Source organism: Fibrobacter sp. UWT2 (genome assembly GCF_900142545.1).
GTDB lineage: Bacteria > Fibrobacterota > Fibrobacteria > Fibrobacterales > Fibrobacteraceae > Fibrobacter.
On sequence record NZ_FRBF01000003.1, the window covers coordinates 57672 to 115342 of the forward strand.

Genomic DNA, 57671 nt, shown 5'->3' on the forward strand with positions numbered 1-57671 from the left:
AGGCCGATTCGCTTGAAAAGCTTGAAGCCGAACACTGGCGCAAGCGTTATGCCGAATCCCAACTGACCGAAGAACACCAGGCAGCATCGCGCGAACTGGATGCCCGCTATTCCAAACTTTCGACAGATCTTGGCCGCGTGAGCGAAGAAGTGGCGGCAAGCAAGAGCCTGACCGAAGAAGCCGAAGAAAAGGCTCAGTCCGAAGAATCTGCTTACGATGCATTGAATACGCAGGTGAAACTTTCGATCGACAAGACGCTTGGCGATGCCATGGGCGATTACCCGGTGGGCATGAATGGTCGCTTGATTCGCCTGAAGCAAGCTTCTAACGAAGCCGAAAAGGCAACGCCGAATACGATTGGTGCGGTGCAGAGCTACATGGACGATTTGCTGATCCGCCATGAATTGACTTATACGCAGTTCTACGGTCGCGAAACTTCGCAGGTGGGCAGTCGCCCCGATGTGAACGTGAACCGTTTGCGCTTGGGTACCGTGTTCCTCGGCGAAGTCGCGCAGGACAATGGCGATGTGCAGGCATTGCTCCGCTCTGGCGCCTTGCAGGGTAAGGTGTTTGAATGGAATGCTGCGCTCCCGCCTGAAATGGCTGGTAACGTTAAGCAGGCTGTGGTACAGGCAGGTTCTGCTGGCGAAAGTGCTTCGCCGACGGTCGTGATTCCGCTGGATGTGCTCCAGAATAAGGCAATCAAGAATGCGATTACCGACACCAAGGAACTCACGATGACCGAACAGTTCAAGGAATTCTTCAAGAAGGGCGGTATCGTGATGTACCCGCTCATGCTGGTGGCGATCTTTGCGTTGCTCCTTTGCTTGGAACGCTTCCTGGTATTGACTTTCCGCGGACATTTGGGCCGCCGCTTCTTGAAAAAGTTGAATGCGCTTGTCAAGGAATCCCGTTACGAAGACGCTGCGAATCTTTGCCTGAAAAAGGAAACGAGCCTTTCGCTGGTCCTGTTTGCGGTGCTGAATCGTGCCCGCGATAAGCGCGAAGACGCCGAGCGCTCTCTGCAAGAAGCGATGCTCCGTGAACAGCCGAAATTGGAACGCCGCATGGGCCTCTTGGCTGCCATGGGAACGATCGCTCCGCTGCTTGGCTTGCTCGGTACGGTGACCGGTATCATTACGCTCTTTACCGTGATTACCGAAGTCGGCACGAACGACGCACGCGTTTTGGCAGGCGGTATTTCCGAAGCCCTGGTGACGACGGAAACGGGCCTTGTGATTGCCATTCCGGTGATGATTTTGCACGGCCTCTTGAGCGAAAAAATTGAAAAGGTCACGAGCGAAATGTATGTGCAGAGTACCTCGCTATTGAACAGAATTTTCGGGAAGGAAGCGTAAGCGGGCATGTCTAACACCCATTACATATTCCTGGAGTCTCTGCAGAACACTTACCAGGCGGGCGGCGTGGTCATGCTCCCGATCCTCTTGGCAGGCGTTATCGGATTCTACTTCCTGTTTTCGAGCTGGTTCCGCATCGGGAGTGATTTCTTCCGCGCTGACATTCACAGAGTCATCAAGCGTATGCGTCTTGACTTGAACGGCGGTAACGAAGAATACGAAAAGAATGCTGAACCCCCGAGCGTCGAAAAGGCGTTGCGCAGGCTTCGCAAGCGTGGCGGACTTTTGGGTTGCGAGCTGAGCTATGCGATTGATGTGGCGAAGGAAAACCCTGAAGGATTCCGCGACTACATGCAAGTGCGTCTCGCCAAGACGGTACGCTACATGGAACAAGGGAACCACATTGTGTCTGTGATGGCCTCGGCCGCACCGCTCCTGGGTTTGCTTGGAACCGTGACGGGCATGGTCTCGACCTTTGAAGTGATTACGCTTTACGGAAACCAGAACCCGGTGCTCATGGCCGATGGCATTTCCGAAGCGTTGATCTCGACGCAGAGTGGCTTGCTCGTGGCATTCCCGCTCACGCTTTTGAAACAGCGCCTGGATGAACGTGTTGAAATTTTGCGCCAGAAGATGGAACTCGGCGCGACTGTGATTGAAAACTATTTTGTGGAAAAGGCTGAAGGCTAGTTATGGAATTCAATTTGCCGAGAAGAAAGCAGAAAGACATGGGCATCGAAATGGGCCCGCTGATGGATATCGTGTTCATCTTGCTCATTTTCTTTGTGGTGACGTCTTCGTTTACGCGTGAAACGGGTGTGGACGTGACTAAGCCGCAAGCACAGTCTGCAAGCCAGCTCGAAAAGGAAAACTTGCTGATTGCCATTACGCGTGAAGGCACGATTCACATGAACGAACGCCAGGTAGACTTGGCAAGTTTGCAGGATATCTTGAAACAGTCGCTTGCGAAGGCTCCGGACCGTGAAGCGGTGGTGATTGCCGATAAGGGGGCTGAAACGGGCGTATTGGTGCAGGTGATTGACATGTGCAACTTGGCCGGAGTGAAAAAGGTTTCGATTGCGGCTCAGGCGGAGTAATGTTGCATTTTTTGAAAAAAATAGTGAAGCGTTTTAGCATTTTGCTTGCGGCGATTCTCGCGAGTATGCTTCTCGTGTTCTCGGTGACGATGGCGAACTTGTTCCTGACGGGCAAGGTGTTCCACGAAAAGAAATACAACAAGACCGAAATCGCGATCAAGAAGGTCGACGAAGTCGAGAAAAAAGTCGAAAAGAAAAAGCCCGCACGCAAGCCGAATCGCATGAAGTCGAATTCCCGCTCGCCTAAGGCTGGCCCGCGTTTTGCAATGAATTTGGGTGCTGCTTCGGGTAACGGCGGCGCAGCCGTAAGCCGCGACTTGGTGGCTGATTTCCGCGGCGGTGCGCTCTCGACGGAGAAGGGCGATGTCGACAAAAAGCCTGAAAGTCGCAGCATGGCGAATTTCCAGGTGCCGCCCAAGATTCGCGATAACGAAATCGATGCAACACTCCGACTCAGTTTTTGCGTGGATGTAAGCGGCAAGGCTTACGATATCAAAGTGCTTGAAGAGTCTCCTGCCGGTTCTGGCCTTGCGCAAGCCGGTCGAGAGGCTCTTGGTCGCATGACGTTTACTCCTGCCGAAAAGGCGGGCAAGGCGGTGCCCTTCTGTGGTATGGAACAACCGTTCGAAGTGAAATTTAGAGACTAGTTAGAAGTAGACGGTAGACAGTAGGCAGTAATATTTTAGTAGAGACGAATGTTATGTTTTTTAAAAAGTTCCTAAATGATTTTTGTGGACAAGGGAAGTGCTCTAGGTTCTGTCTACTTCCTACTTCCTACTTCCTACTTCTTTTTTCTCTCGCTGTTTCTTGTTTCGCTGCGCAGTCCTCTTACGACTTGATGGAACGCGCGAATGCCCTTTACCGCGATGGAAAATTCAAGCAGGCCATTACGCTTTACCGCAAGGCTGAATCTCGCGGCGCCGACCCCGTCGCCACCAGTTTCAACATCGCGAATAGCTACTATCAGCTGGAAAACTTGCCCGAAGCCGCGGCCACTTACCGCAAGGCGATCGATTTTTCGAATGGTGCATTTTCGCCTGCGCTCTTCAACATGGCGAGCGTGTATTTTAGACTCAAGCAGTATCCGGAATGCGTGGCGGCGTATCATCGCGCGTTGAAACTGGAACCGGAAAATGTTTCCGGTTGGCTTTACTTAGGCGAAGCCTATAGTAAAACCGGCGACGCGGTCGGCGCCTTGCGTGCCATCGAAAAAGCTTACCAGCTTGACAAAGAAGACATTAGCATTGTGTACCAGCTTTCTGAAGCGAATATCTCCCTCAACGATTTCGAACGCGCCGTTGCTGTCATTCGCGAAGGCTATGCCGCCCACCCCGAAGAAATCGACTTTTTGGTTTATTTGGGTGACGTTTACCGTCTGAACAAGCAGTACGAAGAAAGCGCCGCTGCCTACCGCGAAGCGCTGGGGGTACGCCCTGATGATCCGGCGACCATGTACAAGCTCGCCGACGTTCTCGCCGAAGACAACAAGCCCTTTGTCGCGATGGATGTGCTCAATAACCTCACGCAAATCAAGCCTGACTTTAGCGACGCCGCCATCTTCCTCGGAAACCTGGCTTACGACGCCAAGTTCCTCGATCGCGCCGAAGCTGCCTACGAGCTCGCTGCCAAACAAGGTAACGCCGAAGCCGTATTCGGCTACAAGAACATGGCCTACGACGCACACGCCCAAAAGCGCGACGACGAAGCCCTGCGCCTGCTGCGCACCGCCCAGAGCTACTTCCCGGACGATGTCACCCTTCAGGCCGACATTCTGGAGTTTGAAAAGAAATAATTAATTGAAATCGAGAAATTCTTTTTTATATTCACTCTAAACAGGAGTTCTTATGAAGAAGCGTTTTCTCCCTTTCATTGCCATGATGGCATCTTTCGCCGTATTCGGCTGCAGTGACACCAAAACCTCCGCTACGGGAAAAACGGCAGAACCTGCCAAGACCGCTGCAGAAAAATCGGCAGCGCCGGCAGAAAATGCTGCCCCTGCAGAAGCGGCGAATGTTGTTCAGGTGGCAAAGACTATCACGCTTGCGAACGGAGCGAAAGTCACCTGGATTCAAGATAATCAGGGCGAGAAGCTGAACCCCCGCAGCCTCTTTAGCGATGCAAGCGACTCGCTGTATGCGAGTTTGAATTTGCCCGAAGGCATTCCCGCTTCGGTGAGCACTTTCCTGTTGCAGATCGATGGCAAGAACATCTTGTTTGATGCGGGCCTCGGCGCTTTCGGCGGCCAAACGTTGGATCGCCTCTCTGCGCTCGATGTCACTCCCGATAAAATCGATTTGATTTACTTGACGCATTTCCATATGGACCACATTGCTGGCCTCGTGGTGAAGGACTCTGCCGGCAAAGACGTGAAGGCTTTCAATAACGCAGCCGTTTACGCAGGCAAAGTGGAATATGATGCCTGGATGAATGATCTCCCGAAGAATGACTTGCAGAAAGTGGTCATGGGAATCTATAAAGATAGCTTGCACTTGTTCGCTTTCGGCGACAGCTTGCCGCATGGGGTGCTCGCGCTCGATGCCGTGGGTCATACTCCTGGCCACACCGCCTTCCAGGTTTCGAACCTGCTCGTGATTGGCGACTTGATGCACGGTTACGCCTTGCAGAAGGACCATCCTGAAATCAATTCCAATTATGACATGGACAAGGAAAAGTCCGTCGAAAGCCGCAAGCGCCTAATGCAATACGCCCGCGACAACAAACTCACCATGGCTGGCATGCACTTGCCGCCTCCGGGATTTGCGGAATAGTTCTACGGCAGAATAGCTCCGCGCAAACAAGGATTTTCTATGCAATGGAATGCTGATACAAAAGAACGCATTGAATCTCGTCTGAACGAAAAGGAAAGCTCGCTTGCCGCATACGCCTGCAAGTCTGCTCAAGCGGTTCGTTTTCACGAGGCTCCAGAAGATCTCCGCCCGAACTTTTTTCACGATGCGGACAAGATTATTCATTCCTATTGCTACAGCCGCTACATTGACAAAACGCAAGTTTTTTACCTGGTCGAAAATGACCACATTACGCATCGCGTGCTCCACGTGCAACTGGTGGCGAAAATCGCAAGAACCATCGGACGATTCTTGAATTTGAACGAAGACCTGATCGAAGCAATTTCGTTAGGGCACGATGTTGGCCACACGCCTTTTGGCCACGATGGCGAACGTATTATTTCGGCTTTTCTGCAAGAACAAGGCATAGGCATTTTTGAACACAACGTTCAAAGTTTCCGCTTATTCCATGACCTCGAAGCTTACGGAAAAGGCTTGAACCTTACCGCACAAGTTCTCGACGGAATCATCTGCCACAACGGCGAAATCCTGCAGAACAGCTACGGCTGCGACCGCAACAAAACTCCCGAAAAGTTGCTGGAGGAATACCGCGAAAGTCTCAAGGGAACTTTTAAATCGAAAGATATGGTGCCGATGACGCTCGAAGGCTGCGTCATGCGCATCTCGGACGTGATTGCTTATGTTGGCCGCGACATCGAAGATGCTATCATCTTGAAACTGGTGGAACGCGAAAGCTTGCCCCGCGAAGTCACGGAAGTGCTTGGTGATAAGAATAGCACCATCGTGGATACGCTAATCAAGGATTTGGTCAATAACAGCATCGACAAGGAAACGCTCAGCTTTTCGCCGGCTGTTTTTGACGCTCTGAACCGCCTGAAAGATTGGAACTACAAGAACATCTACCTGAATCCGAAAAAGTCGACGCAAGACGAAAAAATCAAGACGATGTTCCGAACCGTTTTGGCGGAATGCCTCGAAGAACTCGGCTCCGACAAAAAAGTCACCGGCATCAATCACTGGTTCAATTCCATGAGCGCCGAATATAAAGATTCGACCCCCAAGCCGCGCGTTGTCGCCGACTATGTCTCCGGCATGACCGATGACTATCTGATGAACGCCTACAAGGAAATCGTCATTCCCAAGTCGTTCGGAATCAGTTTCAAGTAAAATTGTCCTTTTGAGGAATTTTTCAAAGAGTCGTGCGTGCGACTCTATTTGTCGCATACACCTCCTATATTTTTATCGAAGTATTTGACAATATGTGTTAAAAAGACGATAAGGTATATGGTGAAATCGCAAAAGGAGTTAATATGACGCTCGAAGAAAAAGTAAAGGAACTGTATAACGAACTGAAGCCCAAGTGCCAAGCCGAAGGCCTGAACTTGAATTGGGAAATCCATAAAGCCTTAAGGCGATTCCGCAAGGAACATCCCGATCTGGACGACCAGTGGGCTAGAGAGGCTGAGGGGCTGTAATGTCGGAGAAAATGTCGGTGCAAATGTCGATATAAACGAGCGTGAAGTAATAGAAATGGATTCAGAAAATTCTCGTATATCGGCAAAAGAGGTTGCTGTACGAATGAAAAAGTGCAAAATATGCAAAAATAATTCCTAACACCATTTAAACCATGAACTTCATTGATTTCTTGATGGAACCCCAAGGCTTGCTTTCCTTGGGCTGATATAACCAAAGTTGCGACTGTATTTGTCGTATGAGTGTCGTATATTATGAAAAAAGGAGTAATATATGACACATGAAAAAAGTACAGATGGTTTAGGTGCTATGGCCGCAGCAGAAATGGCCAAGGCTTTCCGCTACTACAATTACGTGCGGGAGTTTTATGGTTACCTTTGCGATTCGCTGGATTTGGTCTTTGAAGACGACTGTAATGAATTCGACCCGGCGTATGCTCCGGCTGAGAAGGAGTTTCCGCCTACCGACGGAATAGATGAAAATTCTACCGCTAGGGCGCTTGCGCTTGACAAAATGGCTCGGGCTATTCGCGCCTATGAAACAATGCAGACAATCGTTGCGGTTTTTGACGAAAAGAGCGTTGAGAATGCAGCGAAAAATCGCGGAATGATGCAGGATTCCCACAAGTTCGCACTTACAAGTATCGCGGAATGGTTCCCGATGCCAAGTATCTGGCGGGAATTTGACGAATCAGCGCAAAAATGGCTTGACAAATATTCTGGCGATGCTCAAAGTGCTGTGTCGCTGATGGAGCCGCTTTCACTTGAATCTACAATTCACAAGATTTTCGCGGAGCAGAAGGAATGCCTTGAAAAATTTTTGCCGCAAAAAATTGAGGAACTAAAAAAGTTGCAGACTGAAATGGACTCTTCATACAAAGGTAAAGCGGATTGGTCAAGTCAACTTCGTCGAGGAGAATTGACAATTCTTGCGGCGCGATCGGGAGTTGGAATGAAAACGTTTGCATTGAACGTTGCAGAGAATGTGGCGTTGGATGACGGCAAGGGTGTCGTTTATTTCGATCTGAATAATAGCGGTGCGCAACGCAGCGAGCAACTCCTTTGCCAGCGTGCTAATGTGGACTATTGCAAAATTGATGAGGATACCCTCGATAAAACCGAGATGAAAATGCTCATGACGGCGGTGGGTGAAATCATACATTCGCATTTACGAATTGAAGACGCTACTGATATGAGTCTTACTGAACTTGCGCGAAAAGCAAGGCTTTACAAGCAGCTTAAATCACTAGATGTTCTGATTATCGATTACTTGCAGCTACTGAAGGTTCAATCGAACACGAATAGGGATGAGTCTCTAAAGAGGGCGGCTTGGACGCTGAAAAATCTTGCCGTGGAATTGCATATTTCTATTCTGCTCCTCTACCCGCTTGGCAGAGAAACGTCTGCTGAACAGGAACGGCCCCAGTTGTCTGACTTTATCGAAATTCCGGGCGTTACGCAAGAAGCCGATGCCGTTTGGATTCTTGACCGTGCCTTTACGCGCACCCACCGCGAAGAAGATAGAGAAAAAGCGGAACTCTCCATCGTCAAATCCGGTGACAACTCCGAGAAAAACATTCCCTTGCGCTTTACGCGCAAGAAAGGGTTTGCTTTGGCTGAAGCATGAATTTAAAAGCGAAAAAATGGAGTTGACATGAAACTATTTGATAAACTTCCCGCAGCGACAGGCAACAGCAAGACATACGCAGGTATCGGGCATCGCGACTTGGGCGGTTTTCGCGAGCCGAACACCAATGAGCCCGTAGAAAACGTGATGGCGTGGATTGCGGGCGAACTCGAAAAATTCGGCTACACGCTGAACAGTGGCGGCGCCAAGGGGGCCGACGCGGCTTTTGAATACGGTGTAAAGTCGCCAGCCCACAAGAACATCTTCACTCCCGCAGATGCGACGGAAACGACCCGCTCCATCGCTCAGGAACTGCACCCCGCACACGAACGCCTACAAGGGCATGCGCTTGATTTGTACGCACGGAACACGAACCAGGTTTTCGGAAGAAACCTTGACTGCACCATCGATTTTGTGGTGTGCTACACCAAGGACGGCTGCGAGACTGCCGCGACGCGCTCGCGCGATTCGGGCGGCACGGGCCAGGCAATCGAAATGGCCGACTGTAAGGGTGCGAAGGTGTTCAACATGAAAAACCGCGACTGGTTCGAGCGGCTCAAAAAGTATCTGGTGAACGAAGCGGGTATAGCTGCTGCAGATGCGCTGGATTTCCCGAAGACATTTGCGAAGGTGCCCCGCAACCTTGTGGACTTTACTCCGCAAAAGCCTGCGGCGAATGCCAAGCCCGCACCCAAAATGAGCAACAAGCAAATACGTAGCCTTATGAAAGCGATGAAAAGGTGAATCCATGAATTCCAACATGATTGCGCGGCCCGTCAAGTGGAATGTTCTTGAAGATTTCTACAAGGGCGTTGAGGGCGGCTTGGACAAACTTGCGAAAATGAAGGAGCTTTGCAAGTTTAGGGCGGAAGAATACTTTGGGGAACCCCGCTTGCGAATGGCCGAGGTGAACATGGAGTTTCTTTTTGACCGACAGCAACAGCTGAATGCTGAATTTACTTGGACCGAAGAAAATATCGACAAGTTGGTGCGCCTTGACCAGCATATCCGCAAGCTTGAATACGAGTTGTACCAAAAATTCGTCGGAATAAAGAAAAACCTTGATGGCCTAATTGCTCAGGGTTTCAATGATTACAGGGATTATCAGGTTACGGGAAAGATTGATTACGACGAGATGTACATTGACGACGAAGAACATGAACGTAAAAAGGACTGGGTGAGCGGCCTTTTGCAAGATTACGCGAACTGGGGGCTCCTGGACTGGTTTACATTTGGCGATGGAGACGAGCCCGATGACCCGCGCGACAACGAGGACTATATATTTGAAGCGTGGGGCCGGTGGCTCAAGTACGATTACTTTGTAAAGAACGGGATGACGCACTACTTGTGTCACCTGTTGGACACTCACGAATGGAGCCTTTATTCGTATAGCGACATCGTTGAAATGGACCCAAGGTGCTTTTACCTTGATTACAAAATTTCGCTTTAAGGGGGCGATTGCCCATGCCGGATTACAGAAAATTCTCCAATGTCTAGAAACGAGTGCTGATTTTTCATGGGAAATGGTTCCGTGAATTAAAGAAAAACGGCAAAATATGCAAAAATAATTCCTAGAAGGGTGTGAACGGTATTTTGTGCCGGCCTTCTATGACGAAAATGGAATTTTAACCATGAACGTCATTGATTTTATGATGGAGCCGAAGATTTGACTAAAATTGACGAAATTTGCATGAAATCGACAATTTTACACTTTTTCGGTGGGAAAAGTGCGCTTTTAGTACACTAATTCGCTTGAAAAAGTGCGTTAACGCGTTGACAATTCGGTTGGAAAAGTGTAGTTTTGAGACATGTTCAAGAGAAAAATCCTTAAAGAATTTGAAAATTGGAAGATCTCGGGGGGCAAAAAGAAGGCCCTGGTTGTCAAGGGAATGCGTCAAATCGGCAAGACATCCAGCGTCCTGGAATTCGCCCGCAACAACTACGAGAGCGTCGTCTATATCAACTTTAAGGAAAATGAAAATGCGAAGAAGGTCTTCGAGGGAGACCTGAACGTCAATAGGATTACTATAGACCTTTCGGCGCTTTTCCCCAATGCGCATTTTGTCGAGAACAAGACCGTCATCATCTTCGATGAAATTCAGGAATGTGCAAACGCCCGCGCAAGCATCAAGCCTTTTATGGAAGATGGTCGCTACGATGTCATCTGTACTGGCTCCCTGCTTGGTATTAAGGGGTACAACCGTAAAAAGGGAAAAGGTGTCCCGACTGGCTTTGAAAGAATAATTTATATGAAACCCATGGACTTCGAGGAATTTCTGTGGGCAAAGGGCATAGGCGAAAATGTCATTGATTATTTGAAGGAATGCTTCGCGAAAAAGGAACCCGTAAGCGAGGCGACGCACAACGCCATGCTCCGCTACTTCAAGGAATACCTTTGTGTAGGCGGGCTCCCTTATGTTGTTTCTCGATTTGTCGAGACGAACGACATGAATGTCGTTTGGCAGGAACAGCAGGACATTCTTGAAGAATACAAGGACGACTTTGGCAAGCACCTTGACGAGAACGAAAATGAGGAAATCGACCGCACGCTTCTTGGCCGCATCAACCGTGTATTCGATTCCATACCAGCCCAACTCGCGAAGGAAAACAACAAATTCGTTTATTCGCAACTAGAAAAGAAGGGTCGTTCCGAAAATTACCAAACCGCAATCCAATGGCTCTACGACTGTGGCATAATCAACATTTGCCACAACCTGACCAACATCGCAGAACCCCTTGAAGGCTACAAGATCGAGAATACGTTTAAGATTTATGTGCAGGATTCCGGCCTGTTTGTCGCCATGCTGGAACGCGGCACCGCGGCCAAGATTCTAAGCGGCGATCTGGGATTCTATAAAGGCGCCATCTACGAGAACATCATCGCAGATTGTTTCTCTAAACAAGGTCGCAAACTATTCTACTTCCGCAAAGAATCCGGGCTAGAAATTGACTTTGTAGAAAATGTCGGCGGCGAACTCGCCATTATTGAAGTCAAGGCGACCACGGGCCGTTCCAAGTCGGCAAAAACCGTTCTGAATAACGACAATTACGCCGCCAATATCGGTTACAAACTTTCCGAAAACAACATCGGCGTAGCCGGCAAGATGATTACACTGCCGTACTACATGGCGATGTTCTTGGAGTGAACGAAGGTTTCCACTTACTATGCAGAAAATGGGAAAATTGACTTATGATTTCTAGGATCCTAGAATTTGTTTAGCTAGGAAATGATGCGGAATAGTTGTGCACCAAATCCAATTCCTTCATCAATTTATATGTTTCCTCAAGAATGGCTATAATTTTATGAAAGTCTTGTGTTTCCTCATATGTAAGCGATTTGTTCATACGATTTTTCAACCATAATTGAGCTGGTTTATAGCCACCTATAAAGAGATTCCAAGCTATTTCGGGAACATTTGCAAAATATTGTTTTTTATTAATAAACACCTTACCTGTTACTGCAGCATCATTGTTTTGATTCTCACAATCTTTTTCGAACCTTATATCATCAACCATGTTTTTGTTATCTTCGCCAGAAATGGGGAATGATGTGGCGAATGATTGCAAATTTACATCATTTTCGGCCAAATGCAATTTTCGAAGTTTTGTACCTAATGCAGCAATTTTCTCAAAACACGCCTTGTTTTTGGGATAAGGAATGCGCGGAATTTCATCCTTCAAGAATTCCTTAAAACGCATTTGGTAACTTGGTGTAAAAAGAACACCATAGATATAGTCAAATATCTGTTCGGGAGTACTGCTCGCCTTTATTATTTTATTTATTTTGTCCCATATTTTTTTCTCCAAATTTGGTTTTGGTGTCTCTCCAAGTTTGGCTTCAGCTTCTGAAGGATGAAGGTAGAGAGGGAAAACCCTCAAACTATCTGCTTCAGAGTCTAAAAAATGAATATCAGTTATTCCATTTGTTGCAAAAAAATACATTGTACTTAATTGCCTGTTTTTTCTCGTTGCAATTAGCGCAATATTCTTCTTTAATAAATGCTTCATTACAGGATACGCTGGACGAGAAATAATCGTTTCATCATAGTAAATATATTTACTATCTAATGGCTTGAAACAACATTTTCGAATTTTTTGTTCATCAAATATTTTCTTATCAATTCTATGAGATAATTTGTACGAGCTTGAATCCCTTATATCATATTTTATGGCATCTTCTTCATCATATGAGTGTGAGAGTAATTTTAAAATTCTGGAACTCAGTTGTTCTTTTTTATAGTCGTAAAATAATGTATCGCGGTCTGTTTTAATGCCAGAATTATTGATTGACATCAATTCATCGATTTTAAAACCTTTAACATATTCAGGTTTAGCTGAAAGATCTTTTGGAATGTAATAATAATTAGGGGAACATGGTTTTAATTTAATCCAAGGGATTTTGCTAAATCCCATTGTGTTGAGAAAGTTGAATTTGTCGGAGCGTTTTCCGTACACATCATAATAATAAACCTCAGCAAGACAGTTTCTTTTTTTCTCTTGGTTGGCCAGATTTTTTTTCACAAAAATATTAATGCTTACACCAGATCGAATTTTAAAAATATTTTGATCTTTACCGTCATTCGTTTCGCCCTTGATTTGACTACCATGCAAATTGAGAATGTAAATCTCATCAAATACATCCATAAGCGATTTGCGCATTTGCAATCGAGTTGGCTCATCAATAAAGCTATTGTTTGTAATATACGCTAATATACCACCTCCGTCATTTTTCTCTATATAATATTGACCCAGACGTATAAATTTAATATAATCATCATCAAGATTAATCTTTGTTTCGTTCAAACCTTCTTTATAATCATTTATTTTCTCTAGTATCCAGGAACTTTTGTTAGAACTAAAATTACTATAGGGAGGATTTCCGAGCATTACCATTACAGGTGTGTCTTTTTTTATTCTATTCGCTTCTTTTGCTTCAGTGGCAAGGAAATCAAAGAAAAGAGGCTCTATATTATTGTCTGTATTTTCAAGTGCATTTGTCAAAAAAATTTTCAATCGTCGATCACTTTTTGAAACATACCCCTTTTGTGAAAGAACCATATCCATTTTAAGATGAGCTATAGCATAAGGAGCCATCATAATTTCAAAGCCGTTCAAGCGAGGCAACAAATGTTCTTCAACATAGTTTTGCCAAGCGCCCTGATCACCCTTCACATTTTCCCAAATTTTGTTAATAACCTCTGTAAGGAAGGTTCCCGTTCCCGCCGCTGGATCTAAAACCTGTACTTTATGATATTCTTTTAAATCAAATCTTTTTCTTGTTTTTGTTCGATTGTCTGTATACAAAGCGTTACTTTGTTTTAATTGAACTTTACTGTAATCAGCCAGTCCCATAGGCAAATTCCAACTTTTTTTTAGTATTTCATCTACCGAATTTACAATAAATGTTACAACTGGTAACGGTGTGTAGAAAACGCCATATTTCTTTATTAAATCAGGATCATATTCTTTTAAGAAAAATTCATAGAAATAAGTCATGGGATCTTTAGTCCCGCTCTTATCTCCAAAATTTTTCATTACATTATGAATGTCTGTAACTTTGAATATCTCTACCAAATCATTAATAATCCATACAATATTCTCTTCAACACCGAATGTTGCGATATTTTGAAAAATTTTGCGTAAGAAAGGGTTTGTTTTGGGGATCAGTTCAGCGGCTTCTAATCTACTGAAAGTTTCAGGCGTTTTATCGTGAAGTCTTGCCGCAAACATTCCATAAGCAATCGTTTGTGCATAAATATCAGAAAACGATTTTTGGCTTAAATCGGTTATTAAATGATGTTGAAATTCTATCCATTGCTTTGATAAGGCGCCTTTTTTTTCATCATCCTTTTCTTCGTTTTCTATTTCTAGAGTTCTAAAAATGATGTCTGCAAGTAATTTTGCCTTGGCAGCCATAATCTTAGCAAGTTGTTTTGGGCTAGTTATCTTTTGAGGAGTTGCATTTGCCAAATGCCCAACCATTTCTATGAACTTGGGAATATTGTCATTGATTATAGCTATCTTACACCCCTTGACATCCGCAATTCGAACACTATCTACAAAAGCCCCTTCTTCATACAAATGGAAATCCAAATAGTCTGTAAATACAATGTGACTGAGAGCTTTTTTGTACCTGTCGAATTGTTCTTTGTTGCCAGTGATTCTATTCCCATCAAGATCGTTGTCGCCAACATCTTTGGTTTCTATGTATGCAACGGGAATTGATGCGTTATCTTGACCTTTAGATATTGTAATATCTGGAGCACCACATTCAATACGACGTTCTTCATTCCTAACAATGAAGTTGGAAAGAAGCTTACTTAACATTTCTACTAGCGCAGGACGGTAACTATGCTCTGTCGCTTTATCTGCAACGAAATCTTTAGAAATTTTGTTGACATACTCTTCAACAACTTTAGTTTTAGTTTCTTGTGTATCGGCCATGGTAGCTCTCCATAATACATTGAAAGTGGTAGTTTCAGGATTGAGAATAAGAGTCGAAACTCAAAAAATCCTGTCGCTCCGCACCATTCGGTACGGGGCTATGTCACGGAAAAAGATAGTAAAAAAAACAAAGAATAAGGCGATTAGAACCAGAAATAGATTGGTTTGCCCATTTCCTTCGCCTTGCGTAACGCTTGCATCAGTTTTTCAAACGCTGCTTTCTCCAGTTCTCCGGTTTTCTTGTTCCGAAAATTTTCGGCGATGGCGATAGCCGCGTCGACCTTGCCTGCAGGAAGCTCTTCGTTTTCGTAACGGTCGATAAGCGTTTCCAATTTCTCGTTGAATGCGCTATAGATGTCCCATAAGGTCTCGTTTTCCTTTTCGAACATTTTGAACTGCACAAAATGGTGCAACTGGCGGTGTTCCGGATCAGTATTTATATATATGGTCCAGTCATCATTCAAGTCGTGAATTGGGATAAAGATTTCGTCGTAGCGTTCCATTACATTTCGCTCCTGTATTTAATCCTGAAATGAGTTAATGCTTCACGCTCGGCTTTGGACCGACCATGCTGTTTGCCATTCGCGTCAATATAATTTCGCACATCTTTACCATGTATGTCAAGATACAAATTATATGGAATACTTTTATCCTGCAATCGCAGATAACCTCCACCGATATCGGCTACTACAGAAATTTTCGTCTTTTCGTTATGATCAAGTAGCCTCGCCTTTCTATGCTCATGTCAAAGAAATTGGCTGATGCTCTCGGGACATCTTATTTGATGTTTTTCCGCGAAAATAAAAGCAAGTTATAGTCTGTCGTAATCCAACTAATTTCTTTTCTTCGTCGTTACAGGATATACGTGCCTGATTTCTTGCTTGTGCGGAGAGCGCCCTTTATACGTACTTTCGATTCGATATTCGTCAAACGAATTGCGTTGGGGCAAACATTCCATTTCGGCGAGTTCAAGTAGCGCTTTAAGCCAAGTGGTAGCGCAAGTGCACGTGATGCCGTTCATTTCCCAGCGAATTAAAGGTGGATGGGCGGCGTCGGGACTTGACCCATTTCCCCAACTTGCATCATGTTTCCAGTATGTGAGTTTGCCGATTTGTTCCGTTAGCGTTTCTGGGATTTCCTCAAATACGATATACCCTCCACCAAACCTGCCGGGATGCCCTGAACAGCAATAACGAGTCCTGCAGCCATCCATGCTGTTAAGCCGCATAATGGTATCCGCCAGCGCCGTATCAACGGCTCTGTAACCGTCCTTGTGCAGAAAATCAAGTTCCTGAACGTTTATCGGGGTTTCACTGATATAGCGACGCTTTTCAAAGTTTACGAAAGTTATATCAGACTGTAACATGTTGCTGATTTTCGGACTCTCCATATCTCTAACGAATGTTATTTCTGTCTTTTTCATATTTTACCATTCTGACCAAAAATATATCGTTAAAGCGACAATTAGTGAAGCGTGGAAAATGTACTTTATGGCCCCATTCAAAGTCTTTGCCGTAATACAGGATTCCGTTTTTACTAAATATCCCACGGACCGTCCGAGATGTCTTCCGGATGGGCGTAGACATACGCGCTCGATGCAGGCTCAAGCTTGGCAAACATGGTGCAAAAATTCGTATCTCCCTCTTGGACAATGGCCTTCGCAATGCGGTGGACAATTTCTGCAAACGGGGCTTTGCCAGACATTTCGCCGTGAACCTTATCAATCAGTTCTTTTTGCGTCATCTTATTTCACTCCTAAAAATGTTGACGCTGTAAAGATACCTTAGGTAAGCGACAAATGCTGACGGATGGAACTGTTTATGAAACAAAAGTTTCTTTTCCCAGCAAAAAGAGATGTTTAAAGTTTAAGTTTTACGATATAAACATGATCTTTGTCTAATTTAACCGGTTTATTTATATCTAAAATTACAAGTTTATCATTTAGATTGTATTTTTTCTCATAGCTCTTTTTAAACTCTTCAACAGCATCTGAGGAGCTATAATGAACTGAGGAGCTATCATCATAGCGATTGTAATCTAGGATGACTAGAAACTTGTAATAATCCTTTAAACTTAGTTCATGTTTATCTCCTCCCTTCTTTTCTTTGGCGTCCAACAACCCGTTGATGTCTTTTGTTAAACCGGATTTTTGGCTTGCCCCATATTTGTTTCCTGCGTATGGAATATTTGCCTTGACTTCCGCTATGATTGGATTCTTGAAAAAGTCATATCCATTCGCGTTTACATTTACAGCCGCATTATCTTTAAGCAACTCATCTGTGTTTTTTAATTCATTCGGAATGGAGCCCGGAGTATTTGCAAATATGTTTTTCAAGTTTTTTATAAATTTAATTGTCAATTCTTTTGTAATCATATTATTGATAGGGTTTAGTGCTCTTTTAAGTTCTAGCAAATCGCTTAAGTTGATTTTTTCTTTTAGTGACGTTGGTTTGCTGAGCACGTTGTTCAGTGCGTTTGACAATTCGTTTTTATCTATCTTATCATTGGTATTCTTCTTTGTTTTATTATCCATATTTTTTTCCTTTGTTTAATTCTTCAATAAATATATACCCAAATTTAAAGATATGGCTAATTATAATGCTATAATTCTTCAAAACGGTTGAAAAAAAGAAATTCTATAAAATATAGCACTATAATTTACCAAAAATGCCTAAAATTTAGATTTTGGGATAAACGGGCCTTTCATATTCATTTTTTGTTGAATCTCTAAAAATATCTTTTGTATATGACAGTATTTGTCGTATAATATGTGTATATTTACGATGATTTCGTTGACGAACTTTACAAAAAGAGGCTCTTATGAACAACGATACCCTTTCACTTGTTGACGTGGTGACGGATTACGCTTTTGCGCTGGATACGCTGGACGATTACGACCACCAGCGGCTTGTGCTGCGCAAGTCTGCCAATGCGGAAAAGTTCCATGCGACATACGAGAACGCGATGGCGGCGATTCAGGGGCTCAAGGAGAAGTTCGGCGGTAGCGAGTTGTTCGGGCATGAGAAGGACGAATCTTTCAAAAGCAGCATCGGACAGGTTTACCAGACTTTTGGCGGTGTGGAGCTTTACCCGAGTGTTGAGCAGAAGGCGGCAATGCTTCTCTATCTCGTCACGAAAAATCATTCGTTCAGTGACGGCAACAAACGCATCGCGGCAACACTCTTCTTGTGGTTTCTGCTGAATAACGGCATCTTGTATAAGGATGATGGATCCAAGCGTATTGCTGATGCTACGCTTGTGACCATGACGCTGATGATTGCAGAGAGTCGCCCCGAAGACATGGAAATGATGGTGAAGGTCGTGGTGAATTTGATGAGGTGATTATGAGTAGCGAACGACAACTATGGATATGCGGGGACATTCACGGCGAATTGTCCGAGCTTGTTCGGAATTCGGTGAATCGTGGGATATCGTGCGCCGATATCCTGGTTGTCGGTGATTTTGGTGCGGGTTTCGGTCGCCCGAAATCGATGGATGTTGCCTACAGCAGGGTGTGTGCATCACTTGAAAAAAATGACATTTGCATATACACGATTCGCGGCAATCATGATAATCCTGCGTTTTTTGATGGTTTGCATGATTTTGAATGGCTGCATTTTTTGTCGGACCACCGCATAATTGAACTTTGCGGCAAGAGAATTTACCCTATCGGTGGGGCTGTTTCTGCCGACATAGATTTTGTTGATCCTCTAATCCGCAAATCACGGCGAATGATAAACGATACCCTAATCAGGATGGGCTCTTCTAAACGCATCTGGTGGCCTGATGAGGCTCCTGTGCCGATTGTTGAAAGTTTCCCCACTGCTGTAGATATTGTTGCGTCGCACGAGGCTCCGCTTTCGTTTGCACCGCCCCTTGTGCGGGCCGATTATGTGCGAGATGAATCTTGGATGAAGATTGTTGAATCGCGTAAATACTTGGATTATGTTTTGCAGATTGTCAAACCGACCTTGTGGTTTTACGGGCATTATCATTGCTGTTATGAGGGAAATTATCAAAAAACACATTATCGCTGCCTCGATATTGCCGAGATGGTGCAAGTTGTTTAAAAATTATAGCATGCGTCTGTAATTGTCGTGTTAGTGCGATATATTTGTATTATGCTTGACAAAAATTCATCATCTGAAATTACGCCGAAAAATCGTGAAGATTTGATTCGGCTGATTAGTGAAACAATCAAAAATGATGGTCCGAATTGTGACCTAAATTTTATCGATGTATCCTGTCTCGATGATATGAGAGGCGTATTTTCTTACCCAAATCAAATTTTTAACGGAGACATCTCGCGGTGGGATGTGTCTAACGTGAAAAACATGTCTCATATGTTTTTCAACTCTCAATTTAATGGGGATGTTAGTCAATGGAATGTTTCCCATGTAACAGATATGTCGAGCTTGTTTGAAAGATCCGTTTTTAACGGTGATATAAGTCTTTGGAATGTATCGAATGTTGAAAACATGCATGCGATGTTTCTGAATTCTCAATTTACAGGAGATATAAGTCGATGGAATGTATCCCGTGTAACAAATATGTCTCACATGTTTTGGAAATCGCAATTCAATGGCGACATTAGTCAGTGGAATGTGTCGAATGTTGTTACAATGTATGGGCTTTTCGCTTATTCGCAATTTAATGGTGATATAAGCCAATGGAAAACGTCCCGTGTGAGTGACATGTCCTTTATGTTTCTGTGTTCCCAATTCAACGGTAATATTAGTCAATGGAGTGTGTCGAGCGTAACAGATATGTCTTGGATGTTTTGGAATTCTCAATTCCGAGGCGATATATCTCGATGGAATGTTCTTGACGAAGCGAATTTAAAACGATTGAAATAAAACTATGCGACGCTATTTGTCATATTTTATATATATTTAATGGAAAATAAATCCAGGAGAAAATATGGCAGATATGACTCGCGGCGAAAGGACGGTGCAACTCTTTGCGAAGGTGATTTCGAACCCTGACAAGAAATTTACCGTTAGCGATTTGATGACTTCGTTTGAAATTCCAGAAGGCGAACGTCGCAATGTTCAGCGTGACATGAGGTTCCTTTCGGAAATGGATGGCGGTCGCTATATTGCTGTTGAAACGGTGGGGCGCACGGCTTACTATACCTCGGCACTCCGCAATGCAGAAAGACTCCTGTTCCCGAACTTTGAAAATACGATGCTGCATTTTGTGTTTCTGAAGCGCATCGCGAACATTTATCCGGCCACTAGCGAAATTATCACGCAGCTTCTGGAGCGCATCGAAAAAAGTCTGCCGCACAGCGAACAAAAATCCCTTCAGTTACTCGGTGATGCGCTGAACACTAAAATTCTTTTTATGGGGGCGCCTCCGGATTTTGAAGAGGACTCCAGTGAAAAGATTCGTGTTATTTTGCAGGCCATTCACGAACATCGCAAAATCGATGTAACCTACAAGACGGAAGAAGGCGAAAGGCAATCGACCCGAATTCCGCTGATGATCATTATCTACGAAGACGACCTCTATGTAGGTTGCCAACGACAGGGTGGCGAGACCTATACGCTTAAGTTCCGCCGAATCAATGAAGTCAAGCTTTCGAAAGAAACGTTTGTCGAAGAACCGAAGATTCTTGATAAACTCCGCAGACAGGTGGTGTCTGGAGCAGCGTTCATGGGGAGCCAGGAGCCGAAACTTGAAGATATAGAGATTGAGTTCAAGAGCCGGACAATCCTCTATCTCGACGAAAATCCGTTTAACCGTTCTATGAAAATTGGCAAGCCGAAGAACGGAAAAGTCACGGTGAAACTGAAAGCTGAAGTAAACAAGCTCCTGTTCAACTGGATTGTCTCTTTTACGGATGCCGCCCGCGTCATAAAGCCGCTCTCTTTGCGTAATAGTCTTAAGGACTATGCGAAATACCTGCTGGAAAATTACGGCGAATAATTTTATTTGTCGCTTTTGTAAAAATTAGTATGTATTAGTGAATGGATTTTCCCTAAAAAAGAAGGAGTATGGAAAATGGCTAAAAATATTGAAGAAAGAATAACCGAAAGACCGGTTCTAGAAAAATTTGCAGAGAAAAAAAGGTGGTGTGAATTAATCGATGCCTCCGAATTAATAGCAGCAATAAAAGACAAAAAAAATCCTAAAGAATTATTAGGAGATGATGCGGAAAATCCAGGGTGCTATAAATGGTGGGCTAAAAAAGATGATGTAGAAATATTGTTGAGTAAAATATTATTTGACGATGAAAAACATAAAAACATATTTAGTGAAACCGATTACAGTCAAATTTTTGAAAATGAAGAAAATTTATACTGCATCTATGTTGGTAAAGCGAATAATCTATATGACCGTTTGAGTAAGCAGCACGCCAAGAATACAGAAACGTCAACACTTCGAAGAACGATATGTTCATTGACGTGTAATCAAGATGACACGTTGGAGAAAATCAATAAATCGATTGATGATTGGTTGAATAAATTCAAAGTGCAGTATTTCCCGCTTTTTAAATGCGAACGAACTATGGAAAAAAGTGGTAAAAATCAGGTTGTTTACAGATTAAAAGGTGTAGAAATAAAAGGTGAAAAAAAAGAACTTTCTTTACTTGATTTGGAATACTTCTTTATTAATAAAAAATTCCACATACTAAATGTGAAAGAAAATGACTTTGCCGATTATACTGAGGAAAAGTTGGACGAAAAAACGATTGACAATATCAAAAAAATCGTAGCCACTTTAAAAAAATGCAAATGGTCCAAAAAGAAAATTGTTGAAATAAAGAAGAAAAATTAGATTGGTCTACCACCATTGAAGTTTGCGATAATTATGACTGATTCTATTAATGATTTGATTGAATCAACTTGATGTTGCCTGAAAAACTTTAAAATTTCTTCATTTTAAATAGAATCTTTAAATGATTGATTAGGATTGTCAAAAAAATCTTTGACAATCCTTTTACAAAATCTCCTTGTTTTTTGATAATATTTATGCGTATATTGGTATATATGCATAAATTGCGGCCGAAAATGGCCAAAATCGGCAAAAAACACGAAAAAAAGGAGATTTTTATGTCCCAAATCGTTAGAGAAGGGTTCGCGCAGTTCTGCAAGCGCCAGAAGGCAGGCTTGCTCCTTGTCGGAGAAATCCAGAAACAAGAAAAGAAGGACCAGGAGGCACTCCTCGATGTCCAGGAAAAGCGGTTCGAACGCAAGTACAACCTGTTCTACGAGAACCTTGATCTCATCATGAGGCACAAGGATGAAATTATCGCGACGCCCCGCTACGCGAACATAGATGCCCATTACCTGCTGGAGGGCGGTGGTTGCTATGTCGGCAGGCTCTGCACCTCAAGGCAGATCAACATCGCGGGGACGCTTATCACGTTCAATCTCAAGCTGGGAACCTTGCTCAAAATTTGGGAAACAGGTCAGTTCCGCATCGCCTGCAGGTGCGGGGAGACGGCTGTTATTCGGCGCTTTGTCGGGTCTCCGCTTTCGGGCGGGTCGAACGCATCGGCGATATGCCCCAAGTGCAAGGCAGAAATCCATGTCAAGAATCGGAGCTTCGGCAAGTACTACTTTTTCGCGGCGGGAAAGCTGAACGAGGATATCGAAATGGTCGTGAAGAACCTTATCGCCAAGTGGACCATTGCCGAAGTGGAATACCAGAAGAAGGTTGCCGAGGGCAATTGGCTAGATCCTAAAATTGCGAGTGATTTCAAGGGCGACGGTGAAGTCTGCAATCTCGAGACTCTGCTGCAGGACCTTTGGCAGAAGGAACTTGAAGAGGCAAGAAAGGCTTAAAAACGGAGGCGTCATTATGGCGGTAAAGATACAGGAAGGCTTTGCGTTGTTCAGCAAGCGCATGGATGCGAAGGCGTACATCGAAAGCGAAGATGAATCCCTCGACAATATGGAATCGCAAAAGATTCTCGAAATCAAGAGGGAACGCGACGAACGCAAACGCAAGTTGCTGTTTGACAACCTCGACTTGATTTTGCGACACCGCGACGAAATCATGAAAACGCCGCGGTATGCAAAGATCGATGCGCATTACGCGTTGCGTGGTGGCGGCGCCTATATTGGCCCGATTGCGATGCGGCGAAGATTCTGTGCCGCCGGGGTTTCGGTTACGGTGGGTATCACGCTGGGCTCGCTTCTCGAGATTTGGGGAACGGCAACGTACAAGGTGAATTGCAGTTGCGGCAATACCGCCTACATCCGCTCCTTCGGCGGCTCGCCGCTTACGGGGATGTCTGTTGCGGGGGCCGTTTGCCCGCATTGCAAGAACGAGATTCACGGAATCCGGAGCAGGCCCTTTGGCGATTATGTTCGGCAGGTGTTGAACGCTCTCGATCGCGAAAAGGCGGCGGTCTCGCAGGCGTTTACCTCGGGGGTATTCGGCAAGTTCAGCGAGCAGTGTAGCCTGGAAAAGATGATTTCGGAACTGAAGTTGCGGGAGATTTGACAAAATGCCCGTTTTGTGCGATAATAGATATTAGAACAATAATTGAGTAACTATATTCTTACCATGCTACACTTGAAATTTGCGCTGAATCTGGAACATCTCGCTGACGAGATGATTAAAGCAATCTCTAAAAAATGGAACGACCCGTTCAATGCGCCGGTCGTGATATTTCCGGACCCGAAACTAGAACAGTGGTTCCGCCTACGCTGGATGAAAACAAAGGGCGTACTCGCTAATCTGAACAAGAGCACCATTGACAGGTTCCTGTTTCAGATTCTTGTGGGTGACGATCGCAAATTGAAAAAGCTTTCGTCTGAGATGCTTGCGAATGTTATCATGGCGTATTTGTTGGGTAAAGACGAAAATGGCAAGCCCAATTATATGACCTTGGATCCCAAGGTTGCCGAGTATCTTACCAAGAAAGAAAAGGCGAATGGCGAAGAACGAGTTCTGGACGAAGTTCGGCTTTATGATTTTGCAAATAAATTGGCGGGACTTTTCCTAGAATACGAAACGAGCCGTCCTCAGGGCTTTCTGCAGGCAAAAGGAATTCTTGATTATTGGTCAGAGGATGTTCTAAGGAAATCTGGTGAACTGGATGATTTCTTTGTGAAAAAGACCTGGGACAAAGAAACCAAAATAGACAAAGATGTGCCGGTTGATAACGAATCATGGGAGAAAACCCTCTATTCCAAGATTTTCCATAATGTGAACGGAGATTCTCTACTGACGCGTGTTTTCGCAAAAGCAAATGGCGAATCAGAGGAAAATAAACAAATCAAGTACTTGACTTTGCCTTTCCTTTATAATGAGTGCCTTGATTCTGAAGGTAAACCTCAATTCAAATACAATTCTAAAGCGCCCGTCTTTATTTTGGGTCTGTCGGGCATGGGCCAGTTCTACCGAATTGTCCTACGTGAATTTGCAAAGCAACACGAAGTGTATGCCTACATCCAGAATCCGTGTATGGAGTTCTGGGAAGATCTTGACGCGTCCGCCATTGTTCCCAAAATTGTAGAGACTCATGAAGATGACAAAATTACAGAAACGGAAGACACCCTTTCTGAAAACGAGAACAGTCTTCTTCGGTATTGGGGAAAGTCCGGCAGGGACAATATTAAGCTCTGGTGCCTTACGGATGATTATTCCTCATGCGATTTCACAAAAGATGAGCATTTAGAATTGCTTGACGAAAAACAGGAGTCGCCGAAAGACCTTTTTCATGCGGTTCAATATTTGGTCGCGAAAAGACAGAACGTATTCAAAGAGAAGCAGATTGAGGGAAATAAATTCAAGAAAAAAGAAGGGGACGAGTCTCTTACGGTAACAGCGGCCCCGAGTAAGCTGCGTGAAGTCGAAGCGTTGCATTCTTCGATTTGCAAGTTGCTTTTGAATGGCGTTCATTCAAACGATATCTTGGTCGTGTCTCCAAACTTGCAGGAATATAGCCCGTTCATATATCAGATTTTTGATCAGGCCAAAAATGCGGCTGAAAATGGTGATGAAACGATTGTTCATATCCCTTATACGATCGTAGATTCCATTTCTAAGGATTCGCTCGTTGGCGCAGTCATAAAAAAGCTTTTCCAGGTTCGAAAGGAACATTCTGTTTCGCGAGCGGATTTTTTTGACATGGCTCGCAATCCTGTTGTTCAGGCGACTCGAGGCATTACTCCTGATATGGTGGCAATATGGGATACCTGGATTACGGACATGAACGTCTATCGTGATAGACCGAAACAAAAATTCGAGCCTTGGCAGTGGGCTGTAAAAAGGATGCTCTTGGCTCGTCTGACGACGAGGACGAAGGTAATTGACGATAAAGTCTATACGCCTTACGCGAATATGAACAGCACGGATGATTCCTTGCTGATGAAGTTTATCAGTACTGTTGAAGACCTTGAACGTTGGACGAATGCTTTTGAAGATGGAATCGCGGAAAGTGATTCGGAAACCTTGCTTGAGATGCTTAATAGTTGGGTTAATATGAAGAATGTGCCCGATGACCTTGTCGGGGAACGTGCTGCGTATTTTGAAGTTTGTAAGGCACTCAATCGTCTGAAGTACATATTCTATGCAGGAACGACCGAAAAGATTCCGATGGAGATCGTCAGGGAAAGTATCCTTGAAGCAGCGACTGTTTCGGAATTTAGCTTCGGGAACCTTTTCGTGAATGGAATTTCGTTCATGAAGTTTGCGCCCAATAGAGTGATTCCGGTAAAGCATTTGTTCTTCCTGGGTGCTGATGTAGATCATTTCCCAAGTGACGATTCGTTTAATACATTAGATTTGCGTAGGCAAGTTCGTCCGTGGCCGGGTGACGACACTGGTGTGAATCGCAATCGCTATGCCTTCTTATGTCAGCTGATGTGTACGTCTGAGAGCTTCCATATCAGTTACCAGAATATGAACCTTGCCAAGGATAGCGAAATTTATCCGTCTCCGATTATTAACGACTTGAAGAATTTTGTTGCGGGTTTTGCCGAAAAGCAGAAAGATAAATTGACGGGCGAAGAATTGGAACCGCTGCATACCGAAAAGATTCCTCTTGACGAAACTCGCAGCAGGGATTGCTTGTTCACAAGACGTGGACGCAGATACATGGAGTCAATCGAATGTATTCGCACAAATGCATCTGAAACTCGCAAAACGCCATGCTGCAAGAGTTCTGGCGACTCTTCTGCCACTAAGTATCCAGATAAGGTTTCGATATCTCAGATGAAACAGTATCTGAATGATCCGTTCCAGTTCTACATAGGCCGAATGCTGCGTTTGGAAAAAATCGAAAACGATCCAACTGAAGAATATGTTGAACCGATTAGCTTGAGCAATTTGGACGAAACTGTATTCTTGAAACAAGCGGTGTATATTGAAAAGGGACTGGACAAGGATTATGAAAGTGTAGACGTCTATTTTGATGGGCTTAAATCGCAAGGGAATATTCCTTCTGGAAAGTTCGGCGAAGGAATGAGTGACACGATAAAAGCCCGTGCGGATGTGATAAAAGCTGAATTGGACCGCTTCTTCCCTGCCTGCGACTATACTTGTAAATCGGTTGAACTGAACGAATGCATTACTGACCCTGATGGGTCAAATTCTGACTCTAAGAGATTAGAATTTATGTTGCAGGGCAATATTCCGCTAGTCTTTTCGTCCGAAGAAAAATGCGCGATTGTAAATGTGAGCAATTCGGATAGTTTGGGCGTGTACAAGTACTTGGATTCTTATATTGGCGCCCTGGGTTTGATTGCTGCCGGTAAAGCAGAATCTGTAGATTTGTTTATTGCAACAGGAACTTGTCAAGATCCGGAATCCTATAACGCAAATGTATGCAGCGTAAGCGTTCCCGCATCTGAGGCAAAGGAAATTCTTTGCTGCATTTACAAGAAATCCTTTAAGGATCTTGATAATAAGATTTTGCCTATTTCGCTTCTCTGCTCTGATATAAAGAATTATGAAGAACTTAAGGCTAAACTGGCCGATGAACGTAGGGGACCGTGGGCGTATTTTGCTGGCAAGGATCTCTTTATCAATGAGCTGGAAAAGTACTCTGGGTATTCGAGCGAAGGCTTTGCTGACGAATGGGCTAAAGCCTGCGATAAACAAAAAGATTTATTGGGCGAATTAAAGAACAAGATTGAAGGGTGATAAAAAATGAGCGATAAGACTGTGTTGAAATCTTTTGATATTGAGAAATTTTCTCCGGAACAGGATCAGTATATTGAAGCTTCTGCTGGTACAGGAAAAACTTATACTATCCGAAAAATTTCGGCTGAACTGGTCAGGAACAATATCCCCCTTTCTGAAGTCCTTTTTGTTACGTATACGGAAAAGGCGGCGGGCGAAATGCGTGACCGTATCCGTGAAGAAATGAATGAGTGTGTGGAAAAGGCTTCGCCGGCAGAAAAGCGCCTGTTTGAGCGTGCTTGCCAAGATGTTGACAAAGCCATGATTGGAACGATTCATTCGTTCTGCCGTAAGACCTTGCATGACTTTGCCTACGAGGCAAACGTCCCGTTTGATATGGAAAACGCCGATGATCAAGCCGCAGAAGCGGTTATCGACAGGTTGATTCGTGATGAATGGGAAAAAGACATATGCAGCTTGCCGAGAGAGACTGCTTTGCCTAAAGATGTTGAATATATCAAGATTATGTTGAAAAAGGCGTTGAAAGCGTACTCTCCAGAAAAAGAACCTGTTTTCCCGGCGACAAATGTTCAGGAATGGATAGATCACAATCCGACCGCAAAAAAACATTTTGATGTGTTGCAACAAAATTCGCGGGCAATATTTTCGGGAAACAAGGGTGGCGAAAAAACAGTTGAATTTCTGATAGGATCAATGCTCAAGAGCAAGGGGAAATTGGTCAACGGGAACAGTTTCGGCAGTCAGCTTGCATCCGTTAGCGCTGATTCTCCAGAAAAGCAAAAAGAGGTTACTGAAGCGCTGAAATATTTCTATCCCTTAAAAGTTACCTTGTTGGATTCGGACACTGCGAAACGACTTGGATTCCTGAATCGAAGAATGACGGAACTCTATGAACTTTGGCAGCAGGAAAAGGCTCGTCAAAAGGCGCAGTCTTTTGACGATATGATCTCGGCGGTGCGTGAGGCGGTTTGCCCGAATGGCAAGGCTCCTGAAACACCGACTTTCCTGTGCAAGAAAATTCGCGACGCCTACAAGATTGCCATCATTGATGAATTCCAGGATACTAACGAATTCCAATGGAATATCTTTGAAACGGTGTTCTTGAATAGCGAAAAAAATCATCTGATTGTCGTCGGTGACCCTAAGCAGTCCATTTATAGTTTTCAGGGTGCCGATTTGCAGGTCTATCGCAAGGCTACGAAAAGTATCACAAACGGAAGTAAGCTGGCGACCAATTTCCGTTCGTCAATCTCGATGATTAAGGCGTGTAATTCGATGTTCTCTGTTGGCGACGAATCGGGGTATCCGTTCTTGCCAAAGGGCGATTTTTCGGATTCTGAATATCCAAAAAATGTTGAAGATCAGCGTCAAAATGCTGTGTTCAATGGAAAGGAAACGAAACCGATTTGGATTTCGCCCATTGTTCCCGAAAAGGGCTTTGCTCGCTTTGCTGTCCAGAAGATTATTGAATGTTGCAAGGAAACGGACGACAAAACTGCCTTGCAGGTGTTTGATCGAGGGAAAACGGAACCGCGAAACGTAAATTTCTCGGATTTTGTCATTCTCGGAAGAACAAGACCGGAAATGAACGAGATCAAGAAATGTCTTACGGCTGTCGGTATCCCCTTTGTGCTGTATAAGGATACATCGCTTTTCAATTCTCGCGAATGTGCAGAATGGATTTCCGTTTTAAGGGTGCTTGCGGCTCCAAATCTGTCTGGCTATAGCAGCAAATTGTTGAATAGTGTTTTCGTCTCGGATTTCTTTGGGATGGACTTGCTCAATTTGAGTGACGATCCCCAGAAGAATACGGATGAAAAAGTGCTCTCGCAAATAGCCTATTGGAGATTGTTGGCTTCAAAGAAACAGTGGACCGAGCTTCAGGAGCAGATTTACGAAGACACCTGTGTAGAACAAAAGCTGAGTAGTCCGTCAAGATTGCAAGATTTGATGAAACTTCGCCAAATTGGCAACTACATCTTTGGCTACCTGTATGAGAAAAAGGTGACGCTTCAACAAGCGATCAAGCATTTAGAAACATTGTCTAAGAACAATAAGGAGGCCAGTGACGAAGAAAGGAATCTTGTTGCGAAGGGAACGGATTTTAAGGCCGTGAGATTGATGACTATTCATGCTTCGAAGGGCTTGGAATTTCCGGTTGTTATTTCTTGTGCGGGTTTCAAGGACGTGAATACTCACGCCGAGGGGCCGTTTGTTTTTTCTGCAGAGGAAAAGAACGACGGTGTCTCTCAAAAGTATGTTGGATTCGGCAAGGATGCCAAGAACAGCCGCCAAAGTGAAGAAGTTGTTGAATGGCATCGCCTACTTTATGTAGACTATACGCGAGCATCGTCTCTCCTGATTTTGCCGCAATATGACGTGTGGTATGAATGCGCCCAAGAGAAAAATCCAATCACAAATAGAAACGTTAACGTTTATGAAACCCGTTATGGCTTGAGAATGCAAAAGCTGAGACTCAATGAGGGGAAACCCATTATTGATGGCGGTTCCTCTTGGACTTTCCTAGCTTATGCTCATGACAAACTTTGCGAAGAAAATGAATTCGCCGCGCTTTGCGAATGGGATGGCTCCTGGGATGTAGATGCTCTCAGAAAGGAAGTGGCTGCTGAACTGGCATTCTTTAACAAGGATGAAAAAAAGGATACCTCTGAGTTGCCGAGTGATGAGATTCTCAAGGCGATTCGTAAAACGCTCAAGGACTCAAGCCTTTACCAACATTCGTATTCGTCTATTGACAAGAAATCTTCTGGTATTGATATCCAGTCGGCCGATGGCGATCGACAGAATCGTTCCGGCGATGAACCCGACGACGAGTCTGTTTTTGAAGTTGCTGAAGATTCCGATTACCCGCGCGGAAATCTTTATGGCGAAGCCCTTCACCAGGTCTTTGAAGAACTTGATTTTGTGCGAATTGGTAGCATGTCTTTGGATGAAGCTCAAAAAGATGCGGAACTTCTTGATCTTATTACGAATAAGTTCTTGTCGCAGGGCCTGCCTATTGGCAAACACCCCAATTGGATGACTAGGACTGTTGAAATTATTTGGAATACGATGAATGCATCGCTCCAAGAAATTCACGGAACAGAAAAGACGGGAAAAGTGTTCAACCTTAAGGAATTGGAATCTTCACAACGTCTTGCTGAAATGGAGTTCCGTCTCAAGGCGGGCGATGACGGGGATGAGGTCCTTAAGACTTTTACGAAAGGCTTTATGGACTTGGTCTTTGTTCGTAAGGATGGCGATAAGGAATACTATTCCGTTTTGGACTGGAAATCAAATTTATTGAAGCAATACGATCCCGAGTCCAGTTTTGAGGCGGTAAAGGAACATTATTCCATTCAGATGGTTTTGTATTCCTACTGTCTCATTAAGTGGCTGTGTTCTATATGGGAAGAACCTTCGCCAGATAAAGTGTACAAGGAAAATTTTGGTGGCATCTACTATGTGTTTGCGCGTGGTTGCCAGAAAGAAAAGACGAATGGCGTTTATGCGCATACCTGGCCGTCTTTTAAGCAATTAGAAGACGCATATAAAGAAATTGAAGTTTTGATGCGTTCTCGTCGCAAGGTAGAGGTGAAAAAATGACAAGAGAAGAAATGCGTAAAAAACTGGATGGCTCAGTACAAGACTTTTTCAATCTGCTGTGCGAAATGCGTGGCACATCTTTGCTGAATGAAAAATTAGTTGAGTTCTTGGCTGATGTGCGTCAAGATGACAATGGATATTCCACCGCTGCACAGAAGGTCTTGCACATATTCTTCTCGCTGACTAACGATGGCAATACCTGCATCTCCCTGAACCCAGAGAGCCTACTTGTCAAGTGGAAAATCAAGTGGGACGGGCTTGTCTTGCTTGCTTCTCAGAATCAGGAATCTGACAAATCGCGCTACTTGTCTGCAGAAGATTTTAAGCCCGTAATTGATGCTGGCTGTGCCGAATTGCAGGGGAATGTCAAATCACCGCTCGTCATTGAAAATCTCAAAAAGGATGGAAAAACTGAGCCGTTCCTGTTTACGGAAAAGTACCTGGATGCCAAAAAACTTATTGAGCTATGCTTCCGGAAACAAGATGAAAACGGCAAGAAGAATGAACAATGCGTATTTAACGGCGATGTTCATTCGGACAATCTTGGAAGTTGCAAGAAGGAAATAGAGTCCCTCATCAAAAAGGAATGTCTTAAAGAAGGGCCAGATAAGTTTGATTTAAAAGTGGATCAGGACAAGGCAATTGTCAAGGGCGAAAAACAAAATCTAATCATTACGGGTGGACCGGGTACCGGCAAGACTACGGTCGTATTCTTCTTGCTTTGGAAATTGCTGAAAGAACATCCGGAAATGCTTGGATGGGATATTCATTTTGCTGCTCCGAGTGGCAAAGCCTCTGACCGCCTGCGTGAAAGTATTGGTGAAAACTTTGACATGCTTACCGAGGATGCCCAGAAGGATCCTGCCGTGGTTCGCCTTAAGAATGTCGATAGCTATTTAACGTTACACCGTCTTTTGAGCTATAATCCGCAGACAAATAGTTTCCGGTACAGCCAAAAGTCCCCATTTGCCGAAAAGTCCATCTTCGTGATTGACGAAGCGAGCATGATTGACCTTTCCCTTTTTGCATCTTTCATGCAGGCGTTGCCGAAAAAAGACTTTAGGCTCTATATCCTTGGTGACAAGGACCAGCTGCCGTCTGTTGACGCGGGTGCCGTACTAGGTGAAATTCTTGAACTCGATAAGAACAGCGTCGTTGAACTTACCGAATCAAACCGTTTTGACAAAGATTCCAAAATCGGCCGCCTTTCTCGATATATTCAGAAAAAGTTGCCTGAAGAAGAGCTTCAGTTCAAGTTGGAATGGCTGCCGTGGGATACGAAAATGCAGCTCTGGAATCCGAAGGAACCCGATGAGATAAACTTGCTGCGTTTGGGAGACGGGGAAAAGAAGTTGACTTATGCTGAAGAAGAGTCTGAACTGCAGGGATTGATTGGCGCCTGGGTTAAGAGATTTTATAAGGGTTCCGATTCCGATTTGACTGGGTTGGCGAAAAAGATTCGCCCGGAACAGACTCCGGAAAATATTGCCAACTGCGAAGCCTTGTGGAAATTGGCAGATGCTGCGCGTATTCTTTCGGCAGAACGTCGCGGCTTGCGCGGTGTTGAGAATCTGAACAGAATGGTCATCAAGGCACTTGGAAAAAAGGAAAATGAACCATTTGATGGTCAACTCATGATTCTGACAAAGAATCAGTCTTATTTTGACCTATACAATGGCGATTCCGGTGTCGTAGTGAATTGTGATGCGCGGCCGATGCTCATGATCAAGCGAAAAGGCAATTTCGTTTTCTACCCGATTTCACTTTTGCCGAGTGATTCAATAGAAACCGCATTTGCAATTACCATTCATAAGTCGCAAGGCTCGGGTTATCCGAATATTATGATGTTCTTGCCGATGAGTGAAGGTCATCCGTTGTTGAATCGTCAGATTCTTTATACGGGTGTAACGCGTACTAAGAAACAGAGCCTCTCCATCATCGCCACTCCCAAAACCTTCAAATCTGCCTGCGAGACGGTCATCGAGCGCGACACGGGTATCGAACTATAAAAAACGCGGCAGTGATGCCGCGCTTTTTGTTTATGTTTAGTTCCCGTATCTACAGGCTGCGATGATTTTCGTTCCGTAAATGTCCCATACAGGGTCGGAGTAATTGTAGAATGGTTCTGCGCCGTTCGCATCAACGTATTCTTTGTTGAGGGGCGCGATTTTGATTTCGCAGGTGATTTCGCTGTACGTGTCGCTAACGATGGCCCCGTTCTCAAGGGCGCAATATTCGGTAAAGTTCCTTTTGACGAGGGCGAGTTCTTCGGCCGGCATTCGATTGAAATCATTATCGCTCCATGTCTTTGTGACGGTATTGCCGTTCAAGAAAACGGTATAGGAATGGGCTTTCTCGACTTCACCCAAGGAATCACTTATAAAGTTTTGGCAGCGAATGGATTCAGAGATGTTTGTGTACGTGTAGTACACGATTCCGTTGTCTAGGGGCACGCCGTTATTTCCGCATTCGTACGTGAACTCTGTTTCAACGCACCAATTATCTACTTGGATTTCCTTGGAAAGCGGATTGCCGTGTAAGTAACTGGCAAGTTTTTCTTCGTCTTCTGAAAGGAATTTCTGATCATCTTCTTCATCAATTATAACTGAGGGGTCGCCGTCTGGGGATTCTCCGTCTTCTATAGGCTCTCCACAGATATCTATAATCTGCTGTGCGTATTTTTTCCAATGAGTATCAAAGTATTGCATGCCTCCCGGAGTAATTTCGGTCTTCATTGGAGCCGGCAATGTGCAAGCGAATTGGTGCCGGCCTTGGAATAACGGGTCTTCTTCTACAACAATGCCTCCGTCAAGGGTGCAGTCTTGCTTGAATGATTCTGGCGACAGGGTGTCGGGAATGCTGTAGTACTTTGTGACAGCGGTATCGGAAACGGCAACAGAATAGACGAACCACGTCTCCTTCGTTTCGCAGAAAATAGATTCGAAATTAGTCTTGTAGACATGCTTCAGCTCGCCGTTTTCTGTCCGGATTCCAAAAGGCGAATCGTGAATAATGTCGAACGAGGTGTCCAAGCATTCGGTGCATTCCGGATTTGGTTTCAACGTGTCGTTTTCCAGCCATGTTTGAAAGGTGGAGTCGGCGTTTAGGGCGTTGAAGGTGCTGGTCTGTTCGTCAGTGCCGGTGACTTTGGAGTCGCTGCAGGCGGTAAACAGCGAGGCCGCAAATAGCATGCCCGCGGCGGCGAGTTTTGTGGTGAAGTATTTCATGGTTTCTCCTCCTATACTTTGTCTGTCAACGGGAAAAGTTGCAGATTCAAACGGTAAACTTGGTTAATGTTTTTACAGCCGTTGGCGAGGGCGATAACGCGCTTGCGGCATTTGTCGATTTCTTCGGAAATGCGTGCGAACGTCGGAGCGTCGACCCCCATGGTGACGCCCGAAATGTTCTTGTCCTTCGCCTCTACCTTGTCAATCGCTTCTTTCGCAAGGTCGGTCATTTCGCGGTTCATGGAGCGGAGCGCCAGCGGAATTGCCTCGGTAGACCCGGTAATGGCCTTGTCCGCTTGACGGTAAGTGTTCTCGCCGGTTTCTTCGAGGAACTTTGCCTTGGTCAAAAGTTCAAGCGAATCGCGTACTTGTTGCGCCGTAAAAATGTGCTTGATTTTTTTTGCCATGTCCTTGGGAAGTGCCCCCGGCATGAGTGGCGCTAGTTCGCGGACAATGGAATTGATGGCCGATTCGTAGTAGGCGAACGTGTCGGCGTCGATTACGCGGGCCTTCTGTTCTTTGGCAATCCGGGTGAGCTCCGTAAACGCAGCCTTTTTCTTTTCGTCGTTCGTGGCGTTCCCGAATTCCACCATCTTTTCAAAGTAGGTGAACTCGTAGCCCGAAAGGTCCATGGCGTTTGCGACTCGCGGGAGCCCGACGCGGCTCAGGCTGCTTTTGCCTTCGCAAACCAGCTTCAGGTACGAGGGCGAGGCGAATCCGGCGCTCTTCGAAAAATCTCGCCAAGTAAAGCCTGACTTTTTGCGTTCTTCGTAAAAGTCCCGCATGTAAAGCCGGTAATCTTGGTATTCGGTGATAGGTTTCATGTTGATTTCCTCCTGCTTCTAATATAGCTCTAAAAATCCAAAAGTCAATAGATGATGATACAAAAACGTTGAAATTTGTCTAAAAATACAGAAAAATGTGATGTGATAAAAATATTTTTATGCGAATGAAACAAAATGCGACCTATATGATACAGGGCCTAGACGAGGGGTGTTGAGAATTGCTGTTGAAAATTATGCAACGGAACTTTGTAACTCTCAACGGATTGTAAACATTTTCTATCTATATTTGGGTAAATTATGGCTATGCCCGAAGTATTAGACTATTTGGAATACCGCGAGTTCCTGAAGGATTGGTTTGTCGAAACCAAGAAAGGCAGCCCCTTCACCTCGTACCGCTATCTTGGTCAGAAGACCGGCGTAGACCCGGCCTGGCTTGTGCGCGTATTCCAGAAAGAGGGGCATTTGAACGAAGGCACGCTCCCGGCGTTCATCCGTATTTGCGGACTCGACGACCGCCGTGCCGAATACTTCAAGACTTTATACCGTTTCAACAAGACCAAAGCCAAGCAGACTCTTTCGGAACTGTACTATCGACTCATGGAATTGCGTTCCATGGAAACCCGAATCCTGTCGACGCCGGAACTTTCGTATTTCGGCAGTTGGGCTTGTGCCGCTCTCCGCGCCTTGATTGGCATTACCAAAGATACTAGCGATATCGGCAAGCTCGGCAAGAGCTTGAATCCTGCCATTTCTCAGGACGAAGCACGCTCTGCCCTTGGCATTTTAAAGCAGCTTGGCCTTGTCGTGCCCGATGGCAACGGCGGTTGGAACATTACCGATCAGATTATTAGTACGGGTGGCGAAGTCAAGAGCCAGGCGGTTCGCGACTTCCACAGGCATACGATTGAACTCGCCCAGGAATCCATCGACCGTCATAAACCCGAAGAACGCGATATTTCTTCTGTGGTGTTTACTGCCGACGAATCCGACTTGCCTGAAATCCGTCACCGTATCGAAGAATTCCGTAGAGGTCTGTTGCAGTTTGCACGCAAGAGCGAACGCGCCGACCGTGTGTATGCTTTAAATATTGCGATGTTCCCTTTGTCCGACAAGGTGGACGACCCCGATACCGGAGCCGCTCCGCAAAACAAGGGGGTGTAATGCGCAACCTCAATGAAAATTTGTATTTTTGGGATGTGTTGAAGAAGACCCCCGCAAATATGGTTAAGTGCACTCTGCCCTCGATCCTTGCCCTCTCTCTGGGCTTTGGACTTTTGGCATGTGGCGATACCAAGACGGCGGGCGGCGGCCCCAGCGGTACCGAAGCGGGTAACGCGATTACGGCTGAGATTATCACGGCAGACAAGTCTCCGGCAGCCTTGGCTAGAGTCCGCTTGATGGACAGCGAAGGCCTGGATAGCGAAAAGGCTTATTCTGCTGAAACCGACAAGAACGGCAAGGTGGTGATCGAAGGCGTTGCCGACGGTGACTACACTCTCGAAGCAAATCTCAAGGGCGAAGCCCTGCAGGTGCTGGTAAATGTTTCTGGCTCCAACGTAGATTTGGGCAAGGACCAGCTTAAAAAGATGGCCGCGGTTTCTGGCACGGTGGGCGACTCCGCCAACGGTGTTGTCAAGGTTCGCGGTATGAAGCATTCCGCCAAGGTTGTCGACGGTGCCTTTACGCTGGATTCCCTTCCGGAAGGTGCTTTGAGCCTCGTGTTCATTTCGGATGCCGACAATAATGACACAAGCAGCACGTACCTGAAGGTCGAAGCGGGTAAGGAATCCAAGTCCAGCACGTTCGCCGACGAAAGCCGCGCCCTGTTGCTCGAAGACTTCCAGGATTCCAACTACCAGAACCGCTTTATGCCGGCCCGCACCTATGACGGTGGTTGGTGGTATTATGCCTACTCTGCCAAGAATGTGACCTCCGACTATGTTATCGGTGAAAACCACATCTTTACCTTGGCAAACGAAGATGGCAACATCTGCGCTCATGTGGGTGCGCATTTCGGCCGTGCGATTGAAGATTCTACGGGTGCCACCATTTCTCCGTGGGCAACCATAGGTATCGAATTGGGCAAGAGCGACAAGGCTCTCTGCAACGACATCTCTTCTGTTGACTCCATTGCGTTCCGCATCAGGGGTATCGGCTCTGTCAACTTTAGCGTGGTCGACGACCATGTGGCTTCCGCGCAAAAGAAGCTTTCCAAGACCGAGGTCGAGCTCGGTAGCGAATGGGAACGAGTCAGTATTCCGCTGGAAGGTGAAAAGGAAGCCTACAAGTGCGTGAACCAGTTGGTTTGGGACTTGCTCGGCAAGGTGGTTGACGATTACGTCGAAGTCTGGCTCGATGATATCGAACTCATTGGTGGCGATCGCCTCTCCATTTGGGAAAAGTAGTGACAGCCCGTTCTGTAACCAGTAACCAAATCGATTTATACAAGAATTTAGAAGCCGTGGTGCGCAAGTACGCTGCCACGACTTTTTTGCGTCCGGTGGCGGACCATACCCGCGAGGCGTTTGAACAAGCCTCTGAGTTCGTGCGGACGTTCTACGGAACGGACGTGGCGGGTTGCGTCGAGGTCGTCCTGGATTCCGGCTGCGGTACGGGCGAAAGTACGCTGCACCTTGCAAAAAAATTCCCGAATGTTCCGGTTATCGGAATCGACAAGTCGGCGGTGCGGCTCTCGAAGGCGGGCAACGAACGACAACTTGAAGTTTCGGCAGGCGGCTCCTGTGATGTTCCGGCAAACGCCTTCTGGGTGCGTGCGGAACTCTTGGACTTTTGGCGCCTGGCGCTTGAGAAGGTAAATGCGGGCGAGTGGAAAATTTTGCACCATGCGCTTTATTACCCGAACCCCTGGCCCAAAGAAAGCGAGGCGACTCGTCGCTTTCACTTGCACCCGATTTTCCCAACGTTACTTCGCTTGAGTCCTGTGACGGAACTCCGTACCAATTGGGAAATCTATGCCCGCGAATTCGCCGAAGCCGCTCGCGTCCTCGGCGATGCATTTTCGCTCAAGTTCGATGTGGAATTGGGCGCCTTTGAGCCCCAAAATCCCGAAACCGCCTTCGAACGTAAATACAAAGAAGCCCGCCAGCAACTCTGGCGGACTCTTGTAAAAACTTGATTGGCGCTTGACTACATTCTGTCTTTCATCCAGGTGAGGAACGCGCGATTCTTGCGGGTGAACTTCACTTCGATTTCGGCGCCTTCCTTCACGATAAATTCCGAGAGGCCGTACTTGCTGTTCGGATTGCCCCAGTCGTAAGTGTAACCGAGACGAGTCCACGGGAATCCGTCCTTGCGGTAGGCGACAGAGCTTTCCTTATCGAACCAGTTCTTGAACCACATGGCGTTTGCGGTGGTGTCTTCTTCAAGCGTGTTGGTAAAGGTGGTGTTCATCATGTCGGTGCTGATGTCGGGGAAGAATGCCGGGCGGAACACGTCGGTCACTCTTACCCAGAACACGGTGAAGTACCTGTTGTCGGTGTCGGGGGACTTGCCCAGGAGCTGCTTCAGGCGAATGTCCCAGTTGTCCACCTTGGCGTGGTTTTCGCGGAACCATGCCAGGAATTCCTTGTCGGTAAAGGCCCAGAGCACTTCGCCGTCTTTCAGGTGCGTGATTTCGCCATCTTTGAATCGGTCGCCGTCGTTATGCCACGTGACGAGAATGACTTGGGAGTTGTCTCCGCTCATGGAAGCCTTGTCGGAGTTGCCGTCAATGGAAACTAGCGGATAAATGTCGTCGTTGGTGAGGTTCTTGGCTTTTTCGAATGCGGCGTTGTACTGTTCGCGGTAGAGCGAGTCGCGATTCATGAAGGTGACTACGTTCCCTTTGGTGTCGATCACGTCGCAGTAGGGGATGTTCGGGTAGCCGGCGGCCACTTCGTGCTTTTCGAAGTATTCGCTCAGAAGGTCGTCGTTGTGCGAGAACAGGTTGTCGTTTTCCAGGAACGAAATCACGATCTTGCAGAATCCCTTGTCCGGAATCTTCACGGCGTAGGGGAAGGGCTTCTTGCCGTTGTCGGCGGTGTCGAGCGTCAGCTTGGTTTCGTCGATGCCGCAGGCGTATTCGTACTTGTACAGCGGGGCGATACCCGGCTTCATTTCGCTGATGAACAGGTTGTCCTGATCGTGGCTCCAGCTGGGTTTCACCACGATTTTCTGGGCGCCTAGCGTCATGTACTGGGGCATCATGTCTTCACAGTAGAAGGCGGTCTGGCGGAACACGCCGATGATGCCGGTCTTGTTACGGTAAACGTCTGCGTCGCTAGGCTTGAGGCCCTTGGAGCATCCGGTGAGCAGTGCTGCCACCGAAAGGGAAATAGCGAGAATCATTTTCTTCTTCATAACGCGGGGAAATATAACTAAATAGAATATGTCCAAAATGGCGGCTGCTCCCGTTTGCATTTTTCGCAAGTGTTGATAGATTGTTGATAATTTGGCAGACCCGCTGGGGAAAGCCCAAAAATGTGAGTAAATCTTGCTTACACGGACCCTAACCCCTTGATTTATCTAGGAATTTTTCTAATTTTGAGACTCAAAAAATTTGACTTTTAATAAAGGTTACTACAATGAAAAGAACATTCCAGCCTCATAATCGTAAGCGCGCCAACAAGCATGGTTTCCGCACCCGTATGGAAGACCGTTGGGGTCGTGCTGTTCTGAGCCGTCGTCGCGCCAAGGGTCGCAAGCGCCTCACCGTGAGCGACACCATCTACAAAAAGTAGGATTGGCTCATAGCCTCGTTGCGCTCCTATAGGCTGCCTAACCAGCCAGCTTATCGGCAAGTAGCCGTCCATGGGAAGTTCATCCGCACGCCGTCTTTCACGATGCGTTGGATCGAGAGCCCGGACGGTTTTTGTCGTTTTTGCTTTTTGGCAAAAAAGAAGAATGGCAACGCCGTTTACCGCAACAAGTGCCGTAGATTACTGCGGCCCCTGTTTTTTGAAAGGGTTCCCCATATTGCCAAGCCTGTCTGGGCCATGATCATTGTGAGCGACAATTCCGAAGTGATGTCTTCGGAACGCATGCGCGAATCGGCATTCAAGGTGTTCAAGAAAATGGAATGGACCGATGGCCTGGACGCACAAGGTTAACGAGGTTTTGAAGGGCGCATTGATTGTGCCCATCCGGCTTTACCAGATCATTCACCCTTTCTTCTTTCATGGGGTGTGCAGGTTCCAGCCGACGTGCTCGCAATACGCGATCGAAGCCATCAGGGTACACGGGGTGTTCAAAGGTTTCTATCTTGCGGTTTTTAGAATTTTAAGGTGCAACCCGTTTTGCAAGGGCGGCTATGACCCGGTCCCGCCCAAAAAGGAAAAGAGATGAACAAGAATACTCTCATCGGATCAGTCCTTATCGTAGCCATCATGATTTGGTGGTTCTCCATGACCAGCGCGAACAACGAAGCTGCCGAAAAGGCCAAGCAGGCACAGAAGGCTGCTGCCAAGGAAGCTGCCGCCCAGGTCGTGGATAGCGCCGAAGCTCCTGCTGCAAGCGAACTGGTGCTCCCCGGTTCTACCGCCGAACTGAAGGCCGCACCGATTCTCGGTGCCGCAGGCGAAGCCGCTGCCGATAGCGCCGTGAAGGATTCCGCGGTTGCTGCTAATGACTCTGCCGCCGCCCCCGCCCCGAAGGTCGTTGCACCGCGTACGGTCACTGTCGAAACCGACAAGTTCATCATGACCCTTAGCAACAAGGGCGGCAAGATCCAGAGCGTCATCGTCAAGGCTCTCCCGGATTCTGCAAAGCATTTCCCCGAACTCATTCAAGACACGACTCTCGGAGCCCTCGACCTCAAGCTCGGTGGTGCCGACCTTTCCAATGTTCTCTTCGAAGTCAACGCTCCGGAATGGATTAACGTCGAAAACGATACCACGGTTCAGTTTGTCTTTACCGATGCCAACGGCAGCGAAGTCGTTCGTAGCTACGGCTTCACCAAGAGCGGTGTCGCTGTCCGCCAGGTGAACAAGTTCAAGGGTTTCCGCGTTGACAACTACGAGCTCTCCTGGAAGGGCGGCATGAAGGAAACCGAAGAATTCCCGAAGGGCAAGAGCTTCGGCGGTACTAGCTACTTCTTTAGCGAAGTGATTTTCAAGAACAACGAAATTACCGAACGCGAAACCTTCTCTGACGCCATGACCTTCGACAATGCCAACTACTACTGGGTCGGTATGCGCCGTAAGTACGTTGCCATGTCGGTGCAGTTCGATTCTCCGGTGCCCGCCCAGGTCAAGGGCAAGCACATCAACTTGGCAACCGAAGGCAACCCGGATCCGGGTACCTACAGCCTCTCCATTGCAGACAACGTTCGCGGCGATTCCGTGGCTTACAACTTCATGGTGCTCCCGCTGGAATGGGCCGAAGTCGAAGCTCTCGGCCAGGGCTACGAAAAGATCATCGTGACCGGTTCCAAGTGGTTCCCGGGCTCGAGCGTGTGGTTCGTGTGGATTTGCGCCATGCTGCTCAAGCTGCTCAAGTTCTTCTACTCGATTATTCCGAACTACGGCGTCGCCATTATCCTCGTGACCTTTATCGTCCGCGGCATTACGACCCCGTTCACCATCAAGCAGCTCAAGTCGACGTCTGCCATGAGCAAGCTCAAGCCGCAGCTCGACGAAATCAACGTGAAGTACCGCAGCGATCCGCAGAAGAAGCAGGCCGCCGTCATGGAACTCTACGCCAAGAACGGTGTGAACCCGCTCGCCAGCTGCACCGGTGGCTGCCTCCCGATGATTATCCAGATGCCGATCTTCATGGGCCTCTTCTTCGTGCTCGGTCGCGCTGTTGAACTCCGCGGTATGCCGGCATTCCTCTGGATTACCGACCTTAGCCGCAGCGACGTGATTTTCCACGGCTTCAGCATTCCGTTCCTCATGCCCGATGGCCTTGCTCTCCTCCCGTGGATCATGGTGGTCACCACCTACTTCCAGACCAAGGTGACCATGAGCGGCAACGGCGCCATGGACCCTGCCCAGCAGAAGATGATGGTATGGATGATGCCCGCTATGATGTTCCTGTTCAGCGCCGTGATGCCGTCTGGCCTCGTGCTCTACTGGATTGTGTCCAACTTCTGGAGCATCATTCAGTACAAGATCATCCGCCGCGACAACGGCAATAACGGCCCGAAAACCGTGAACGGCAAGAAAGTCGTCGACGCCGAAATCGTGAAGTGACGCCGCGCGTCATCCTGAGTCCGTCGAAGGATTAAAAAACGTTAGCCCCCGAGCCCTGCGGTTCGGGGGTTGCTTAATTTACGCTAAATTTGCGTAAATTATCATTTTCTGTCAAAAAGAGTGCGGTTCGTCCTGACACCTAGGACCGTTTTCGTAAAGTTTTGAAAATGTTTTCCTAGATTTACAATTGGATAGATGTTGAGGATGGTTTTTATGAAAAAGAATTCATATGCGTTTCTCTTCGTGGCAGTATTCCTCACTGCCGTAACGATTCATGCCGCTAGCTTGTCGGGAAACTCCACTGATGGCTATTACATCAATATGCCTTCGAGCGGGTCTGAATCGCTAACCCTTACCAGTTCCGTTACTTCGTTCAAGGTCTATGATGACGGTGGACGTGATGGTCTTTATAGTGCTAATGCCTCGGGCTATCTTGAAATAACTGCTCCGACAAATAAAAAGTTGGTTCTGACGGGCGTGTTGAAATCGCAATTCTATGCGATTGCTAATAACGCTCCGGATTACTTGACTATTTATGATGGCAATAGCTCGTCAACAGATATGCTTGAATCCAAGGCCTTTAGTCCGAATGCTCATGGGGAACCGTATTACATAACAGCAACCAGCAAGGGGGAAACGGTAACTCTCTATTTTAAGTCAGATAATTCGTTCCAATTCGATGGTCTTGATCTGTTGGTTCAAGTTGTGTCGAGCACTACGGAAACTCATAGCGTTTCGATTACTCCGAATGTAACTGGAGGAACAATCACGGCTTCGCCGCAAACGGCTCAAATTGGTACAACTGTCTCTTTGTCCGCAAGTCCCAATACAGGCTATATGCTTAATGGAATTACTATTCAAGGAACGGATAAGTATCCTGTAAGAGTTCTCAATGATTTATGGTATAATACCAATCCGTATTTTGTCATGCGTGGCTCTGATGTTACGGTAACCCCGACTTTTACTAATGCTAAAACCAAAGAAGATGGTCTTGGAATTGTGTTGCCTCGAACTGGCACCATGGAGGTGACGATTCCTGCCGGTGTTGCCTCGTTTAAGGTTGAAGATGATGGTGGATACAGTGAAGGCAATGGCGCAAGTTCTGAAAATACATCTGGCACTCTTGTTGTCACGGCGCCGACGGGCAAAGTCATTCAGGTGACGGGAAACGTGGTGCAAAATTCGGGCTTGACTGCTGAAATCAATGTTTATGATGGTGCTAAGACCGGCGGAACACTCTTGCTGTCGAAATCCGGAACAACAGATGTCGGTGTTCTCGCAACTTCTACCAATAAGTTGACTCTTGGTTATCGTGGTGGAAATGCAGATATCGATCTTAAGATGGCCATTATAGATCCGACAGTAACTCATGAAATTCAAACCGCTAATAATGTGGTAGGTGGTTCGGCGAGTTGCTTGTTAACTGAGGCCGAGTATCATGATAATGTTTCTGTGGCGCTTACTTATAGTAACGCGTATCTTCCTATAGGTCTTGTCGTAACATCTTCTGATGGAACCCCCGTGAAGGTGAATCTTCCGTCTTCGTTCGTTACATCTGCAGAATTTGAGATGCCTTATGGTGATGTGTTTGTTGAACCGCAGTTCACGACCGATTGGACTGCAGATGGTGGCTTGTATGCGAATGTGCCTGCGTCTGGGAAAACCATTATTGATATCCCTGCAGGAGTGACATCCTTCCATGTGTATGATGATGGTGGAAAAGACGGGTTCATGAGCGCTAGTGTTGATGGTGTTCTTGTATTGCAAGCTCCTTCAGGAAAGCTGTTGCAGTTGAAAGGTGTCGCTAATGTATGGGGCTCAAGTGTAACTATTTACGATGGTGACGAATCGGGGAGCGAACTTAAGACAACCAATGCTTATGGCGATTATAATATCGGATCCGTATTTAGTTCTGGCCAGACGATGGCTATAAAACTTAAAAACACGACAGGGTCGACGGCGAAAGGGCTTGATTTTGTTGTAACTGTGATGGATCCTAGCGTAAAGTACGATGTTACGATTCCCACTATGGAAGGGGGGAGCGTGTCTTCAAATGTTGGTATCGCTGGTGCAGCCTACGGAACTCGAGTGGAATTGACTGGGACTCCGGCAAGTGAAGACGGATATTTCTTAGGTGGAATCAAGGTTACCGAAGAAGATGGGACCCCTGTGGCGGTGACTAAGGATGCGTCTGGAGACGTGTACTCCTTTACAATGCCGTACAGCAGTGTGACAATAGAGCCGTTCTTTGCTAATCCGAAAATTGCAACCTTTGATGATGTTGGCGGCCTTAATAATGGTGCTTATTTCTATTTGGATTGTAGCGTTGATGTTTGTACGATTTCTCAAGGGGCTGATGACAACGCTACCCATACATATAAATCCAAGTATTGGTATGTTGAAGCTGGTCTGTATGATGATGATGTTTGTGAATGGGACGAGTTCCACCAAGTGCCTATTTCTTGCGATTATGGTGTTCTGTATGAATATCAAAATAATTACTTGAGCAATACTTTAAAGCTTGGAACGTCGCTTGACTTTGGTGGCCGCGATGCCACGGGCAAATGTTTAATGCAGTTCGAGACGATTTCGGGCCCCACTGTGATTGATGGTAATAATGAAACGGTCAAGGGTCTTTGCCAGACGTCTACAAATCATTCGGGATTTGTTTATGCTGGATACCAATCGTTGTCTATAAGCAATGTGACGTTTACAAATGCATATATTGCAGGCGAGGGCTTCACTGGAGCCGGTGTTATTGCAGCAGAAGCTTCTTCGGGCGTAACCATTTCTAATGTCAAGGTTGAAAAATCAATAGTCCATGCCGCATCCCAGGTAGGCGGCCTTGTCGGTTATGCTGCAGGAACCATCAGTATTCAAAATTCTTCGTTCGAGGGGGATGTGACTGGCAAGGGCCCGAATGCTAAGCTTGGCGGCCTTGTCGGTTACGCAAGTACGCCAGATATGACCATAGAGAAGTCTTTTGTGAAAAGCAATGTAGCAAACCTGTCTTCGCAATTGACTCCTGGTAACGTGACTAATAATTATGTGGGTGGCCTCGTTGGTATGGTGGAAACCTCGTCGAATGGGTATTCCGTTGCGTTAACAATTAAGAATACGTATTCTATTGGTGAAGTGTCGAGCGAGGCACTTAATGTAAGTAATAACACAGATAAGCTTGGCTATATCGTTGGTAATATTGCCTCTAGTTTGACGGATGCATCGAGAATCGTGAATAACTATCACGTTGGCGATGATAAAGCTGAACTTGGTGTGGGTGCTATGGCGAATTTTATATCATATGATGCCGATTCTTGGATGCAAGGCGCTACAGGTTACTGTTATGGTAACGTGCGCAATTCTACAACGTCGATAAGTACAACGGGTACGATGGGCTACCATAGGAATGATACTTATGACGGAATACTTACGGTGCCGGACAATACCTATGTGGACTTCTTTGCGGGTTCTATAGGTTCGTATGACCCGGTAGAGCGAACGGCAAATGGCGTTGCAAGCAAAACGGATATGGAATCTGGACTTTTGGCCGCTTTGATGAATTATAATCTGGAAGCTGAAGGTGAACCTGATTTATGGGTGAGCGATGGTGATTTCCCGGTTTTTGCGGGAGCGTCTGACAAGCCGAACCATTTGGTGGTGGTGCAGACGAAACAAATAACGGATGCCCAGCAAATAAATGGTGCTGGATTAGAACCGGTACATGAATATTATTACAAGTATAATGGCCCCATTGATTATTCTATTCTTGCTGCTGGGCTTACGGCATTTACGGATGCTTCGGGAAAATTGAATGCGGATGGAATGAGCGCGGCTGCAGCTGTAAAGGCTGCTGTTGCCTCGAATGCGGGTGTAGAAGAAGCGGATGTGGCCATTGTTGATGCAACCGGAAAAGTTGTTTCGTTGACAGAAGGGTTTACATCGAGTCAGGTGCTCACCGCCCTCATCAATTACACCGTCTCCTTCGATCTATCACCGTTTGATTCCAAGACCGTTGTCCTTGGCGGTGACTGGGTGGCAACGAAGACGGGAATAAACGTTGAATCGCAAGAGAAATTCCCTCGTGTGTATGTGCTGAAGAGTGAGGACAATGTATATAGCCTTGCCGAATGGGGTTCTGCAATGGCTCAGGTCTCTGCGAATGCTGATAGGTCGGATCATTTGACGTCTATGATGTTGGGTGAAATTAATCCGACTTCGTCTAAAATTTCGGTGTATCCGCTTGTAAGTACGACTACTAGCGAAGTCGCGAAACTCCGTGTTGTTGCTTATGATGAAGATGGCAATGAATTGACTGGCAAAACGGATTACTATGGAAACGTCGTTCTTTCTCAGGTTGTAGGTGCGGATGTTGATGATCTGACGCAGGTGTCGAGCTTGTGCGATATTTCCGCAGGTACTGCGAATAGTAGTTTCAACCATTGCTTGTATTTGCCTAAGGCCGATGACACCTTGACCTTCAATGTTTCGCTTGAACCGAAACCCGGCTATACCATGACACTGACGGGTTTAAACTTTAACTGGTATGATCCTACGGGTAAGACGGTTTCAACTGAACCTCCGGCTGGTTTCGGCTATGACGCATTGACGGGTAAGTTGGTGATTGCACCGGCCTATATGGCGAATCAAGACATGAAGCTTGGGGTCAAGTATACGGTCACGGGCCCGTTCTATGTGACTTATGACTTGAATACGAATGCCGAAGACGAAGGCAATCTTTTCTTCCCGATGGATGCATCATCGTCGGGCAAGTTCGAATTTGATGAAACTGTCGTTTCTACAGATTTGTGGGTGCCGTACCGTTCCGACAAGTGTTTCGACGGTTGGTCTGTTGTGACTCAGTATAATCCAGCTGTTCCGGCGTCGGAGCCGCCTAAGATCATGACGCTTTATGCCGATTATGCGGCGTCTGCGTTAAGCTTGGATCCCGATGCTCCTACAGAGTTGCAGGCCAATTGGAAAGATTGCGGCGCTAGCCAGCCTGCCGCGGGTGTTATGATTGCGAGCGGCGATACGACTGCCAAGGTCATGCTGAAGCAAGTGTTTGACGGCGTTGAGTATGAACACTTGCTTGGTAGCAATGCGTTTGAGTTGCCGGCAAACATGTCTGGCTATAAGTTCTTTATCGATTCCGCCAACAGCGTTGTTGATTTGGGTTACGAGGCGGTCGGTATCAACGTCAAGTATAGTGTGAATGGCATTTACCATGAAGTGGCTATCGAAGGCGATTCTATCGTGGTGGGAAAATCGAATGTTTCTGATTTCCTTGTGACGATGGAAACGCAGGTGGCATTGAACGGGAAGCAGTTCTGGATCAATGGAAATGTAGATACTGTGTTCTATGGCTCTAGTATTACAATGCTAGAAGTTGAAGCCCAAAAGGACGAGCCGATTACGACGGATGTTTACCGCGTGGGTTACAAGCTGAAGGGTTGGAGTTTTGAAGACGGCTCTACACCGCAGCAGCAGGGCCCGGTTGCTTTTGTTTATACGCCGATGACCCACTTGAAATTCGATAAGTATTTTGAAGATGACTATGTTGCGTATGCGAAGGCCTATGGCCACTTGCCCGATACGCTGTATGCCGTGTGGGAAGCAGATGCAAATGCCGGTGTGAAACGCATAGTGAACAAGAGCAAAGACGTCAGTTCGTTCAGGCTGATGCGGGATCTCAGCGGCCAGGCATTCGATTACCTGGTTTCGGATTCGTTGCTGTTGCCTGCAGAGGGTCTCTTTGAATTTAGAGTAGAAATGATTTACGATTCGAACGAAATCGAAGTGGACGATAGGCGTGCCATTGTCGTCTTGGATGAGGATGGCGAACTGGATGAAATTCTTGAAAATGATGTCCGCTATACTGTCGGAAAATCCATCGGCCTCAAGGCGAACATACTGAAGGATAAGCGCGTGCAGTTCGTGCTGAATGAAAACTCCGAAGACCAGGTGTTCTTCGGTAGCGATTGGGTCGATACGCTTGCCACTGAAAATCCGGATTCTGCCTTGGTGCTCCCGACAATCGCTTACAATTCGGCAAAGTGCCTTGCCGGTTGGACCATTGATTCGACTTCTAATAAGTTGCTTACGGTGCTTGATAAGGATCTGTTGAACGACTTGCGCGCAAAGGGCAACGCCCAGGGTCGCAGTATTAGCGAACTGCTTTATGCCAAGTGGACGACGAATCTCGATAGCTGTGCGGGTGACTTCATGAAGCTTGCGATTGAACAGGAAAATGGAAGCGTCTGGTTTGTCGAAGATGACAAGGACAAGACAATTAAGCGCGACTTTACCGATGAAGGCACCATGTTTGTTCCGCTGGAAATGAATGGCCACAAATTCAGGGTGCAGGCGTCGGGCGTAGATACTTCTGTCTATGTGCTAGATTCCTTGGTGGTGCTGCGCAGTGGCAGTGTCGATACGGTGCTTTTTGTGGGTGACTTGATGCCCGAAGTTTTGGACAGCAGTGTGTCGCTCAAGGCCTACTTCGGCTGGAAAAACAAGACGAAACTGGAAATCGTGAAGTCTCGTTTGGATAGCAACGGTGTCATGTTCAAGTTGAGCTTCAAGGCGAGCGATTTCGAAGTAAGACGCAATGTTTCGGCTTTGATGGAAATCTATGATACTGTAAAGGATTCAGTTGTTAGAAGCTTTGCTCTTGGCGATTCTGTTGTCATGGGCTATGATACGGCGTTTGTTTTCCCTATGAGAAAGCCGGGTAACTATAGGATGGTCGTGACTCTCGAAGACCAGACGGGCTTGAAAGATACGTTAAGCAGAGACTTCTCTGTTGACCCGGAAATTGCTTCCGTTGCGGCGGATAGCTGGCAGATGCTTTCACTCTCGGCTGTGGACATGTCTTCGATCAAGAAGGATGGCGACCAGGTATTCTACTGGTGGGATGAACAGGGCTTGGGTGAGTTCTGGCAGTACAAACGGTTAGACCTGAATGAACCTGTTGATGCGACTGTTGGCGTATGGTACAACTCTTTGGAAGGTCGCCCGCTTGTAGTGCGTGACGACCTTGAGGATGAGGAAAATGACTTTGTCTGGAAACTTGATAGTGCGAATACGGGCTGGAACCTGGTGGCTAATCCGCACGGTTGGGCTGTAGACCTGTTTGCGAATTATCCGGAAATGGTCAAGGATGTAGACGAAGAATCGGAAGTGATGTTCTATAAATGGAATGCCGAGGAAGGTCATTACGACCCGGTATATAAGAGCATTGGCCCGTACGAAGCCGTGTGGGTGCAGGTTTCCGAGAAGACCGATTGGAAGGTGTCTGCCGATCCGTACTTTCCGCCCGATGCGGCTCCGCTTGAAAAGTGCGCCCTTGCGAAGGCCTCGACCAAGGACCGCTGGACTCTGCAGGTCAAGCTTTCGGACAAGAATGGCAAGCAGGATTCTTGGAATATTCTGGGCGCCGGCTTGAATCCGGTCGATGCTGACGAACCGCCTGAAGGCATGGGCGACCATGTGAACCTTTCAATTGTCGAGGGCAAGCGCGCCTTGGCGAAGTCCATTAAGGAAGCGTCCGATGAAATGGAATGGACTATTGCCTTGTCTGCATCCAATGACCGCGTAGGTTACCTGACCATTGATGGTATCGATGGTGTGAAGGCTTATGGCTACCGCGTGTTTGTAACGGTGGACGGCAATACGACCGAAATGCAGGAAGGCATGCCGCTCAAGGTTTACCTGAAGTCGACTGCCAAGACGGCTACGGTGCGTGTGGCGCCTGCTGCAAGGACCGTAGCGAAGAATATGCTTAAGGGCCTGCGCACGGCAAGGCTCGGCGGCAAGCTGAAGGTGAGCTTTGAGGCAACGGGCCTTGCCGGCACCAATGCGCGTGTCGACATCCTGGATATGAAGGGTCATGTGATTTCTACGGTTACGGCAAAGACGCTGGAAGGTGCCAACGCATTGGTGCTGGACGCTCCGCAGACAGGCCTCTATATGCTCCGCGTCCGCGCAGGCTCTAAACAGCAGACAGTCAAAATTCTCGTGCGATAAGTCACGCATTTTTGCAGTTTGCAAACAAGGTATCCCTGTTTTGCAGGGATATTTTTATTTTTTTAACAAAAGAAGTCAGGAGGATTGGTGAAACTCGTTATCTCAAAAAAAGCATTTCTGTCTTTAGGGGCGTTTTTGTTTGCTGCCCTGTTTTGGGCATGTTCTTTGAATATCGAAGCGACGAATCCCTACCCGCCAGAAAATCCGGGTGCCGCCACTCCTGACACCGTGACGACTCCTAGTCCTGTTTTGCTTCCTGATACATCTACTCTTGACACGTTGTTTCCTCCTGGCATACAAATTGATCCGATTATAGTGCCGCCAGAAACCACGTACGTAATGGATACGGTTGTACTCCGCGATACGTTGGTAATTTACAAGGACACCGTTTACGACACTCTTTACGATACGACTTCGTACAGCAGCTTTGTTTATCGCACATATTACAAGGGAACGCTTGATACGGTGACCGAATGGTCTGAATTGTTGAATTGCAATATAGGCGACACCGCCTTCTCTTGCAGAAAGTCGCCTAATTTTGCAAGCTTAATGCCGAGATGCGGCTTGACCTTGGTTGCTACGAAGTGCTGCTATGTTGAATATGTGCCGATTAAATTGGATACCAATGTCGTGTATGTTCATGTGCACGACACGCTCTACAAGGATACCTTTCATGTTCAACAGCTAGTTTGCGTGAATGACACGACCTTTATTAACTATGGCGAAAACCGAGTGTTGGATTATATTCCGCCTGAAAAGATTTATGTCGCCCCAAATGCATTTGATTCTACAGAAATGCGTTCGCTTTTAGATACGCTTGACTTTACTGGTGGGGACGATGTTAAGATAGAAATCAAGACGTACTCGTCTTTGCAGTTCAACGGATTGCCCTTATTGGAACAAGAATTGATGCCTTTGGATACGGTTGCCACTGCGTTAGGTAGTGAATTAAATTGGAAGCATTGGCCCGAAACGATAGAGGTAAGGGAATCCACCTATTACCTTGTGAATGTGGACTTGAAATCGGATACGACAGTTACATGGACTCTGAAATACACTCACTATGAAACGGAGCGCTCTGAAACAGATTCTATCCAAGTGACATCATTTATCAAAGTGAAATAAAAAATTGCCCGCTTGTGCGGGCCATTTTTATTTGTATTCGTCGCCTTCGAGCTTCTTATTCAGAATCTTGTATTTGGTCTTGATGGCTGTCCTGAGTACGGGCCAGCCTACTTTGTGGAATGCTTTTTGCCAAAGTTTGTCGATGGTCTGAGTTGCCGAATTGCCAAGGGGCTTCGGGAGCCATTCTTCTTTGAAGTCTGGCGCAAGAATCGCGTCCACCACCAGCTTGTGGTAATCTTCGTTCAATGCCTTGTAGGCTCCGTGACGAATAAAGTGGACTTTTTCCTTGAAGTCGAAGCGACACTGCAAAAGTTTGCGTTTGATAAATCCGCCGCCCTGCGCAATCAGCTCGGGGTAGGCGAACATAGCGGGCAAATGCGTGTTGAAAAGCGATGCTGTTTGGATCTCGGCTTCGTCGAAGACTCTCGCCATGCCAATTTCCAAACGGTTTACTACGTCGTAGAAAGTCTCTTGTTCCGGCGTTTCGAGCAGGTGCAAATAGAAGGCGCCCAAGGCTTCTTGCTTTAGGTACAAGAAGAACGATTGCAAGTGCGGGCGTACTTCGTCATTTTGCGTAAGCGATACCACGTCGGCGGTGCTTGATTCGGCGCGGCGGATAAAGTCCGCAAAATTGTTCTGGAAGTATACGATAGAATCGTTTACGAGCAGCAGGCGAGTGATGCTGTTGAATTCCACGAGGTTGTTGCGGCCGTTGGCGAGGTCCTTGAGGAAACGGCGCCACATGCCAAAATCAAACCCATGATTTTCGGTCAGGTAAAGCTTGATTCCGTTGTCTTCCAGGAACTTCATCGTCTCTGCCGAAAGCGGACGCTTGTTCGTGAGCAGCACGACGGTAAAGTCTGTTTCGGCGAGGTGCTTCAGCGCAAACTGCACATACCCGGGGAGATTTTCCCCGGTCTGGTAGCTTGCATAGAGAATGACTTTACCGTTGCTGGACATAGTTAGTAGACAGTAGGAAGTAGACGGTAGACAGTGGTTTACCTTCTTCTTTGGCTGCGACCGGCACCCTTGCGGGAACCTCCCTTACGCGGTTTGCTTGCGACGTGGAATCCTTCGCGGTCATCGCCACGATCGTTGCGTCCGCCTCTGCTGCGAGAGCCGCGGCGTTCGAAACTCGGAGCGTTAGAATCGAACCTGCCGCCGCGGGATTTTCCGCGGCCGCCACGGTTCATGTGGCTGTGTGCCGAAACGAATTCCGGAACGTCATCGTCAAAGTCTTCGTCGGGCTGGCTTACGTAACCGAGGGCTTCCGCCGCGGCGGCGCGGTCAGCGCGTTCGCGAACGTCGCGGTTGCGGTAGTCATCTTCACCCTGACGGCGGCGCTTCTTCGGTTCGCTAGAGAGCTTTTCGATAATGCTGAAGTCCGCCTGACCGCGCAGAGGGTCCACCCTCAAAAGGCGCACCAGCACCTTGTCGCCGCGGCGGAACGTACGCCCGCTCTTCTTGCCGAAGGCAAGTCCCTGATCCGGATTGAATACGTAGAAGTCGTCACCGGCGATATCGCGGAAGCGCACCAGGCCTTCGGCAATCGGGTCTGCGATAGAAACGTAGATGCCCCATTCCTCGATGCCCGAGACGGTTGCCTCGAAGTCATCGCCGATGTGGCTCTTCAAAATCCAGCAGCTGCACACCTTGATTGCAATGCGTTCGGTTTTCTGGTTCTTGACTTCGTTTGCCGAAATCAGGTCGCAGACTTCGATCACGCTGTTCTTGCGTTCGGCGGTAATTTCGGCGCCCTTGCGCGCGAGTTCACGGTGACACCACAAGTCGGCGTAACGGCGAATCGGGCTGGTAAAGTGTGCGTAGTCCTGCCAGTTCAAGGCGAAGTGGCCAAAGCTGTTGCTGTCGTAATGTGCCTTCTGCATGCTGCGCAGAATGCGGTTGGTCAAAGTCTCGTCGCCCGCGGCACGCTTCACCAAGTGTTCGTAAAGCTTGAATGCCGTCGGGTTCAAGTTCGTGTCGCCGCTGCGGGGCTTGCCCAGGTCGCGCAACATCACCGGAGAATCCTTGAACAGATCCGGGTACATGTAGTACAATTCCATGATGTCCTTGGTATCCGGCGCTTCATGAATACGGTAAATGCCCTGGAGCTTGCGTTTCTTGAGTTCCTTGGCGCAGCAGTTGTTCGCAATGAGCATGCATTCTTCCACCCACGAATTCGATTCGTCGGTGGTGCGCGGGAAAATCTTTTCCGGTTCGCCCTTTTCGTTGAACTTGCAGCCGAATTCGGTGCTCTGGAATTCCAGCAGGCCGTCCTTGGTGCGGTTTTGTTTCAGGAGCGCGGTCACTTCGGCGAGCGCCTTGATATCGTCGTCGCCGTTCTTCATCATTTCCATCGCCTGTTCGTAGGTGATGGACTTGGTAATCTTCACGATACTGCGGTGGAAATCCCAGCTGAGCACGTTCGCGTGCTTGTCGAGTTCCATCATGCAAGTGAATGCGCAGCGGTCAACGCCCTGGTGCAAACTACATACATTGCTCGAAAGCTTTTCCGGGAGCATCGGCACGGCGGTCCACGGCAAGTACTGCGTGTAGCTGCGTTCCAGAGCTTCTTCGTCGAGCTCGGAACCTTCCGGCACGTAGTAGCTCACGTCGGCAATGTGCACGCCCAGCCTGTAGCCGCCCTTTGCGGTGCGTTCCACGCTAATGGCGTCGTCATGGTCCATGGCACCATCGGGGTCAATACAGAGAATCGTGAGCTGTCTGTAATCCACGCGGCCCTTGAAGTCCTTGCCGCACGGTTCCTTGACGCCGTCCACATACTTCTTGATAGCGGGACTGAAGTCCTTCGGCAAGTTCGCATCTTCCATGAACTTGGTCTTGACTTCGTCCCAGCTGATGTTCATGGCTTCGGCGGTGCGGTCTACCTTGGCGAGGTAGCTGTGCTTGAGTTTCGGGTGCGGGTACAGCGTAAAGCTGATGGTTTCGCCTTCCTTGCCCGGGGCCTGTCTGCGGTGGCACATCTCGTACACCTTGCCGGTATCGAGTTCGTGCACTTCCCATTCTTCTTCGCCGGTCTGGTGCAGAATGCCGCGCTTCACGCGGGTTTCGTTTTCCTTGTCGTTCTGCCTGCGGCTGCGGGCACCCGGACGGCGATTGTCTTCGGGGTACTGTTCCGCAATCTTCTTCACGCGCTTTTCGCGCTTTTCTTCGACAGTTTCGCCATCGCCCAGCTGGTATTCCTTGTGGCTGGTACGCTTCAAAAGCCCGCGGTCCACCATGTCGGCGAGCATCTGCTTAAAGGCCATCTTCTGCTTTTTGGGGAGACCGAGTGCGCTGCGCAGGCGGCTACCGACCATCGGTTCGTCGCGTAAAATGGCAATAATCTGTTCTTCACTAGGTAAATGCTGGGCCATACTAAGCCTCCTGTTGGGCGTTTTGTCTGTAAGGCAAAGCGGATGAAATCATGTTGTGCATTTCGTCGCGCAACTGGGCGACGGATTTGTCTCTAAAGCTTTCGGGCGTCTGCAGCGGGTGAACCACGATCTTGACCACACCCGGAGTCTGTGCCCACTTGGTCTTGGAAAGCCGCTTGCCGCTATCGACAATCGTCACCGGCAGGAGCGGGAATTCGTTTTCCTTGGCCATGCGGAAAATGCCGTTTTGGAACGGGAGCATGTGTCCGTCGTTGCTGCGGTGGCCTTCGGGGAACACGGAAATCGTCACGTTGTCTTCGAGGCGCTTTTTCACTGTGGCGCCCATGCCCAGATTTTTGCGCGGGTTCCTGTGCACCGGAATGCAGCCGATTTTAGTCAAGACCCAGCCGAACACGGGAATCTTCCAGAGTTCCGCCTTCGCAATGAACGATGTCATGGTAATCGATGGCCAAATCACATTGATGTCCAAAAAACTCTGGTGGTTCGCGATAAGCACGAATTTCTTGTGGTCCGGGATGTTTTCCTTGCCTACGATTTCGACCTTGATTCCCGAGAGTTTGAAAAGCACATTGAAAAATGGGATACATACGCGGGTGCTGTCGGCCCAGCGCCTGCAAAGAACGCCTTTGTAGAACATGAAGGGAATGCCAACAACGAAAAGCCCGACTGCGATGAACAGGTAATAGAAAATTGCACGGAAAAATGCCATAAGTGTCCTAAAAATAAGGGTTTTCACCCATAATGTATATTTTTTATGGGCAGTGGAACATAAAACTGAAAAAAATATGCTTGTTTACAAACGGGTGCGAAAAGACGATAATATATTGAATTTTCTAAATTGTACCTGAACAAAAAGGATTTATTATGGCAGATTGCAACGAAAAGAAAGAGAATGCCCCTTCCGAGATCATGAAGAAGGCTGAAGAATTCCTTGCCTCCAAGCGCAAAATTTTCTTGTGGGGCGGTGTCGATGACGAAAGCGCCGAACGTATTGTGAAGGAACTCTTGTACCTGGATTCCTTGAACCACGAAGACATCTATTTCTTCATCAACAGCCCGGGTGGCGTGATTTCTAGCGGCCTTGCCATTTATGACTGCATGAACGCTATCCAGAGCGATGTGGTCACGGTTTGCTGCGGCCAGGCAGCCTCCATGGGCGCCGTGCTTTTGACTTCGGGTGCGAAGGGCAAGCGTTATGCTTGGCCGAACGCCCGTATCATGATTCACCAGCCGCTCATTCACGGTGAAATTGTCGCCCCCGCAAGCGATATCCAGATTCAGGCCGAAGAAATGCTCCGTATCCGCAACATTACGGGCAAGATTCTTGCTGAAACCTCTGGCCACACCATGGAAGAAATCGACCGCGACACGGAACGCGACAACTTTATGAGCGCCGAAGAAGCCAAGGCCTACGGCCTGGTCGACAAGGTCGAAAGCATCGTTTAACGATTTTACGGAAATTTTCGAATGGGACTTTTTTCTGCCATTAAGAGTGGCCTTGCCAAGACCCGCGACGCCTTGATGGGCGAACTCAAGGGTATTGTCGGTGCAGGCAAAATTACAGACGACACTCTTGAGGAACTCGAAGAACACCTGATCAAGGCCGACGTGGGCGTCGAAGCTGCGTTCCTCTTGACGGATGCTTTGCGCGAACAGGCCTTGGGCAAGTCGCTAACGACCGAACAGGTGCTTGATATCATGCGAAACGAAGCGGAACGCCTGCTCAAGGACCCGCCGCCGTTTGAACTCAAGGGTAAGCCCCACGTGGTGCTTGTGATTGGCGTGAACGGCGCCGGTAAAACGACGACAATCGGTAAGCTTGCCGCCCGCCTGAAGGACGAAGGCAAGAAGGTGATGATTGCGGCCTGCGATACGTTCCGTGCTGCAGCCATCGACCAGCTTGAAACCTGGGCCGAACGCTCTGGTGCCGAATTTGTGAAGCATCAGGAAGGTTCTGACCCTGCGGCTGTGGCGTTCGATGCCTGCAATGCGGCGGTGGCCCGCGGCTGCGACGTGGTACTGATCGATACCGCCGGCCGTCTGCACAACAAAGACTACTTGATGGAAGAACTCAAGAAGATTGTCCGTGTGATCAAGAAGGTAAGCCCCGACATGCCGCACGACATGTGGCTCGTAATCGACGGCAACACCGGACAGAATACCATCAACCAGACGAAGATTTTCAACCAGAGTTTCCCGCTCACCGGCCTCGTGGTGACCAAGCTCGACGGTACGGCCCGTGGCGGCGCAGTGCTTTCGATTGCAAGCTCGCTCCAGATTCCTATCCGCTGGATTGGTATGGGCGAACGCATCGACCAGCTGGTGCCTTTCAGCAAGGCTGAATACGTGGAAGGCCTTTTCGAAAACGCTCTGGAAGAAAACGAGCAGTAAGATAGGTGTCTATGGCTTTAGTCGAAAACAAGACGATGGGGGCGCGTGCGGTTTTTGCCGTTGCGCTTCTTTTGTTTTCTGTTTTCGGCATGGGCGGCTGTAGTGGCGAAGTCACGGTCGACCAGAAGTTCGTGAACCTGTTTGTGGAATTGCGAATTGTCGAAATGACTTATGGCAAAGAAGCTCCCATGACCCGTTTGGTGCGACAGGAACTCTTGAAAGAAGCGGGCTACACCCGCGAGCAGTTCTTTGCCAAGACCGATGAAATCTTGAATGACGAACGCCAGTGGGTGCCGTTCCAGAAGGCGGTCAACGCCCGCATCGATTCACTGCTGGCTCTGCCTGCCGAAAAGGCGAATGCGCCTGAAATCAAACCCAGTCGCAAGTTGCAGACGCAGATGCCTGCGCACAAGGGAGGCGTGAAATGATGAAAATGTCTTGGCGCGGAATCCCGCAGGTTGTTGTGATGCTGCTTGTCCTGCTCGACTTGTTCACGGTGACGTCTGCCGCTCCTTTGAACGGTGCAGTACCAGCTAAGAAGGCTTCTGCTACAAAGCCTCTGGTGCATTGGATGGGCTACAACGAAGCTTTTGAAAAAGCGAAAAAAGAACCGAAGTTGGTCTTTGTGGATTTGTATGCGGACTGGTGCATTCCTTGCCGCGTGATGGATGCAAACGTTTATAGCGATCCGACGGTCGCCTCGTTGTTGAATAGCCGCTTTTATGCCGTCAAGCTTGATGCCGATTCTCAAGACAGCATTATGTGCGATGGCCAAAAGAATACGGTGCAGCGCTGCTATTTTGATGTGTGGGAGCTGCATGCGCTTCCTGCCTTTGTTCTGATAGCCCCCAAGGGAATGAGTATTCTTACGGTGACCGATTCCATGTCGCCGCAAGAGCTGCAATATATGCTGTATCAATTCCTTGAAAAAGAGAAGGAGTGGATATCCCGATGAACGAACAATTCATTTTTTACGCTCAAATTGTCTTCTGGGTGATGATTCTCTTGCTGGTG

46 protein-coding genes and 1 pseudogene (2 of these 47 cut by a window edge) are annotated in these 57671 nt (G+C 47.2%); 36 read left to right on the forward strand and 11 right to left on the reverse strand.

Annotated elements, in window-relative coordinates:
- The 12 genes from BUA40_RS02615 to BUA40_RS02665 form a co-directional block, all read left to right on the forward strand.
- Positions 1–1358, forward strand: partial view of a MotA/TolQ/ExbB proton channel family protein gene (locus tag BUA40_RS02615; RefSeq protein ID WP_083585235.1) — the 3' portion only. The gene continues 277 nt to the left of window position 1, outside the view; the window shows 1358 of its 1635 coding nt (coding positions 278–1635); its start codon lies off the left edge, out of view; its stop codon occupies positions 1356–1358.
- A 6-nt stretch (positions 1359–1364) separates the two neighbouring features.
- Positions 1365–2048, forward strand: coding sequence for a MotA/TolQ/ExbB proton channel family protein (locus BUA40_RS02620; RefSeq protein WP_072798013.1), 684 nt, complete (start codon positions 1365–1367; stop codon positions 2046–2048).
- A gap of 2 nt (positions 2049–2050) precedes the next feature.
- Positions 2051–2455 carry an ExbD/TolR family protein gene (locus tag BUA40_RS02625; protein WP_072798016.1) on the forward strand — a complete coding sequence of 135 codons (405 nt, stop codon included), beginning with the start codon at positions 2051–2053 and terminating at the stop codon, positions 2453–2455.
- 23 nt (positions 2456–2478) lie between these two features.
- Positions 2479–3102 carry an energy transducer TonB gene (locus BUA40_RS02630; RefSeq protein ID WP_255369169.1) on the forward strand — a complete coding sequence of 208 codons (624 nt, stop codon included), beginning with the start codon at positions 2479–2481 and terminating at the stop codon, positions 3100–3102.
- A 191-nt stretch (positions 3103–3293) separates the two neighbouring features.
- Positions 3294–4247 carry a tetratricopeptide repeat protein gene (locus BUA40_RS02635; protein WP_369827581.1) on the forward strand — a complete coding sequence of 318 codons (954 nt, stop codon included), beginning with the start codon at positions 3294–3296 and terminating at the stop codon, positions 4245–4247.
- Between the two features lie 52 nt (positions 4248–4299).
- Positions 4300–5223, forward strand: coding sequence for an MBL fold metallo-hydrolase (locus BUA40_RS02640; protein WP_072798020.1), 924 nt, complete (start codon positions 4300–4302; stop codon positions 5221–5223).
- Between the two features lie 39 nt (positions 5224–5262).
- Complete coding sequence (locus BUA40_RS02645) at positions 5263–6429, forward strand: deoxyguanosinetriphosphate triphosphohydrolase family protein (protein ID WP_072798022.1); 1167 nt, start codon at positions 5263–5265, stop codon at positions 6427–6429.
- Positions 6430–6572: 143 nt separating this feature from the next.
- Complete coding sequence (locus BUA40_RS14490; protein WP_173387921.1) at positions 6573–6737, forward strand: hypothetical protein; 165 nt, start codon at positions 6573–6575, stop codon at positions 6735–6737.
- Between the two features lie 271 nt (positions 6738–7008).
- On the forward strand, positions 7009–8361 hold the full coding sequence (locus BUA40_RS02650) for a DnaB-like helicase C-terminal domain-containing protein (protein WP_072798024.1): 1353 nt from the start codon (positions 7009–7011) through the stop codon (positions 8359–8361).
- Between the two features lie 27 nt (positions 8362–8388).
- Positions 8389–9105 (forward strand): hypothetical protein, encoded by a 717-nt coding sequence (locus BUA40_RS02655; RefSeq protein WP_072798026.1) that lies wholly within the window; start codon positions 8389–8391, stop codon positions 9103–9105.
- Between the two features lie 4 nt (positions 9106–9109).
- Entirely contained in the window at positions 9110–9811 is a 702-nt protein-coding gene (locus BUA40_RS02660) for a hypothetical protein (protein ID WP_072798029.1), read from the forward strand.
- Positions 9812–10169: 358 nt separating this feature from the next.
- Positions 10170–11507 carry an ATP-binding protein gene (locus tag BUA40_RS02665; protein ID WP_072798043.1) on the forward strand — a complete coding sequence of 446 codons (1338 nt, stop codon included), beginning with the start codon at positions 10170–10172 and terminating at the stop codon, positions 11505–11507.
- Between the two features lie 70 nt (positions 11508–11577).
- On the opposite strand, the gene BUA40_RS02670 is transcribed toward BUA40_RS02665, so the two are convergent.
- The 5 genes from BUA40_RS02670 to BUA40_RS02690 form a co-directional block, all read right to left on the reverse strand.
- Positions 11578–14805: a type ISP restriction/modification enzyme gene (locus BUA40_RS02670; protein WP_072798045.1), complete on the reverse strand. Its 3228-nt coding sequence runs from the start codon at positions 14803–14805 to the stop codon at positions 11578–11580.
- 143 nt (positions 14806–14948) lie between these two features.
- Positions 14949–15308 carry a hypothetical protein gene (locus BUA40_RS02675; protein ID WP_072798047.1) on the reverse strand — a complete coding sequence of 120 codons (360 nt, stop codon included), beginning with the start codon at positions 15306–15308 and terminating at the stop codon, positions 14949–14951.
- A 329-nt stretch (positions 15309–15637) separates the two neighbouring features.
- The gene (locus BUA40_RS02680) at positions 15638–16228 is read right to left on the reverse strand and encodes a hypothetical protein (protein ID WP_072798049.1); all 591 of its coding nucleotides are present in this window, start codon (positions 16226–16228) and stop codon (positions 15638–15640) included.
- Positions 16229–16341: 113 nt separating this feature from the next.
- On the reverse strand, positions 16342–16548 hold the full coding sequence (locus BUA40_RS02685) for a hypothetical protein (protein WP_072798051.1): 207 nt from the start codon (positions 16546–16548) through the stop codon (positions 16342–16344).
- Positions 16549–16663: 115 nt separating this feature from the next.
- Complete coding sequence (locus BUA40_RS02690; protein ID WP_072798055.1) at positions 16664–17338, reverse strand: hypothetical protein; 675 nt, start codon at positions 17336–17338, stop codon at positions 16664–16666.
- A 308-nt stretch (positions 17339–17646) separates the two neighbouring features.
- On the opposite strand from BUA40_RS02690, the pseudogene BUA40_RS02695 reads away from it, so the two are divergent.
- The 10 genes and pseudogenes from BUA40_RS02695 to BUA40_RS02740 all read left to right on the forward strand — a co-directional run.
- A pseudogene (locus BUA40_RS02695) lies at positions 17647–18147 on the forward strand (type II toxin-antitoxin system death-on-curing family toxin); the annotation flags it as partial.
- A 2-nt stretch (positions 18148–18149) separates the two neighbouring features.
- Entirely contained in the window at positions 18150–18875 is a 726-nt protein-coding gene (locus BUA40_RS02700; protein WP_072798067.1) for a metallophosphoesterase family protein, read from the forward strand.
- Positions 18876–18926: 51 nt separating this feature from the next.
- Positions 18927–19661, forward strand: a complete 735-nt coding sequence (locus BUA40_RS02705) for a BspA family leucine-rich repeat surface protein (RefSeq protein WP_072798352.1) — start codon at positions 18927–18929, stop codon at positions 19659–19661.
- A gap of 64 nt (positions 19662–19725) precedes the next feature.
- Positions 19726–20736, forward strand: coding sequence for a helix-turn-helix transcriptional regulator (locus BUA40_RS02710; protein ID WP_072798069.1), 1011 nt, complete (start codon positions 19726–19728; stop codon positions 20734–20736).
- A 75-nt stretch (positions 20737–20811) separates the two neighbouring features.
- On the forward strand, positions 20812–21588 hold the full coding sequence (locus BUA40_RS02715) for a GIY-YIG nuclease family protein (protein ID WP_072798071.1): 777 nt from the start codon (positions 20812–20814) through the stop codon (positions 21586–21588).
- Positions 21589–21863: 275 nt separating this feature from the next.
- On the forward strand, positions 21864–22598 hold the full coding sequence (locus BUA40_RS02720) for a hypothetical protein (RefSeq protein ID WP_143149670.1): 735 nt from the start codon (positions 21864–21866) through the stop codon (positions 22596–22598).
- A gap of 16 nt (positions 22599–22614) precedes the next feature.
- Positions 22615–23262: a hypothetical protein gene (locus BUA40_RS02725; RefSeq protein ID WP_072798076.1), complete on the forward strand. Its 648-nt coding sequence runs from the start codon at positions 22615–22617 to the stop codon at positions 23260–23262.
- A 63-nt stretch (positions 23263–23325) separates the two neighbouring features.
- Positions 23326–26910, forward strand: a complete 3585-nt coding sequence (locus BUA40_RS02730; RefSeq protein ID WP_072798078.1) for an exodeoxyribonuclease V subunit gamma — start codon at positions 23326–23328, stop codon at positions 26908–26910.
- 6 nt (positions 26911–26916) lie between these two features.
- Positions 26917–30516: a UvrD-helicase domain-containing protein gene (locus BUA40_RS02735; protein ID WP_072798081.1), complete on the forward strand. Its 3600-nt coding sequence runs from the start codon at positions 26917–26919 to the stop codon at positions 30514–30516.
- Positions 30513–32525, forward strand: coding sequence for an ATP-dependent DNA helicase (locus BUA40_RS02740; RefSeq protein WP_072798083.1), 2013 nt, complete (start codon positions 30513–30515; stop codon positions 32523–32525). The genes BUA40_RS02735 and BUA40_RS02740 overlap by 4 nt, the downstream gene beginning before the upstream one ends.
- A gap of 36 nt (positions 32526–32561) precedes the next feature.
- Here BUA40_RS02740 and BUA40_RS02745 read toward each other — a convergent pair whose 3' ends face one another.
- Positions 32562–33743, reverse strand: a complete 1182-nt coding sequence (locus BUA40_RS02745; RefSeq protein WP_072798085.1) for a hypothetical protein — start codon at positions 33741–33743, stop codon at positions 32562–32564.
- 11 nt (positions 33744–33754) lie between these two features.
- Positions 33755–34567 (reverse strand): TIGR02147 family protein, encoded by an 813-nt coding sequence (locus BUA40_RS02750; protein WP_072798087.1) that lies wholly within the window; start codon positions 34565–34567, stop codon positions 33755–33757.
- A gap of 264 nt (positions 34568–34831) precedes the next feature.
- Between BUA40_RS02750 and BUA40_RS02755 the strand changes: the two genes are divergently transcribed.
- The 3 genes from BUA40_RS02755 to BUA40_RS02765 are packed head-to-tail and all read left to right on the forward strand — an operon-like array spanning position 34832 to position 37664.
- A complete protein-coding gene (locus tag BUA40_RS02755; protein ID WP_072798354.1) occupies positions 34832–35689 on the forward strand; it encodes a TIGR02147 family protein in 858 nt (285 codons plus the stop codon).
- Positions 35689–36933 carry a carboxypeptidase-like regulatory domain-containing protein gene (locus tag BUA40_RS02760; RefSeq protein ID WP_072798089.1) on the forward strand — a complete coding sequence of 415 codons (1245 nt, stop codon included), beginning with the start codon at positions 35689–35691 and terminating at the stop codon, positions 36931–36933. Before BUA40_RS02755 ends, BUA40_RS02760 begins: the two co-directional genes overlap by 1 nt.
- The gene (locus BUA40_RS02765) at positions 36933–37664 is read left to right on the forward strand and encodes a methyltransferase domain-containing protein (protein ID WP_072798091.1); all 732 of its coding nucleotides are present in this window, start codon (positions 36933–36935) and stop codon (positions 37662–37664) included. Before BUA40_RS02760 ends, BUA40_RS02765 begins: the two co-directional genes overlap by 1 nt.
- 11 nt (positions 37665–37675) lie before the next feature.
- On the opposite strand, the gene BUA40_RS02770 is transcribed toward BUA40_RS02765, so the two are convergent.
- On the reverse strand, positions 37676–38887 hold the full coding sequence (locus BUA40_RS02770) for a hypothetical protein (protein WP_072798093.1): 1212 nt from the start codon (positions 38885–38887) through the stop codon (positions 37676–37678).
- A 224-nt stretch (positions 38888–39111) separates the two neighbouring features.
- Here BUA40_RS02770 and rpmH point away from each other — a divergent pair, with 224 nt between their 5' ends.
- From rpmH to BUA40_RS02800, 6 genes are all read left to right on the forward strand, one after another.
- Positions 39112–39267, forward strand: a complete 156-nt coding sequence (gene rpmH, locus BUA40_RS02775; RefSeq protein WP_072798095.1) for a 50S ribosomal protein L34 — start codon at positions 39112–39114, stop codon at positions 39265–39267.
- An 18-nt stretch (positions 39268–39285) separates the two neighbouring features.
- Positions 39286–39636 (forward strand): ribonuclease P protein component, encoded by a 351-nt coding sequence (locus BUA40_RS02780; protein WP_255369170.1) that lies wholly within the window; start codon positions 39286–39288, stop codon positions 39634–39636.
- A 7-nt stretch (positions 39637–39643) separates the two neighbouring features.
- Entirely contained in the window at positions 39644–39871 is a 228-nt protein-coding gene (yidD, locus tag BUA40_RS02785; RefSeq protein ID WP_369827586.1) for a membrane protein insertion efficiency factor YidD, read from the forward strand.
- Entirely contained in the window at positions 39868–41718 is a 1851-nt protein-coding gene (locus BUA40_RS02790; RefSeq protein WP_072798099.1) for a YidC/Oxa1 family insertase periplasmic-domain containing protein, read from the forward strand. The genes yidD and BUA40_RS02790 overlap by 4 nt, the downstream gene beginning before the upstream one ends.
- A 213-nt stretch (positions 41719–41931) precedes the next feature.
- On the forward strand, positions 41932–49743 hold the full coding sequence (locus BUA40_RS02795) for a T9SS type A sorting domain-containing protein (protein ID WP_072798101.1): 7812 nt from the start codon (positions 41932–41934) through the stop codon (positions 49741–49743).
- 135 nt (positions 49744–49878) lie between these two features.
- Positions 49879–50868, forward strand: a complete 990-nt coding sequence (locus BUA40_RS02800) for a hypothetical protein (protein WP_143149672.1) — start codon at positions 49879–49881, stop codon at positions 50866–50868.
- 27 nt (positions 50869–50895) lie between these two features.
- Here the strand turns inward: BUA40_RS02800 and BUA40_RS02805 are convergent, their stop codons facing one another.
- Genes BUA40_RS02805 through BUA40_RS02815 form a run of 3 tightly spaced genes read right to left on the reverse strand, consistent with a single transcriptional unit; the run spans position 50896 to position 54975 of the window.
- Positions 50896–51828, reverse strand: a complete 933-nt coding sequence (locus BUA40_RS02805) for a rhamnan synthesis F family protein (protein WP_072798105.1) — start codon at positions 51826–51828, stop codon at positions 50896–50898.
- Positions 51829–51866: 38 nt separating this feature from the next.
- Positions 51867–54245, reverse strand: coding sequence for a ribonuclease R family protein (locus BUA40_RS02810; protein WP_072798108.1), 2379 nt, complete (start codon positions 54243–54245; stop codon positions 51867–51869).
- A gap of 1 nt (position 54246) precedes the next feature.
- Positions 54247–54975 carry a lysophospholipid acyltransferase family protein gene (locus BUA40_RS02815; RefSeq protein ID WP_072798110.1) on the reverse strand — a complete coding sequence of 243 codons (729 nt, stop codon included), beginning with the start codon at positions 54973–54975 and terminating at the stop codon, positions 54247–54249.
- A 155-nt stretch (positions 54976–55130) separates the two neighbouring features.
- Here BUA40_RS02815 and BUA40_RS02820 point away from each other — a divergent pair, with 155 nt between their 5' ends.
- The 5 genes in view from BUA40_RS02820 to BUA40_RS02840 are tightly spaced (at most 21 nt apart) and all read left to right on the forward strand, a layout consistent with a single transcriptional unit that may run on beyond the window.
- Complete coding sequence (locus BUA40_RS02820) at positions 55131–55712, forward strand: ATP-dependent Clp protease proteolytic subunit (protein ID WP_072798113.1); 582 nt, start codon at positions 55131–55133, stop codon at positions 55710–55712.
- A 21-nt stretch (positions 55713–55733) separates the two neighbouring features.
- Complete coding sequence (gene ftsY, locus BUA40_RS02825) at positions 55734–56657, forward strand: signal recognition particle-docking protein FtsY (RefSeq protein ID WP_072798115.1); 924 nt, start codon at positions 55734–55736, stop codon at positions 56655–56657.
- Positions 56658–56668: 11 nt separating this feature from the next.
- A complete protein-coding gene (locus tag BUA40_RS02830; protein WP_072798118.1) occupies positions 56669–57085 on the forward strand; it encodes a hypothetical protein in 417 nt (138 codons plus the stop codon).
- Positions 57082–57612 (forward strand): thioredoxin family protein, encoded by a 531-nt coding sequence (locus BUA40_RS02835; protein ID WP_255369171.1) that lies wholly within the window; start codon positions 57082–57084, stop codon positions 57610–57612. Before BUA40_RS02830 ends, BUA40_RS02835 begins: the two co-directional genes overlap by 4 nt.
- Positions 57609–57671, forward strand: the 5' portion of a protein-coding gene (locus BUA40_RS02840; protein ID WP_072798120.1) for a glycosyltransferase family 2 protein. It continues 1089 nt past the right edge of the window; only the first 63 of its 1152 coding nucleotides appear in the window; its start codon is at positions 57609–57611; its stop codon lies beyond the right edge, outside the window. The genes BUA40_RS02835 and BUA40_RS02840 overlap by 4 nt, the downstream gene beginning before the upstream one ends.

Coding starts and splice junctions, on each gene's coding strand:
- BUA40_RS02620 (WP_072798013.1), top strand. CDS start 1,365: ATGTCTAACACCCATTACATATTCCTGGAGTCTCTGCAGAACACTTAC.
- BUA40_RS02625 (WP_072798016.1), top strand. CDS start 2,051: ATGGAATTCAATTTGCCGAGAAGAAAGCAGAAAGACATGGGCATCGAA.
- BUA40_RS02635 (WP_369827581.1), top strand. CDS start 3,294: ATGGAACGCGCGAATGCCCTTTACCGCGATGGAAAATTCAAGCAGGCC.
- BUA40_RS02640 (WP_072798020.1), top strand. CDS start 4,300: ATGAAGAAGCGTTTTCTCCCTTTCATTGCCATGATGGCATCTTTCGCC.
- BUA40_RS02645 (WP_072798022.1), top strand. CDS start 5,263: ATGCAATGGAATGCTGATACAAAAGAACGCATTGAATCTCGTCTGAAC.
- BUA40_RS14490 (WP_173387921.1), top strand. CDS start 6,573: ATGACGCTCGAAGAAAAAGTAAAGGAACTGTATAACGAACTGAAGCCC.
- BUA40_RS02650 (WP_072798024.1), top strand. CDS start 7,009: ATGACACATGAAAAAAGTACAGATGGTTTAGGTGCTATGGCCGCAGCA.
- BUA40_RS02655 (WP_072798026.1), top strand. CDS start 8,389: ATGAAACTATTTGATAAACTTCCCGCAGCGACAGGCAACAGCAAGACA.
- BUA40_RS02660 (WP_072798029.1), top strand. CDS start 9,110: ATGAATTCCAACATGATTGCGCGGCCCGTCAAGTGGAATGTTCTTGAA.
- BUA40_RS02665 (WP_072798043.1), top strand. CDS start 10,170: ATGTTCAAGAGAAAAATCCTTAAAGAATTTGAAAATTGGAAGATCTCG.
- BUA40_RS02670 (WP_072798045.1), bottom strand. CDS start 14,805: ATGGCCGATACACAAGAAACTAAAACTAAAGTTGTTGAAGAGTATGTC.
- BUA40_RS02675 (WP_072798047.1), bottom strand. CDS start 15,308: ATGGAACGCTACGACGAAATCTTTATCCCAATTCACGACTTGAATGAT.
- BUA40_RS02680 (WP_072798049.1), bottom strand. CDS start 16,228: ATGAAAAAGACAGAAATAACATTCGTTAGAGATATGGAGAGTCCGAAA.
- BUA40_RS02685 (WP_072798051.1), bottom strand. CDS start 16,548: ATGACGCAAAAAGAACTGATTGATAAGGTTCACGGCGAAATGTCTGGC.
- BUA40_RS02690 (WP_072798055.1), bottom strand. CDS start 17,338: ATGGATAATAAAACAAAGAAGAATACCAATGATAAGATAGATAAAAAC.
- BUA40_RS02700 (WP_072798067.1), top strand. CDS start 18,150: ATGAGTAGCGAACGACAACTATGGATATGCGGGGACATTCACGGCGAA.
- BUA40_RS02705 (WP_072798352.1), top strand. CDS start 18,927: ATGCTTGACAAAAATTCATCATCTGAAATTACGCCGAAAAATCGTGAA.
- BUA40_RS02710 (WP_072798069.1), top strand. CDS start 19,726: ATGGCAGATATGACTCGCGGCGAAAGGACGGTGCAACTCTTTGCGAAG.
- BUA40_RS02715 (WP_072798071.1), top strand. CDS start 20,812: ATGGCTAAAAATATTGAAGAAAGAATAACCGAAAGACCGGTTCTAGAA.
- BUA40_RS02720 (WP_143149670.1), top strand. CDS start 21,864: ATGTCCCAAATCGTTAGAGAAGGGTTCGCGCAGTTCTGCAAGCGCCAG.
- BUA40_RS02725 (WP_072798076.1), top strand. CDS start 22,615: ATGGCGGTAAAGATACAGGAAGGCTTTGCGTTGTTCAGCAAGCGCATG.
- BUA40_RS02730 (WP_072798078.1), top strand. CDS start 23,326: ATGCTACACTTGAAATTTGCGCTGAATCTGGAACATCTCGCTGACGAG.
- BUA40_RS02735 (WP_072798081.1), top strand. CDS start 26,917: ATGAGCGATAAGACTGTGTTGAAATCTTTTGATATTGAGAAATTTTCT.
- BUA40_RS02740 (WP_072798083.1), top strand. CDS start 30,513: ATGACAAGAGAAGAAATGCGTAAAAAACTGGATGGCTCAGTACAAGAC.
- BUA40_RS02745 (WP_072798085.1), bottom strand. CDS start 33,743: ATGAAATACTTCACCACAAAACTCGCCGCCGCGGGCATGCTATTTGCG.
- BUA40_RS02750 (WP_072798087.1), bottom strand. CDS start 34,567: ATGAAACCTATCACCGAATACCAAGATTACCGGCTTTACATGCGGGAC.
- BUA40_RS02755 (WP_072798354.1), top strand. CDS start 34,832: ATGCCCGAAGTATTAGACTATTTGGAATACCGCGAGTTCCTGAAGGAT.
- BUA40_RS02760 (WP_072798089.1), top strand. CDS start 35,689: ATGCGCAACCTCAATGAAAATTTGTATTTTTGGGATGTGTTGAAGAAG.
- BUA40_RS02770 (WP_072798093.1), bottom strand. CDS start 38,887: ATGAAGAAGAAAATGATTCTCGCTATTTCCCTTTCGGTGGCAGCACTG.
- rpmH (WP_072798095.1), top strand. CDS start 39,112: ATGAAAAGAACATTCCAGCCTCATAATCGTAAGCGCGCCAACAAGCAT.
- BUA40_RS02790 (WP_072798099.1), top strand. CDS start 39,868: ATGAACAAGAATACTCTCATCGGATCAGTCCTTATCGTAGCCATCATG.
- BUA40_RS02795 (WP_072798101.1), top strand. CDS start 41,932: ATGAAAAAGAATTCATATGCGTTTCTCTTCGTGGCAGTATTCCTCACT.
- BUA40_RS02805 (WP_072798105.1), bottom strand. CDS start 51,828: ATGTCCAGCAACGGTAAAGTCATTCTCTATGCAAGCTACCAGACCGGG.
- BUA40_RS02810 (WP_072798108.1), bottom strand. CDS start 54,245: ATGGCCCAGCATTTACCTAGTGAAGAACAGATTATTGCCATTTTACGC.
- BUA40_RS02815 (WP_072798110.1), bottom strand. CDS start 54,975: ATGGCATTTTTCCGTGCAATTTTCTATTACCTGTTCATCGCAGTCGGG.
- BUA40_RS02820 (WP_072798113.1), top strand. CDS start 55,131: ATGGCAGATTGCAACGAAAAGAAAGAGAATGCCCCTTCCGAGATCATG.
- ftsY (WP_072798115.1), top strand. CDS start 55,734: ATGGGACTTTTTTCTGCCATTAAGAGTGGCCTTGCCAAGACCCGCGAC.
- BUA40_RS02830 (WP_072798118.1), top strand. CDS start 56,669: ATGGCTTTAGTCGAAAACAAGACGATGGGGGCGCGTGCGGTTTTTGCC.
- BUA40_RS02835 (WP_255369171.1), top strand. CDS start 57,082: ATGATGAAAATGTCTTGGCGCGGAATCCCGCAGGTTGTTGTGATGCTG.